This window comes from Pseudomonas resinovorans NBRC 106553 (assembly GCF_000412695.1).
Lineage (GTDB): Bacteria > Pseudomonadota > Gammaproteobacteria > Pseudomonadales > Pseudomonadaceae > Metapseudomonas > Metapseudomonas resinovorans_A.
Genome location: NC_021499.1, coordinates 1976483 through 2031372, shown reverse-complemented (window position 1 = coordinate 2031372; position 54890 = coordinate 1976483). Strand labels below are relative to the sequence as shown.

The window sequence follows — 54890 nt, the reverse complement described above, 5'->3', positions numbered from 1 at the left end:
GCCGCACCACAGTGGTGTCGCCGGTGCACGGAGTGATCAAGCAGCTGAAGGTCAACACCATCGGCGGCGTGGTGCAGCCGGGCAGCGACCTGGTGGAAGTGGTGCCGCTGGAGGACAGCCTGCTGATCGAGGCGCGCATCCGCCCGCAGGACGTGGCCTTCCTCCACCCCGGGCAGAAGGCGATGGTCAAGTTCACCGCCTATGACTACACCATCTACGGCGGCCTCAAGGCCGGGCTGGAGCTGATCAGCGCCGACACCATCACCGACGAGGAAGGCAAGAGCTTCTACCTGATCCAGGTGCGCACCGACAAAAGCCACCTGGGCAAGGACGACCACCCGCTGCTGATCATCCCAGGCATGGTCGCCACGGTGGACATCATCACCGGCCAGAAGAGCGTGCTGGACTACCTGCTCAAGCCGGTGCTCAAGGCCCGCCAGGAGGCGATGCGGGAGCGGTAGGAGCTCCTAGGTAAAGCAGATCACGGCACTCGTGGCGCATGCAGTTCGTAGATGGGTTGAGCGGAGCGATACCCATGCGGAAAGGTCTGATGGGCATCGCAAGCTCGCGGAACGCCGCCCGTCCCATCCTACGCAAGGCAGTCCCTACCGATACTAATCATTGGTCGTGGTTCTTCCTGAAAGTTCGTAGGGTGGATGACGCTCTTTTCATCCACCAGCGGCGCCAGGCCGGACCTCGATGGTGGACCGGTGAAGCGTGGTCCACCCTACGACTGCACCGGACCGTTAGCGCAGCCGCTGGCTAGGTTTCGCTGCCGTGGTTGCGCTGGAAAGTCTCCTCACCCATCGCCTCGATCTGCCCCTGGATCAATGCCTCGAAGGGCCGTAGCAGTTCATCGAAGCGTGCCGGTGCTTCGAGGATATCGAGGGCCGCGGCGATGGCTTCCACGGTGGACAGCGCCCCGGCCATGGGTGCCTTGCGCAGGCGGTAGCGCGACGTCATGCCCTCGGGCAGGGTCACTCGTGGCAGGGCCTCGAGCTCAGGGTTGAGGTAGAGCAGCTTGCGCGCCTTGCGCCAGGTGCCGTCGGGCACCACCAGCAACAGCGGGCGCGGGTCGGCGCCGGCCACCTCCGCCAGTGGGTGGGCATCCTCACCGGGGAACAGCAGGCAGGGGCGATAGGCGGGATCGGCCAGGGCAGCGGCCAGGTCGTCGAAACGCTCGCCCACCCGCAGCTCGGCATTCTCCAGCCCCAGGGCGGCCAGGCGCGCGGTGTTCAGCGCATGGTTCACCTCGCTCGGGTGCTGCAACAGCAATACCCGGGTGCGGCTGGCCAGCTGCGGGATCAGCGGGCACAGGCAATGGCTTTCGGGGCGCTGGCAGCGCGGGCAACTCGGGCGGGGCATGGACGGTCTCCTGGGGCGCGCATTCTGCCACATGCCCCTGCCCCCGGATTGCATCCGGGCTACGGGGCCCTGTAGGAGCGATTTCAATCGCGAAGGGCAGCGCAGCTGCCCCCTGGGACGCCGTTATCGCGAATGAATTCACACCTACCGGTTGAACCGCTCCGCCAGGCTGTGCAGGTAATCGGCCATGCGCTCCAGGTCCTGGCTGATGGCGGCGCCTTCCTGGGCCTGGCCGGCGCTGTGGTCGGACAGCTGGGCGATGCGGGTGATCTGCCGGCTGATGTCCTCGGCCACGTGGCTCTGCTGTTCGGATGCGGCGGCCATCTGCTGGCTCATGCCGGTGATGCGGGTCACCGCCTGGCTGATGCCTTCCAGGGCCTCGCGCACCGACTCCACGCTACCCACGCTTTCGCGGGAAATGGCCTCGCCACGGCTGGCTGTAGCCACCGCGCGCTCGGCGCCGGAGCGCAGGGAGGCGATGATCTCGTGGATCTGCTCGGTGGATTGGCGGGTACGCGAGGCCAGGGTGCGCACTTCGTCCGCCACCACCGCGAAGCCCCTGCCCTGCTCCCCTGCCCGCGCAGCCTCGATGGCGGCGTTGAGCGCCAGCAGGTTGGTCTGCTCGGCGATGGCGGTAATCACGTCGGCCACGCTGCCGATGTTGTGGGTGGACTCGGCCAGGTCGTGCACCGCCCGGCCGATCTCGCTCACCGCCTCGGCCATGTGGCGCATGGCACCCAGGCTCTCGCCGGCCAGGTCGCTGCCCTGGCGCGCCAGGCGCTCGGCCTCCTCGGCGGCGTGGGCGGTATGGCTGACGTTGTGGGAGACCTCCTGGATAGTCGCCGCCATTTCATTGATGGCGGTGGCCGACTGATCCGTCTCGCTGCGCTGCTGCTCCAGCAACTCGGCTTCCGAGCGGGACAGCCGGGCGGCCTCGGCGGCGCGTTGCTTGACGCTTTCGCCGGCGTCTTCCAGGCGGGTCAGCGCGGTCTGCAGGCGCGCCTCCTCGCTGAACATGGCCATGTCCAGCAGGGCCTGGGCGCCTCGGCTGTCGGTGTAGGTCAGGGCCACCAGGGCGCTGGTGAAGGCCTTGGGATGCTCGGCCAGGGTCTGGCGGATGGTCTGCCGGTAGCGATGGAGCTGCAGGGAGCCCAGGCCGAACATGGTCGCCAGGGTCAGCGCCACCATCGGCCAGCCCTGCAACAGCAGGTTGCCGCCCAGCAGCACCAGGGTGGCCAGCACCACCGGCCAGGAGCGCGCGAAGTCGTAGGTCCAGGACTCCAGCAGCGGCACCGGCGACTTGCCGGCGCGCAGCCGCGCGTAGAGGGCATCGGCGCGGGCCACCTGCTCGCGGCTGGGCAAGGAGCGCACCGACTCGTAGCCGGCTATCCGGCCATTCTCGTAGACCGGCGTGACATAGGCGCTGACCCAGTAGAAATCACCGTTCTTGGAGCGGTTCTTGACCAACCCCATCCAGGGCTTGCCCTGCTTGAGGGTCTCCCACATGTGGGCGAAGACCGCCGGCGGCATGTCGGGGTGGCGGACGATGTTGTGGGGCTGGCCGATCAGCTCTTCGCGGGTGAAGCCGCTGAGGGCGACGAAGGCGTCGTTGCAGTAGGTGATCTTGCTGGTGAGGTCGGTGGTGGAGATCAACCTTTCGTCGGCGGCGAAGGTGCGTTCCCGCTGGGTGACGGGCAAGTTCTGGCGCATGGCTAATTCATCCCTGTAGGCAGGTTTTCCGGCTATTTCAGCCCCTCGAGATTTATGTCTAGCACGCGCGTCGAAACCTGCACTATCAGGAAAACGCTGATTGCAATCGTCCGCTTTTCAAGGGCTCAGCGCAGGTTCAGCTGGGCCCTGAGCAAGTCGCGGAAAGTGAGGATCAACGGCTCCTTGGAACGCCCCCTGCGCAGGATCATGGAGAACGGCGCCTGGTAGCCGAAGGTGGCCGGCAACAGCACCCGCAGACGCTTCTGCTCGACCCACGGCTGGGCGTAGTGCTCCGGCAGGTAGCCGATGTAGGCGCCGGAGAGCACCAGGATCAGCTGCGCCTCCATACTGTCCACGGTCGCCGCGCTGTGCTTGAAGCCATGCCGGGCCAGTTCCGCCTGGCTCCAGTAGCCACGGCCCACCATGCGCTGCTGGGTGATGAGCTCGCCCGGAATGCGCCGTTCGTTGTACAGCGGATGGCGCTCGCTGCAGTAGAGCCAGTGCTGCTCGCGGTAGAGCGGCTGGTAGACCAGGCCGTTCATGCGCGTGGAAAAGGCGCCGATGGCGAGGTCCAGGCGGTTGTCCAGCACCCCCAGCTGCAGGTCGTAGGGGCTCATCACCGAGAGGTGCAGGTGCACCGCCGCGTGCTCCTGGCTGTAGGCGCCGATGACTTCGGCGAGCGGCAGCGACGGGTCGCCCACGGTGGAGTCCAGCACCCCCAGGTTCAGGGTGCCGCGCAGCTCGCCCTTGAGGGACGCCGAGTAGCGCTCGAAGCTCTCCAGCTCGCCCAGCAGGCGCAGGGTTTCCTGGTAGTAGAGCTCGCCCTTGCTGGTCAGGCTGAAGCCGCCTCGGCCCCGGTGGCAAAGGGTCAGGCCCACCAGCCCTTCCAGCTGGCTCATGTAGGTGCTGATAGCCGAGGTGGAGAGGTTCAGCTCCTGCTGCGCGGCGGCGAAGCCCTGGTGGCGGACCACGCTGGCGAAGATGCGCAGGAGCTTGAGATCGGGAAGGGAGGTGGACATCGGCGTCGCGGCTCCAGGTCTGATTGAACGATGTAGGGGCGAATTCATTCGCCATGCAGGACAAGGTCCTGCCTCTTCCCTGGAGCCTTGAGGGGCCGCTGCGCGGCCCTTGGCGAATGAATTCGCCCCTACGGAAAGCAGAATTCCCGCAGGCAAGTGGCCATCTTACCCGCTCCCGATAGTTTAGAAATCCTTGAAGTAATTATTTGCCGCCAGCGATTTGTCCGTGATGGCACTGTCACCAGAATCGACCGACGACCTACAACCACAACAACCGTGAGGCCACCCCATGGACAAGAAACTGCACCAACCCCTGGGCGGCAATGAAATGCCCCGCTTCGGCGGAATCGCCACCATGATGCGCCTGCCGCACATCCAATCCCCTGAAGAACTCAATGCCCTGGATGCCGCCTTCGTCGGCGTGCCGCTGGACATCGGTACTTCCCTGCGTTCCGGTACCCGCTTCGGTCCGCGCGAGATCCGCGCCGAATCGGTGATGATCCGCCCGTACAACATGGCGACCGGCGCTGCCCCCTTCGATTCGCTGAACGTGGCCGATATCGGCGACGTGGCCATCAACACCTTCAACCTGCTGGAAGCCGTGCGCATCATCGAGCAGGAATACGACCGCATCCTCGACCACGGCATCCTGCCGCTGACCCTGGGCGGCGACCACACCATCACCCTGCCGATCCTGCGTGCCATCCACAAGAAGCACGGCAAGGTGGGCCTGGTGCACATCGACGCCCACGCCGACGTCAACGACAACATGTTCGGCGAGAAGATCGCCCACGGCACCACCTTCCGCCGCGCCGTGGAAGAAGGCCTGCTCGATTGCGACCGCGTGGTGCAGATCGGCCTGCGCGCCCAGGGCTACACCGCCGAAGACTTCAACTGGAGCCGCAAGCAGGGCTTCCGCGTGGTCCAGGCCGAAGAGTGCTGGCACAAGTCGCTGGAGCCGCTGATGGCCGAAGTCCGCGAGAAAGTCGGCGGCGGCCCGGTGTACCTGTCCTTCGACATCGACGGCATCGACCCGGCCTGGGCGCCCGGTACCGGCACCCCGGAAATCGGCGGCCTGACCACCATCCAGGCCATCGAGATCGTCCGTGGCTGCCAGGGCCTGGACATCATCGGTTGCGACCTCGTCGAGGTGTCCCCGCCTTACGACACCACCGGCAATACCTCCCTGCTGGGCGCCAACCTGCTCTACGAAATGCTCTGTGTCCTGCCGGGCGTCGAGCGTCGTTGAGAGCAGCCATGAGCGACCAGAAGCAAGTCCTGGAGGCCGCCAGCACGCTGGTGGCCGCCTTCGCCGCGAACGATACCGAAGCCTACTTCGCCGCCTTCAGCGAAGACGCCAGCTTCGTCTTCCACACCTGCGATGCGCCGCTGCCCACCCGCGCGGCGTACCGCGAGCTGTGGGAAAGCTGGCAGCGCGACGGTTTCGAGGTGCTGGCGTGCCAATCCATCAACCCCGTGGTGTGCCTGCAGGGCGACGTGGCGATCTTCTACCACGACGTCGCCACGCGCCTGCGCATCCAGGGTGAAGAAATAGAAAGCCGTGAGCGGGAAACCATCGTTTTCCGTCGGCAACAAGAAAAAGGCCACTGGTTGGCCTGTCACGAGCACTTGTCGGCGATGCCGGAGCAGCTGCCGCAAACCTGATGAGGCTCCCTGGGAGAGTAAGAATGCATAACAACAACAACGATCACGCAGTCACCCGAATAGAAACCCATGGTGTCGAGCAGATCCCCGATAACGAACGGGATGCCAGCCCCAAGGACCTGTTCCGCCTGATCTTCGGCGGCGCGAACACCTTCGCCACCGCCGTGCTCGGCAGCTTCCCGGTGCTCTTCGGCCTGTCCTTCGAGGCGGGCTTCTGGGCCATCCTGCTGGGCGTGCTGGTGGGTTCGCTGATCCTCGCCCCGATGGGCGTGTTCGGCGCCCTGAACGGCACCAACAACGCGGTGTCCTCCGGCGCCCACTTCGGCGTGCATGGCCGTATCGTTGGCTCCTTCCTCTCCCTGCTCACCGCCATCGCGTTCTTCTCGCTGTCGGTATGGAGCTCCGGTGACGCCCTGGTGGGCGGCGCCAAACGTCTCTTCGGCCTGCCGGAAACCGACCTGACCCTGGGCCTGGCCTACGGCCTGTTCGCCGTGCTGGTACTGGTGGTGTGCATCTACGGCTTCCGCTTCATGCTGCTGGTGAACAAGGTCGCCGTCTGGGCCGCCAGCGTCATGTTCCTGCTGGGCGTTGCAGCCTTCGTCGGCCCGTTCGATGCCAGCTATGCAGGTTCGGTGAACCTCGGCCAGGAAGGTTTCTGGGCCGCCTTCATCGGCGCCGCCCTGCTGGCCATGAGCAACCCGGTGTCCTTCGGTGCCTTCCTCGGCGACTGGTCGCGCTACATCCCGCGCCAGACCTCCAAGCAGCGCATCATGCTGGCGGTGATCGCCGCGCAGTTCGCCACCCTGATCCCGTTCCTGTTCGGCCTGGTCACCGCGACCATCGTCGCCGTCCAGGCGCCGGACTACATCGCCCAGAACAACTACGTCGGCGGCCTGCTGGCCGTATCCCCGGCCTGGTTCTTCCTGCCGGTGTGCCTGATCGCGGTAATCGGCGGCATGTCCACCGGCACCACCTCGCTCTACGGCACGGGCCTGGACATGTCCTCGGTGTTCCCGCGCCTGCTCAACCGCGTGCAGGCCACCGTGATGATCGGCGTGCTGTCCATCGGCTTCATCTTCATCGGCCGCTTCGCCTTCAACCTGGTGCAGAGCGTGTCCACCTTCGCCGTGCTGATCATCACCTGCACCAGCCCCTGGATGGTGATCATGATCCTCGGCCTGATCGTGCGCCGTGGCTTCTACTGCCCGGACGACCTGCAGGTGTTCACCCGTGGCCTGTCCGGCGGCCGCTACTGGTTCACCAATGGCTGGAACTGGCGCGGCATGGGCGCCTGGGTTCCCAGCGCGCTGGTCGGCCTGTGCTTCGTCAACCTGCCGGGCCAGTTCGTCGGCCCGCTGGGTGAACTGGCCGGCGGAATCGATATCAGCCTGCCGGTGACCCTGGGCACCGCCGCCCTGCTCTACCTGGCCCTGCTGACGATCTTCCCGGAACCGGCCGAAGTGTACGGTCCGAAAGGCCCGCGCTGGGTCCCTGCAGGCAAGCCTTCCCAGGCTCGCGTGCCGGGCTCGGCCGAAGCTGCGTAACCACGAAATAGCTCCACTTTATTGCGACTGCCTACAACAACAACCACTGCAATACGCCTTGAAGGAGTTACCGATGAGCAACCGTCCGCTGAAACTGCTGGCCCTGGCCGGCCTGGCCGCCGCCACCCTGAGTGCCGGCGCCATGGCTGAAAGCAAGCCGTCGTTCGTGAGCTCGGGAAGTTTCCAGGTCTGTTCCGACCCGACCTTCCCGCCGCTGGAGTTTTTCGAGAAGACCGGTGACCGCGAGCCCAGCGGCTTCGACGCCGACCTGATCCGCGCCATGGCCAAGCACTGGGGCGTGAAGCCGCGCTTCATCGTCACCGAGTTCACCGGCCTGCTGCCGGGCCTGGACGCCAAGCGTTGCGACGCGGTCATCAGCGGCACCCTGATCACCCCCGAGCGGATCCAGAAGCTCAACGCCGTGCCTTACCTGGCCAGCTCCACCATCGTCTTCGGCAGCGGCAAGGGCGACGTCAAGCTGAACAGCCTGGAAGACCTCTCCGGCAAGGTGGTGGCGGTGCAGTCCGGCACCCGCTACGTGACCATCATGGAGAAGCTCAACGAGCAGCTGAAGGCCGCCGGCAAGACCCCGGCCACCCTGCAGACCTACCCCAAGGGTAGCGATGTAGCCCAGCAGGTACTGGTAGGCCGCGCCGCCGCCGGCCTGTCCCAGGACACCGAACTGGCCTACCGCGAACTGCAGACCCCCGGCCAGTTCAAGACCCTCTACGCGTTCCCCGAGAAGGACATCTTCGGTGCCTACATGCGGCCGAACCCGGAAGACAAGCAGGCCGTCCTGGATGCCGTCGCCGCCCTGAAAGCGGATGGCACCCTCAAGGCCATCGCCGAGAAATGGAAGCTCGATCCAGCCAACCTGGACACCACCGCTCAGTAATCACGGTCACCGACCGGCCCCTCTCCCGTGCGCGGGAGAGGGTGCACTGGCCCGCTTCCATTCACGCAGGACACGTACATGAACTTCGATGTGACTGTCTTCTGGGACGCCCTGACGTCCTGGCACTTCTTCCGCGGCGCCTGCATCACCCTGGTGCTGGCCCTGCTCTCCCACTCCGTGGGCATCCTGATCTCGATTCCCTGCGCCTTGGCCCTGGACGGCCCGCCCAGCGTCTGGCGCAGCAGCCTGCGCGGCGTGCTCAGCGTGTTCCGCGGCGCCCCGACCCTGCTGCAGCTGCTGTTCGTGTGGAACGCCCTGCCGCAGTTCTTCCCGATTTTCCGTGAAGAGTGGTTCACTCCCTTCATCGCCGCCTGGATCGCGCTGTCGCTGAACGAAGCCGCCTACCAGGTGGAGATCAACCGCGCCGCACTGAAATCCGTGGACAAGGGCCAGTACGCCGCCGGCCACGCCCTGGGCCTGTCGCGCTGGCAGATCTTCCGCTACGTGACCCTGCCCCAGGCCGCGCGCATCGCCGTGCCGCCGACCGCCAACGAATTCATCACCCTCTTGAAGATCACCTCGCTGGCCTCGGTGATTTCCCTGCAGGAGCTGATGGCGGTGACCTCGCAGACGGTCTCCACCACCTTCCAGTTCTCCGAGTACTACGCCGTCGCCCTCGTCTACTACCTCGTCATGGTTTACACCCTGACCTGGATGCAGGGTGGCCTCGAACGGCGCCTGTCGTGGGATTCCCACAGCGGCACCAGCAGCAAGTCCGTCGGCCTGGTGCAACGCACCCTGGCCCGCATGCGCCGTATCTGAGGAGAACCCCATGAGCGAAATCATCCGTCTCGACAACGTCGGCAAGCACTACGACGACTTCCAGGTGCTGCAGGGCATCAACCTCTCGGTGCGCCAGGGCGAGAAGATCGTCATCTGCGGCCCGTCGGGCTCCGGCAAGTCGACCCTGATCCGCTGCATCAACCGCCTCAACCCCCATGACAGCGGCACCATCACCGTGGAGAACCAGGACGTCGCCACCAAGTCCGGCGGCGACCACGTACGCCGCGAAGTGGGCATGGTGTTCCAGAACTTCAACCTGTTCCCCCACCTCACGGTGCTGGAGAACTGCACCCTGGCGCCGATGAAGGTGCGCGGCCTGTCGCGCAAGGCGGCCGAGGAACTGGCCCTGCGCTACCTCAACCGCGTGCACATCGGCTCCCAGGCCCACAAGAAGCCCGGCCAGCTCTCCGGTGGCCAGCAGCAGCGCGTGGCCATCGCCCGCGCCCTGTGCATGAGCCCGAAGGTGATGCTGTTCGACGAGCCCACCTCGGCGCTGGACCCGGAAATGGTCGGCGAGGTGCTGGAAGTGATGACCGAACTCGCCCAGGACGGCATGACCATGCTCTGCGTGACCCACGAGATGGGCTTCGCCCGCAAGGTGGCCGACCGCGTGGTGTTCATGGACGCCGGCCAGATCGTGGAAACCGCCTCGCCGGCCGAGTTCTTCGACAACCCCCAGCACCCGCGCACCCGGGCCTTCCTGTCGCAGATCCGTCACTGATGAGCATGCACACCGAAGCCATCCTGCGCCGAGACCTGGCGGCCGCCTACCGGCTGGCCGCCCTGTTCGGCTGGGACGACACCCTCTACACCCACTTCTCGGTGCGCCTGCCGGGGGTGGAGCCGCGCTTCCTCATCAACCCCTTCGGGTTGATGTTCGAGGAGATCCGCGCCAGCGACCTGATCGTGGTCGACATGCACGGTCGCGTGGTGGAGGGCAACGCCGACTACAACGTCGCTGGCTTCACCATCCACAGCGCGGTGCACATGGCCCGCGCCGATGCCCATTGCGTGATCCACACCCATACCCTGGCGGGCATGGCGGTGGCCGCGACGGACAGCGGCCTGGCCCAGCTCAACCAGATCAGCGCCGAGTTCCACCAGCGGGTCGGCTACCACACCTACGAAGGCATCGCCCTGGACCTGGGCGAGCGTGATCGCCTGGTGACGTCGCTGGGCGACAACATCGCCCTGATGCTGCGCCATCACGGCCTGCTCAGCGTCGGCGCCAGCGTCGCCGATGCCTTCTACGTCATGTACTACCTGAACAAGGCGTGCGAGATCCAACTCGCCGCCTCGTCCCTACGCGGCGTCCGCGAGATGCCCAGCGAACTCAGCGCGCACGCCTGCGAGCAGTTCCAGGCCGCCGAATGGCAACGCCACCTGGTGTGGGAAGCCTGGCTGCGCAAGCTGGAGAGGGAATGTCCCGAATACAAGGACTAGGAAAAGCAGGATTGCTTTGTAACGGCGCAGTGTGAAGCGTTGCGCGCCTTGCAACACCCGCCGCGGCCTGAAAACCGTGGCGACAACAATAGAAAGAGAGACCTGAAATGGCTTTGGATATTTTCGTAGTACTCCTATACGTAGCTGCCATGCTCGCGCTGGGCTGGTACGGCATGCGCCGCGCCAAGACCCGTGAAGACTACCTGGTGGCCGGGCGCAACCTGGGCCCGGGCTTCTACCTGGGCACCATGGCCGCCACCGTGCTCGGCGGCGCCGCCACCATCGGTACCGTTCGCCTGGGCTACGTCCATGGCATTTCCGGTTTCTGGCTCTGCGCCAGCCTCGGCTTCGGCATCATGGGCATCAGCCTGTTCCTGGCCAAGCCGCTGCTGAAGCTGAAGATCTACACCGTGACCCAGGTGCTGGAGCGTCGCTACAACCCGACCGCCCGCCATGCCAGCGCCGCGATCATGCTGGTGTACGCCCTTATGATCGGCGCCACCTCCACCATCGCCATCGGCACCGTCATGCAAGTGCTGTTCGGCCTGCCCTTCTGGGTCTCGGTACTGATCGGCGGCGGCATCGTGGTCGCCTACTCCACCATTGGCGGCATGTGGTCCCTGACCCTGACCGACATCGTGCAGTTCCTGATCATGACCGTGGGCATCGTGTTCATCCTGATGCCGATGACCCTGAGCGATGCGGGTGGCTGGGACGCCCTGGTGGCCAAGCTGCCGGCCAGCTACTTCTCCCTGACCGCCATCGGCTGGGACACCATCATCACCTACTTCCTGATCTACTTCTTCGGCATCTTCATCGGCCAGGACATCTGGCAGCGCGTGTTCACCGCCCGCACCGAAACCGTAGCCAAGGTCTCCGGCACCGCCGCCGGCGTGTACTGCGTGCTCTACGGCCTGGCCGGCGCCGTGATCGGCATGGCCGCCAAGGTCGTGCTGCCTGACCTGGACAACGTCAACAACGCTTTCGCCACCATCGTCGACACCACCCTGCCGGACGGCATCCGTGGCCTGGTGGTCGCCGCCGCCCTGGCCGCCCTGATGTCCACCGCCAGCGCCGGCCTGCTGGCCGCATCCACCACCGCCGCCCAGGACCTCTGGCCGCTGCTGGGTGGCAACGCCGACGACGATGGCGACGCCCACAAGAACCGCCTGTTCACCCTGCTGCTGGGTGTGGTGGTACTGGGTATCGCCCTGGTAGTGAGCGACGTGATCAGCGCCCTGACCCTGGCCTACAACCTGCTGGTGGGCGGCATGCTCATCCCGCTGCTGGGCGCCATCTACTGGAAGCGCGCGAGCACCGCCGGCGCCATCGCCAGCATGCTCCTGGGCAGCCTCACCGCCTGCGTCTTCATGTTCCTGGACGGCCTCGACGCCAACACCCCGATCTACTACAGCCTGGCCGTAGGTGCCGTGAGCTTCGTGGTGATCAGCCTGATGTCCCGTAGCGCCAGCGGCTCCATCGAGCTGGCCTGATACCTCCATGCACTGCCGCCTCCCCCGGGGCGGCCTTCGAGCCCCGATGCGGCCCGGCCGATCGGGGCTTTTTTTTATCCCGGCTTCCCAGCGGCCTAATCTTGTAGGGGCGAATTCATTCGCCAAGGGCGGCGAAGCTGCCCCCGCCCACCCTCAGGTGCGGACCTGCGGTCCGCATGGCGAATGAATTCGCCCCTACAGCGGATCCACTGGCAGTCAGAGCACGGAGCACCCCATGAAAATCGTCCGCCGCGACCAGTGGTTCGAGGTCGAGCATCACTACGACGGCATCAGTCTGATCAGCGAACCCTTCGTGCGCCCCTTCTACCGCTGCAACCTCTGGCATGTGCAGGGCCGCGACAAGGACCTGCTGATCGACTCCGGCTCCGGCCTGGTCAGCCTGCGCGAGCAGTTGCCCTGGCTGACCCAGCGGCCGCTGCTGGCGGTAGCCAGCCATACCCACTTCGACCATATCGCCGGCCACCACGAGTTCCCGGAGCGCCTGGTACACCCGGCGGAAGCGGACATACTCGCCATGCCCACCGGGGCCAATACCCTGGCGGCGGACTATGTCGGCGACGAGATGTTCGAGGCGCACCCGGACTGCCCGCTGTGTTACGCCGAATACCGCGTGAAGGCGGCGCCGGCGACGCGGCTGATCGATGAGGGCGATGTGCTGGACCTGGGCGATCGGGTCCTGGAGGTGCTGCATACCCCCGGTCATTCACCGGGCGGCATCAGCCTGTGGGAAGCGAAGACGGGAACGCTGTTCAGCGGCGACATCATCTACGACGGCCCGCTGGTTGATAACGCGTATCACTCCAACCTGGAGCATTACGCAAGAAGCCTCGCACGGCTGCGCGACCTTCCGGTGCGCACCGTGCATGGTGGGCATTTCCCGAGTTTCTCCGGTGAGCGCCTGCGCGAGCTGGCGGACAGCTGGCTAAGCGCTCACGGCTAAACCGGTTGCTACCTGGTGCGGCGCTGCTCGGTGAGACGGCGCTGCTCGCCACTACGGACTGGAATGGGCTGCAGGCGCGGTTTCTCGACCAGCCCCAGCGCGACACCCAACTGCCACATCCACGCTTCTAGCCGCTTTTTCATGCTTGACCCCCTTTCCTGGGACGATGGTCGGGTGGCCCTTGCTTCTCGGGCCACCCTCGTCTGGAGCTTAGTTGCTCCGGGCAAGATCCAAAATACGCTCGCCCGGAAATTTCCTACTGATCTGCGTCAAACTGCTGAACGGTAGCGAGGAATCGACCCACCGCAGGGTGCGCCCTACCCTGCAACCGGGCCGCCCTGCTGCAGGTCGATCCAGGCGCGCAGGTTGGCCCCCAGCATGCCCTTGCGCCACATCAGCCAGGTGGTGGTGCGATTGAACGGCGCCGCCAGTTGATGCACCCGCACCTCGTCCCGGCCGGGCAGGCTTTCCAGCATGGAGCGCGGCACCAGGGCGATGCCGCCACCGGCGATCACGCAGGCCAGCATGCTGTGGTAGGACTCGATTTCCATGGGCGGTGCCATGGGCACCCGGGAGGCGACGAACCAGCCCTCCAGGCGGCGGCGATAGGAGCAGCTCTGGCGGAAGGCATAAACCTCCAGCCCGGCCACATCCTGGGCCGACTTCACCGGACCGTGGGCGGCCTCGGTGATCAGCACCATCTCTTCCTCGAACATCGGCAGGCCGTCCAGCTCGGCGAACTCCAGCGGCCCGTCCACCAGGGCGGCATCCAGGCGACCGGCGAGCAGGCCTTCGAGCAGCTCGCCGCTGGGGGCGGTCTGCACCTGCAGGTTCACCGCCGGCCAGGTGCGGTGATAACGCACCAGCATGGGCGGCAGGTGGATGGCGGCGGTGCTGAACATCGAGCCGATCACGAAATCCCCCGCCGGCTCGCCACCGCGCAGGGCCGCCTCGGCTTCCGCCTGCAAGGCGAACATGCGCTCGGCATAGCCCAGCAGCACCTTGCCCGCCGGGGACAGCGTGAGGCGCTGGCGCTCGCGCAGGAACAGATCGACGCCGAGGTTCTCTTCCAGCTGCTTGAGCCGCGTGGACAGGTTCGACGGCACCCGGTGCATGCGTGACGCCGCGCGGGTGATGGAGCCTTCCTCGGCGACGGCCTGGAAGATGCGGAGCTGGCTGAGTTCCATGGAGTAACCATTCAGTAAACGAGAACATGTGCGTTCTGTTTTATTCGTTTTTAATGAACACATCCAGCCCCTAGCATGGAATTCCGATGACCTGCCTCGGAGCCTGCCATGCCGCCGCTGATTCGCTTGCTTGCCTGCTTCCTCGCCCTGCTCGTCGCCATGGGCGTCGGGCGCTTCGCCCTCACACCCCAGCTGCCGCACCTGATCGCCGAAGGCCAGGTGAGCCTGACCGGTGCCGGCCTGGTGGCCGCCGCCAACTACCTGGGCTACCTGGTCGGCGCCCTGGATGCGGTCAACGCCCGCTCGCCACGCCAGACCCGCTGGCGCCTGGTGATCGGCCTCTGGGCCAGCGTGCTGCTGACCTTCGCCTCGGTGCCGGCCGAAGGTCTCTGGCCCCATGCCCTGTTGCGCTTCGCCCTGGGCGTTGCCAGTGCCTGGGTACTGGTAGTGGTGACCGGCCTCAGCCAGCGCATCGCCGCCGAAGCCAACCGGCCCCGCCTGGGTAGCCTGGTGTTCGCCGGACCGGCCCTGGGCGTGATGCTCACCGGGCTCCTCGCCCTGGGGCTGAACCTGCATGGCCAGGGCTCGGCCACCCTCTGGCTAGCCTTCGGTGCCCTGGCGCTGGTGCTGACCCTGGTCACCCAGCCGCTGCTGCCCCGTCCGCAGCAGCCCGCGACCGCAGCCGCCGCGCCCGCCGGCAAGCGCCCGCAGGCGCTGTACGCGCTGCTGGCCGCCTATGGCCTGGTGGGGTTGGGCTACATCATTCCCGCCACCTTCCTCTCGCAGATGGCCGCCGCGCGCTTCCACGGGCAATGGCAGGCGGACCTGTTCTGGCCGGCCTTCGGCCTGGCGGCGGCGCTGGGCGTGGTGCTGGTCAGCCTGCGCCGGCAGCGCCCCGGCGGCACCCGGCGCTGGCTGGTGGCGGCGCTCTGGCTGCAAGCCCTGGGCACCCTGGCCTGCACCCTGCCGGGCATGGCCGGGCTGGCCCTGGGCGTGATCCTCAGCGGCGGGCCCTTCCTCGCCGGCATGCAACTGGTGATGCAGTACGCCCGCGAGCTGGCCCCCCACGGCCACGCGCGTAACGTCGGCCTGCTCACCGCCGCCTTCGCCCTGGGCCAGTTGCTCGGCCCGCTGCTGGCGGCGCTGAGCAGCCATTTCAGCGGCGGCCTGCAAGGGGCGCTCTATGTGGCTGGCGCCGGGCTTCTGCTGGCGGGCGGCCTGATGCTCAGGGCCAGGTCTGGTGAACCCGTAGGAGCGAATTCATTCGCGAAGCAGGCCGAAGGCCTGCCCTGCCGACACTGATCCGCGCAACAGCCACGCGATGTTCCGCGTCGGGAGATTCGGCGAGCCACCGCCCGTTCAGGTAAGATGCGCGCCGTTTTTCATGAGTGGGGTGGACAGTGTCGAGTACGGAAGTGGTGATCATCGGTGCCGGTGCGGCCGGTCTGATGTGCGCGATCACGGCAGCCGAGCGCGGCCGTCGCGTGCGCGTGCTCGACCATGCCAACAAGGCCGGGAAGAAGATCCTCATGTCCGGTGGCGGCCGCTGCAACTTCACCAACATGTACACCGAGCCGGCCAACTTCCTCTCGCGCAACCCGCACTTCTGCAAGTCGGCGCTGGCCCGCTATACCCAGTGGGACTTCATCGGCCTGGTGGCCAAGCACCAGGTGCCGTACCACGAGAAGAAGCTCGGCCAGCTGTTCTGCGACAACAAGTCCAGCGACATCCTCAACATGCTGCTCAGCGAGTGCGACTCCGCCGGTGTGGAGATCCTCCTGGAGACGTCGATCAGCGAGATCGCCCGCAACGACGGCGGCTACCAGTTGCAGACCAGCGCCGGGCCCATGCACTGCCAATCCCTGGTGATCGCCAGCGGCGGCCTGTCGATCCCGACCCTGGGCGCCACCGGTTTCGGCTACCAGGTCGCTCGCCAGTTCGGTCATGAAGTCCTGCCGACCCGCGCCGGACTGGTGCCCTTCACCATCACCGATCAGCTGAAGGAGCTCTGCACCGAGCTCTCCGGTACCTCGGTGGATTGCCGGGTGAGCTGCAACGGCCAGGTCTTCCGCGAAAACCTGCTGTTCACCCACCGTGGCCTCAGCGGCCCGGCCATGCTGCAGATTTCCTCCTACTGGCAGCCGGGCGACACCCTGGAGATCGACCTGCTGCCCGACCACGACGCCGGCGAATGGCTGGCGCAGCAACAGCGAGAACGCCCCAACAGCGAGCTCAAGACCCTGCTCGCCGAGCTGTTCACCAAGAAGCTCGCCGGGCTGCTGGCCGACCTGTGGTTCGTCTCCAAGCCGATGAAGCAGTACACCCCGGGGGAGCTGGCGGCCATCGCCACGCAGCTGTCGTGCTGGCGGCTGACCCCATCGGGCACCGAGGGCTATCGCACCGCCGAAGTGACCCTGGGCGGCGTGAGCACCGACGAGGTGTCGTCCAAGACCCTGGAATCGCAGCGCTCGCCCGGGCTGTACTTCATCGGTGAAGTGCTGGATGTCACCGGCCACCTCGGCGGCTTCAACTTCCAGTGGGCCTGGGCCTCCGGCTACGCGGCCGGGCAATACGCCTGAGCCTCTTCTCCCTGCGGGTTCCTCTGTAGGGGCGAATTCATTCGCCAAGCAGGCCGCAGGCCTGCCCCATCCGAGCCCCGGCATGGCGCCGCGGGTGGATGGAAAAGCGCCATCCACCAGGAACCCTGACCCCACGAAAAAGGGCCGCATTGCGGCCCTTTTTCTTGTGGCATCGGCATCAGGTGCCGGTCTTGATCTTGGTCCAGGTGCGGGTACGGATGCGTTCCAGCTTCGGCGGCAGCATCTCCACCGAGTAGAGCCGGGCCTGCACCTCGGCCGTCGGGTAGACGTTGGGGTTGTCGCGCAACTCCGCCGAGATCAGCTTGTCCGCCGCCTGGTTGGGGTTGGCGTAGGCCACATGGTCGGAGATAGGCGCCACCACGTCCGGACGCAGCAGGTAGTTGAGGAAGGCGTGGGCCTGCTCGACGTTCTGTGCGTCCTTCGGAATGGCCAGCACATCGAACCAGGCCGCGGCGCCCTCCTTGGGAATGCGGTACTCCACCTTCACACCGTTGCCGGACTCCTGGGCGCGGGCCGCCGCCTGCATGGCGCCGCCGGACCAGGCCAGGGCCACGCAGACGTCGCCATTGGCCAGGTCGGTGACGAACTTCGAGGAACTGAAGTAGGTGATGCTCGGCCGCAGCTTCTGCAGATGGGCCTCGGCCTTCTTGTAGTCGTCCGGGTTCTGGCTGTTCGGCGGCAGGCCCAGGTAGTGCAGCACCGCCGGGATCACCTCGGTGGGCGAATCGAGGAAGGCCACGCCGCACTGCTTGAGCTTGGCCAGGTTGGCCGGGTTGAAGACCAGCTCCCAGGAGTCCACCGGGGCGTTCTCGCCCAGCACCGCCTTGACCTTGTCGACGTTGTAGGCGATGCCGTTGGTGCCCCACATGTAGGGCATCACGTACTGGTTGCCCGGGTCCTTGGCGGCCAGCACCTTGAGCAGCGCCGGGTTGAGGTTCTGCCAGTTGGGCAGCTTGCTCTTGTCCAGCGGCTGGAATACGCCGGCCTTCATGTAGTTGGGCAGGAAGCTGTCGCTGGGCACCACCAGGTCGTAGCCGGAATGGCCGGAGAGCAGCTTGGCCTCCAGCACCTCGTTGCTGTCGAAGACGTCGTACTGGGGCTTGATGCCGCTGTCGGCCTGGAAGTTCTTCAGGGTGTCCGGGGCGATGTAGTCGAACCAGTTGTAGATGCGCACCTGGGGCTCGGCGACGGCACTCAGCGAGGCGCCGAGCAGGGCCCCCGCCAGGACAAGACGGGATTTCATCGGCTGGCGCCCTCGTAGCCCTGGAGCACGTTCACCGCGTTCACGCCGATGGCCTCCACCGCGTAGCCACCTTCCATGATGAACAGGGTCGGCAGGCCGAGGGCGGCGATGCGCTGGCCCATCACCAGGTAGTCGGGCGAGTCCAGCTTGAACTTGGAGATCGGGTCGTCCTTGTAGGTGTCCACCCCCAGGGAGATCACCAGGGCATCGGGCGCGTAGGAGGCGATCTTGCGGCAGGCATCGTCGAGGGCGGCGGACCAGCCTGCCCAGCCGGTGCCGTGGGGCAGCGGGTAGTTGTGGTTGAAGCCGGTGCCCGCACCTTCGCCGCGCTCGTCGGCATGGCCCAGGTAGTAGGGGTATTCCACCAGCGGATCGCCGTGGATCGAGGCGAAGAGCACGTCGGCGCGGTCGTAGAACAGCTCCTGGGTGCCGTTGCCGTGGTGGTAGTCCACGTCGAGGATGGCCACGCGCTTGGCGCCCTGGTCGAGGAAGGCCTGGGTGACGATGGCGGCGTTGTTGAAGAAGCAGTAGCCGCCCATGAAATCGCTGCCGGCGTGGTGGCCCGGCGGACGGCAGAGGGCGAAGGCGGTGTTGGCGCCCTGGCGAATGTGGTCCTGGGCGGTCAGCGCCACCTGGGCGGAGCTGTACACGGCCTGCCAGGTGCCGGCGGTGATGGGCGCCTCGGTGTCGAAGCAGTAGTGACCGAGCTGGCCGTGCAGTGCGGTGGGAATGGGGCCGTCGCGGCGCAGGCGGCGGGCCGGGAAGGTGCTGGGCAGCATGTCGCAGCTGTGGCCTTCGGCGGCCCAGCGGTCCCAGGCGCCCTTGAGGAACTCCACATAGGCACCGTCGTGCACCCGCAGGATGGGCTCCAGGCCGAAGTCCTTCGGCTCGATCACCTCGCCGATTTCCTGCTGGCGCACCCGTGCCAGCACGGTGTCGGCGCGGCTGGGCATCTCGAAGCAGGGCTGGAGCTTGCCGTCGACCAGTTCCGACTGGCCGAAGTGGAGACGGTGATCGTCGCTGTAGACGGTCAGCATGGCGGGTACCTCATTCAGGTCTTGTTATTGATGGAGCGATTCTGTGGTGGAACGGCAGTATTGCGCAGAGGGTGGGGCGGCCAATAGGGGATCGATATGGCCAATATTTATGGCCTAAGCAACCTCCTCTCTCTTTGAAGACCGTAGGATGGGTAGAGCCTGCGAAACCCATCGTTGGCGGCTGATGGGTTTCGCTTCGCTCTACCCATCCTACAAAGGGCCCGGGGGCTACCCGAAACATCCGACATGGCAACCGCGTTGCCGTCCTACAAGGCCCTTGGGCAGCATCCGGCCTCGTTGCGACCTCGGTCGTGACCTGGGCTGGAACCCCAGACAACAAAGCGCACAGCAAAGCCATGCAAGTGACTTGGCCTCACGCAATTCACTTGGCAGTCATGGCGGACTGTGCGAGGCGGGCATGCGCCCGGCCGGTCGCTTTGTCCGGTGGTTCCAACCTTGCACAGTCCGCCACCCTTCTCCTCTCACGGGATGGCGGCTCCGCAAACGCTCACAGGGAGCTGCACCATGAGCCATCGCTACTACGAGACCCTCCAGTTCTTCCGCCACGGCCGCCTGCTGCGCGCCACCCTCATCGGCCAGGAACCCTGGTTCGCCGCCCGCGACCTCGCCCGTCTGCTGGGCGTGTCAGCCAACGTCCGGCTCAACGACGGCCTCGACGCCGACCAATGGCGCACCGGCCTGCTCAGGTGCGGGCGCGGCCTGGTGGGGGAAGAGCTGATGATCAGCGAATCCGGCGCCTACGACCTGATCCTGCGGCGCTTCTACCACCCGGAAAACCGCAACCTGCGCCAGTGGCTGACCCACGAGCTGATCCCCGCCCTGCGCGCGGCAACCCGGGCCGCTGCGGCGTAGCTGCGTAGGATGGGTTGAGCGAAGCGATACCCATGCGGACAGGGTTGATGGGTATCGCTAGCTCAACCCATCCTACGATTCGCTACGAACAGGTCCCTGCCCTACCCGCGGAAATGACTCGGCGGCTGGCCGCTCCAGCGCTGGAAGGCGTGGCGCAGGCTGGCGGTTTCGCTGAAGCCGAGCGCCTCGGCGATGCGGTAGATGGGGATGTCGCCCTGCTGGAGCATTTCCTTGGCGCGGGTGAAGCGCAGTTCGTCCAAGAGCTGCTGGTAGCTGGTCTGCTGCTGGGCCAGGTGGCGGCGCAGGCTGCGTGCGGAACAGTTCATCTGCCTGGCCAGTTCTTCCAGGCCCGGCGGCTCCTGCAGGCGCGCGGCAAGCAGGCCGCGCACGCGCTCCAGCCAGGCGCGGCGGGCGGCGAACTCGACGTTCTGGCGGCGGCACTGTTCGAGCATTTCCTTGTGGGTCACCGGGTCGGCCAGGGGCAGGCGGCGGTCCAGCCAGGCGGCGTCGAAGCCGATGGCGCTGGGGGTGGCGCCGAACTCCACCGGACAACCGAAGCCCCGCCCGTAGGGACGCGCCATGCCGCTGACGGCCGGGTAGTCGAACCGCGCCGCGCGCAGCGGCAGGGGCTGGCCCAGCAGGTCGGCGAAGGTCACCTTGAGCGAGCCCAGGCAAAGCTCGGTGTTGAAGGCCCGCAGGGACTCGTCCTCGCTGTAGCCGGCGGCGCTCAGCCAGACGGTGTCGCCGTCCTGTTCCAGGGCCAGGCGAAAGTAGGTGCCCAGCAGCACCGGGTAACTGAGGCCAACGCGCAGGGCCTCGCCGAAGGTCGGCGCGGACAGCATGGCGTAGCCGAGCAGGCCGTAGGCGGAAATGCGCGTGCGCAGGCCGAGGGTCAGGCCCAGGGCCACCCGTGGTGCCAGGCGCACGGCGTTGGCGTAGACCCGTTGCTCCTGGTCGGGGTTGATCAGGCGCTGCAATTCGAGGAGGTCCTGCTCGCTGATGCCGCTGCCGGCCAGCAGGTCGCAGGCGGCGATGCCCTCTTCCTGCAACAGGGCCACGGTCAGGGCCGACATGTGCAGGGAGTTGAGCCAGGTGGCGCGGGAAAATACGTGCTCGATCATCTACTGGATGGCTTCCGTCAGTTCCCGCTCCTGGCGCCGATAGGGGAAGACATCGATCACCTTGCCGGAACGGATGGCCGCCTGCAGGGTTTTCCAGTACGCGGCGTCGTAGAGGTCGCCGTGCAGCTGGTTGAAGAGGCGGCGCTGGCCCATGTCGGCGAACAGGAAGCGCGGGAATTCCTCGGGGAACACGTCGTTGGGCGCCACCGAATACCAGGGCTCGGCGGACATCTCGTCCTCCTCGTAGCGCGGCGGCGGGATGACGCGGAAGTTCACCTCGGTCAGGTAGCTGATCTCGTCGTAGTCGTAGAACACCACCCGGCCATGGCGGGTGACGCCGAAGTTCTTCAGCAGCATGTCGCCGGGGAAGATGTTCGCCGCCGCCAGTTGCTTGATGGCCAGGCCGTAGTCGTAGAGCGCCTCGTGCACCTGGGCTTCGCTGGCGCTTTCCAGGTAGATGTTCAGCGGGGTCATGCGGCGCTCGGTCCAGCAGTGGCGGATCAGCACCACGTCGCCCTCGATGGCCACGGTGGACGGCGCCACCTCCAGCAGCTCGGCCAGGCACTCCGGCTCGAACTTGGACTTCGGGAAACGGAAGTCGGCGAATTCCTGGGTATCGGCCATGCGCCCTACCCGGTCGACGTTCTTCACCAGGCGGTATTTCTCGATCACGGTGTTGCGGTCCACGGTTTTCGCGTGGGCGAAGCGGTCCTTGATGATCTTGAACACGGTATTGAAGCCCGGCAGGGTGAACACGCTCATCACCATGCCGCGCACGCCGGGCGCCATGATGAAGCGGTCGTCGGTGCTGGCCAGGTGGTTGATCAGGGCGCGGTAGAACTCCGACTTGCCGTGCTTGTAGAAGCCGATGGAGGTGTACAGCTCGGCGATGTGCTTGCCCGGCAGGATGCTCTTCAGGAAGCCGACGAACTCGGCGGGCACCGCCACGTCCACCATGAAGTAGGAACGGGTGAAGGAGAAGATGATCGACACCTCCGCCTCGTCGGTGATCATCGCGTCGGCCTGGATGCCGCGCCCTTCGCGGTGCAGCAGGGGCATCACCAGCGGCCACTGTTCGTCGCGGGTGTAGATGCGGCCCACCAGGTAAGCGCCCTTGTTGCGGAACAGCGGCGCGGCGAAGAGTTCGATGCACAGCTCCGGGTCCTTGCACACCCAGTCCGGCAGGCTTTCGCGCAGCTGGGCTTCGAGGCGCTCCAGGTCGCCAGCGCGGTCGTCGTAGGCCACATCGAAGCGGTAGTCGTCGAGGATCGCCGACAGCGCCGCGCCCAGCCGGCCGCCGGGGCGGTAGCTGCGGGTCTGGGGCGGGCGCTCGTGGCTGCGCAACGAGGGCCGGGTGGTGTGGATGAACATGCAGCCGTCGCTGATCAGGTCGTGGCTGAACAGGCTGCAGAACACCGAGTTGTACCAGGTCTCGGACAGCTCATCGTCCAGGCGCAGGTCGATCAGGTCGATGTAGGCGCTCTTCACCAGGGGCCAGAGCTGCACGTCCAGCAGTTCGTCGGTGGCGTAGGTCGCGCGCAGCCGAGCGCTGGTTTCGCCGACCTTCACCTCGTAGAGGGCGATCCGCTCGGCCGCCGCCTGCTGGGTGGCCTGCCACTCGGCCTGCTCGAAACGCTCGCGGGCGCCGTCGGTGATCTGGCGGAAATGCTCACGGTAATCGTCGAAGCCTTCGAGGATCAGTCGGGCGATGCCTTCGGCCGGCCAGTGCTGCGCCATGGTCATGTCTCGGCTGCGGGAACGGAATGGCGAGCTTAGCCAGAAAAACCGGCGCCTTGTAGCCCGTAGGATGGGTTGAGCCTGCGATACCCATCAATCCTGGCCGCATGGGTATCGCTCCGCTCAACCCATCCTACGGTCTGAGCCCCACAACGCCCCTCAACCAATCCCCCGCTCCTGCATGTAGCCTTCCAGCATCTCGATGAACGCCCGGACCTTGCGCGTGCGGCGGCGGTGGGCGAGGTAGAGGACATGCACCCAGGGGCCGAACACATCGGGCTCCAGCAGGTACTCGGACATCACCCGCACCAGTTGGCCGCTGGCCAGGTAGGGCTCGGCGCTCCAGCGCGGCAGCACCTGCAGGCCATGGCCACGCAATGTGCAGGCGAGCAGGAAGTCGTAGTTGTCGCTGACCATTCGCGCCGCCGGCTGCGCCAGGCGTATGCGCTCATCCCCCTGGCGCAGCCACCAGAAATGCCGGTTGAGCAGCGGATGCTGGAAGATCAGCCAATCATGCTGCGGGATGGTGTCCAGGATCACCGGGAGGCCCTTGCGTTCCAGGTAGGCCGGGCTGGCGCAGAGGTAGATGCGGTTCTCGGTCAGGGGCCGGGCGATCAGCCCCGGCAGGTCGGTGGGGCCGTCGCGCAGGGCCAGGTCGTAGCCGCCGTCGATGAGGTCGACGAAGGCGTCGTTCAGGTCCACCTCCAGGCGCACCTGCGGATGGGCCTCCATGTAGCGGCAGCAGACCTCGTGGAGAAAGGCCGGGCCGAAGGACGGTGGCGCAGTGAGGCGCAGGCTTCCGCGCAGCTCGTGCTGCAGCTGGTCCACCTCCTCCCCGGCCAGCTGCAGCTGCATCAGCGCCTGGCGCGCGCCTTCGAGATAGATGTGCCCGGCCTCGGTCAGGGCCATGCGCCGGGTGGTGCGCTCGAACAGGCGCACGCCCAGCTCGGACTCCAGGTGGCCCACGGCCTTGGTCAGGGCCGACGGCGTCTTGCCCAGTTGTTCGGCGGCACGGCTGAAGCTGCCGTGTTCGGCGGTGGCGACGAACATGCTGAGGGCGCTGAGCTTGTCCATGGATCTGTTCCGGTTCGGCACAAAAGTTGTGCGAGAACATAGCATTCTGCCGTCGCGTCGGCTTGGTTAGGCTCAGCGCCAATACCAACAAGAACCGGAACGCATCCGATGAAAAGCTTCGCCCCTACCCTCATGGCCCTCGCGCTGACCTGTGCCTCCATGGAAAGCATGGCGGCGGTCGACCTGATCCTGCACAACGCCAAGGTCTACACCGCCGAACCCGGCCAGCCCCTGCAGCAGGCCCTGGCCGTGGAAGACGGCAAGATCCACGCGGTGGGCAGCGACGCCGACATGCTGCGCCTCAAGGAAGCCGGCACCCAGGTCATCGACCTGGGCGGCAAGGTGCTGATGCCGGGCTTCGTCGACTCCCACTCCCACGCGGTCATGGGCGGCCTGGAGCTGGCCTCGGCCAATGTCGGCACCCAGCTCCTGCCCATGGCCGAACTGGAACAACGCCTGCGCCAGTGGCGCGACGACGGCAAGGCGCGTCATGGCGAAATCCTCAGCGTCGGTGGCCTGCCCTCGGCCTACTGGAGCCAGGTGGCGGAGTTCGAGCGGCGCTTCAACCAGGGCGAATGGAAGGACGTGCCCATCGTCTTCGTCGGCTGGGACCACCACACCGGCTGGGCCAACCAGGCCATGCTGAAGCGGGCCGGCATCGACGCCGGCACCGTGAAGGCCCTCAAGGGCGAGGAGCTGGCCACCATCGGCCACCATGACGACAAACGCCCCAACGGTTTCCTCGCCGACGCCGGCCTCGACCCGGTGCTGGCGCAGTTCCCGCCGGCCACCGCCGAGCAACTGCTGGAAGCCGGTCGCGCGGCCCTGCGCTACAACCTGAGCCTGGGCATCACCGCCTGGATGGACCCGGCGGCCAACGCCGCGCCCGGCGAGCCGCTGTTCGACTTCAAACCCACCGCCCAGACCCTCGGCATCCTGCCGGTGTACAAGGCCATGGCCGAGAAGGGCGAGCTGACCGCTCATGTCGCGGCCCTGCTGGTGGCCCATCCCCAGAGCCGCCCGGCCGACCTGGACACTCTCGATGCGGTGCGTCGGCAGTTCCAGGGCCTGCCCAACCTGACCCTGCCGGGCATCAAGATCTTCGCCGACGGCGTGCCCGAGTTCCCGGCGCAGACCGCCGCCCTGCTGGAGCCCTACACGAACTCGAAGAAGTACGGCGAGCTGCTGATCGACCCGACGCACTTCGGCGAGCTGGTGAGTGCGGCGGACGCCCGTGGCTGGCTGGTGCACGTGCACGCCATCGGCGACCGCGCGGTGCGCGAATCCCTCAATGGCATCGAGCAGGCCCGCCGCGACCGGCAGAGCGGCATCGCCCACTCCGTCACCCACCTGCAGATGGTCAACCCCAAGGAGTTCGCCCGCTTCAAGCCGCTGGACGTGATCGCCTCGATGCAGCTGTACTGGGCCAGCGCCGACGACTCGACCCTGGACCTGGTGCAGCCCTACATCAGCGCCATGGCGTTCCAGTACCAGTACCCGGCCCGTTCGTTGCTGAAGAACGGCGCCACCATCGCCGGCGCCAGCGACTGGCCGGTGACCACGCCGGAACCCTGGAAGGCCATCTACCAGGCCGTCAGCCGCAAGGGGCCGAAGGGCGTACTGAACGCCGCCGAAGAACTCGACCGCGACACCATGTTCCAGGCCTACACCCTCAATGCCGCCCGCACCATCGGCCTGGACAAGCAGATCGGCTCCCTCGCCCCCGGCAAGCAGGCCGACCTGATCCTGCTGGACCGCGACGTGTTCCAGGTGGAACCCGAAGCCCTGCGTGACACCCGCGTGCTGAAAACCTGGTTCGCCGGCCGCGAAGTCTTCGAAGCCGCCCTCTAGCACACAAGAAACCCCTGCTCCCCTCCCCGCTCCCGCGTCCGCGCGGGGGCCGGGCGGAGCCTTGCTCGCATCTGCCAGAACAATCACAACAACAACTGGAAACCTGGATGAAACACAGCCTTCTCCTCGCCCTGACCCTGGCCCCCCTCGCCTGCCAGGCCGTGCAGCTCTCCGACGACTTTTCCGCCCAGATCGACCTGGCCCTGGTCAGCGACTACCGCACCCGCGGCATCTCCCAGACCCAGAACGACCCGGCCGCCCAGGCCGGCGCCACGCTGCTCCACAGCAGCGGCCTGTACGCTGGGGTCTGGACCTCCAACGTGGACTTCGGCCTGGGCCTCAAGACCCGCCAGGAGGTGGACTACTACGCCGGCTGGTATTGGCAGGCCACCGACGCGGTGAGTCTGGATACGGGCTACGTCAAGTACACCTACCCGAAGGAAAGCCAGTTCAACCAGAGCGAGGTCTACGCCATTCTCGCGGCCCATGGTTTCAAGGTTGCCGCCTATTACTCCAACGACGCGAAGAACCTCTTCGGCGAAAGGCAGGACCTGCTCTACAGCTACGTCAGCTACGAAACCGTCCTGCCGCTGGATCTGGGCCTGAAGCTGCGCTACGGCCGCAACGACTTCAAGGACCCGATGTTCTGGTCCGCCAACGGCGAAAGCACCGAGGACTACCACGAGTGGGAAGCCAAGCTGACCCGCGAGTTCGCCGGCGTCACCTGGGGCCTGGCCTATGTCGACACCGACCTGTCCGACTCCGAGTGCGCCAGCTACTACGGCTTCACCGACGTGTGCAGCGCGACCTGGGTGGCCAGCGTGAGCAAGAGTTTCTGACTCTCCCGTCCCCGTAGGTTGTGGCAGAGCAACGCGAAGCCCAACATCTTCGCCCCATCACCCCACGTTGGGCCGCGCTTCGCTTGGCCCAACCTACGGGTTTCTGCCAGTACGTAGGATGGGTAGAGCCTGCGAAACCCATCCTACAAAGCTACGTGTGCCAACCGCACTCCCCTACGCCAGCCCCTGCTCCGCCAGGTGCCGGGCCAGGTAGTCGATGAAGGCCAGCACCTTGCCGGTGGCGCGGCGGTGGCTGGGGTACACGGCGAGGATCTGCGCGCCGAAGGCGTCGGGATCGATCTCGTAGTCGGTCATCAGCTGCACCAGGCGGCCGTCGGCGAGATAGGGCGCGGCGCTCCACAGCGGCACATGGTACAGGCCGGCGCCGGCCAGGGTGGCGGCCATGAGCAGGTCGTGGTTGTCGCTTTCCATGCGCGGTGCGGTGGGGCGCAGCAGGCTCAGGCGCTGGCCGTCGCGCTCCGCCCACCACCAGGTGCGGTCCAGGGCGGCATGCTGGTAGAGCAACCAGTCGTGCTGGTCGAGGGTTTCCGGCGCCACCGCCAGGGGCTTGCGGGCGAGGTAGGCGACACTGGCGCAGAGGGCCAGGCGGTTGCTGCCCACCACCTTGGCGATCAACCCTGGCGAATCGCCGCGCCCTTCCCGCAGGGCCAGGTCGTAGCCGGCGTCCACCAGGTCGATGAAGTCGTCGGTGAGGTCCACCCGCAGGCGGATCTGCGGGTACTCCACCAGAAAGCCTGCGCAGACCTCATCGAGAAAGGCCCGGCCGAAGGCCAGCGGCGCCGTGAGCCGCAGCACGCCGTGTACGCCATGCTGCAGCTGCGCCACCTCCTCGCCGGCGTCACGCAGGCTTTGCAACACCTGGCGCGCGGTCTCCAGGTAGACCCGCCCGGCCTCGGTCAGGACCGTGCGCCGGGTGCTGCGCTCGAACAGCCGTACGCCCAGTTCCTCTTCCAAGTGGGTGACCGCCTTGGTCAGGGCCGAGGGGGTTTTGCCCAGTTGCTCGGCGGCACGGCTGAAACCACCGTGCTCCGCCGTGGCGACGAACATGCCGAGGGCAGCGAACTTATCCATGGTTTTTCCTAGTGGGAAAAAAGGTTTTGCACGATCCGGGCATTCTGCCAGCCCGCCGCACTCGCTAGTCTCGCTGCCAGACCAAGAAAAACAAGGGGTTTCCCAATGAAAGGTTTCACACCCACCCTGCTGGCCATGGCGCTGGCTTTTTCCTCGATGGAGTCCATGGCGGCCCCGGACCTGGTGCTGCTCAACGGCAAGCTGTACACCGCCGATCCTTCCCAGCCCTCGGCACAGGCGATGGCGGTGGAAGACGGCAAGATTCTCAAGGTGGGCAGCGACGCCGAGATCAAGGCCCTGGCCGACGCCTCCACCCAGGTCATCGACCTGGCCGGCAAGCGTCTGCTGCCGGGGCTGATCGACACCCACTCCCACTCCATCTTCGGCGGCCTGGAGATGTCCTCGGCCAACATGGGCGACGAGGTGGTGGAAACGGCGGAACTGGAAAAGCGCCTGCGCGCCTGGCGTGACGACGGCACCGCCCGCCATGGCGAGGTGCTGAACATCGCCGGCATGAGCTCGGCGTACTGGGGCAAGGCCGAGGAACTGCAGCGGGTATTCAACCAGGGCGAATGGGCCAAGGTGCCGGTGGTGTTCAGCGGCAGCGACCACCACACCGGCTGGGCCAACCAGGCCATGCTGGACCGCGCCGGCATCGACGCGAAGCTGATCAAAGGCCTGCCGGAGGCCGAACGCGGCACCCTGGGCGTGAGCAAGGACGGCCAACCCAACGGCTTTGCCGTGGACGCCGGCTGGGACCGCCTGGTGGCCGTGATCCCGCCTGCCAGCGCAGAGGAACTGCTGCGCGCCGGCGAAAAAGCGGTGCAATACAACAACAGCCTGGGGATTACCGCCTGGATGGACCCGGCGGCCAACGCCGCGCCGGGCGAGTCGCTGTTCGCCCTCAAGCCCACCGAGAAGACCGTGGGCGTGCTGCCGGTGTACAAGGCGCTGGCCGAGAAGGGCGAGCTGAACGCCCATGTCGCCGCGCTGCTGGTGGCCAACCCGAAAAGCCGTCCGGCCGACCTGGACACCCTGGACAAGGTGCGCCAGCAGTTCCAGGGCATTCCCAACCTGAGCCTGCCGGGCATCAAGGTCTTCGCCGACGGCGTGCTGGAATACCCGGCGCAGAGCGCGGCGTTGATCGACCCCTACAACAACTCGCAGAAACGCGGCGAACTGCTGATCGAACCCGAACACTTCGGTGAGCTGGTCAGCGCCGCCGATGCCCGTGGCTGGCTGGTGCACATCCATGCCATCGGCGACCGTGCGGTGCGCGAATCCCTCAACGGCATCGAGCAGGCCCGCAAGGACCGCCAGAGCGGCATCGCCCACTCCATCACCCACCTGCAACTGGTGAACCCCAAGGAGTTCGCGCGCTTCAAGCCGCTGGACGTGATCGCCTCGATGCAGCTGCTCTGGGCAGCCGGCGACGACTACACCCTGGACATGGTCAAGCCCTACGTCAGCGCGTTCGCCTTCCGCTACCAGTACCCGGCCCACTCGCTGCTGCAGCAGGGTGCGACCATCGCCGGCGCCAGCGACTGGCCGGTGTCCTCGCCCAACCCCTGGGAGGCCATCCACCAGGCGATCTCCCGCGAAGGGCCGAAGGGCGTGCTCAACGCCGACGAACGCATCGATCGCCAGACCATGCTCCAGGCCTACACCCTGAACGCCGCCCGCACCATCGGCCTTGAGCAGCGCATCGGTTCCCTGGCCCCGGGCAAGCAGGCCGACTTCATCATCCTCGACCGCGACGTGCTCAGCGTCGCCGACAAGGACCTGGCCGAAACCCGCGTACTCAAGACCTACTTCGCCGGCCGCGAAGTGTTCAGCTCCGCCCTCTAAACACAAGCACCACCCGCTCCCTGCCCGCTCCCGCCTCACGGCGGGGGCCGGGCGGAGCCTTGCCCGCATCTGCCAAAACAACCACAACGACGGGAAACACCATGCGCCGCATCACGCTCCTCGCCCTCACCCTGGCCCCTCTCGCCTGCCAGGCCGTGCAACTGACCGACGACTTCGCCCTGATGGTCGACCTCAACCTGGCCAGCGACTACCGCACCCGGGGCATCTCCCAGACCCAGAACGACCCGGCGGCCCAGGCCGGCGCCACCCTGGCCCACAGCAGCGGCCTCTACGCCGGGGCCTGGACCTCCAACGTGGACTTCGGCTTCGGCCTCAAGACCCGCCAGGAAGTGGACTACTACGCCGGCTGGTACTGGCAGGCCACCGACGCGGTGAGCCTGGATCTCGGCTACATCAAGTACACCTACCCGCGGGAAAGCCAGTTCAACATGAGCGAGGCCTACGCCCTGCTCAACGCCTACGGATTCAAGCTGGGTGCCTACTACTCCAACGACGCCTCCACCCTGTTCGGCGAGGACCAGGACAGCCTCTACAGCTATGTCGGCTACGAAACCCGCCTGCCCCTGGAGGTTGGCCTGGAGCTGCGCTACGGGCGGATGGACTTCAAGGACCCGATGTTCTGGTCCCACAGTGGCGAGAGCACCGACGACTACCGCGAATGGGAGGCCAAGCTGACCCGCGACTTCGTCGGCGTCACCTGGGGCCTGTCCTACGTCGACACCAATCTCTCCGAGTCCGAGTGCGCCAGCAACTACGGTTTCACCGATGTCTGCACGGCGACCTGGGTGGCCAGCGTGAGCAAAAGCTTCTAACCCCGGAGCCCGTGGCGGCACATGGCCGGAACTGTGCCGCCAATTTGAAAGCAAGTTGTAGATTGCGCCGCCCCCCGGCGGCGGCGCACTGTGCCGGCTCCACTACCCGGAGCCCATCATGAAGCCCGCCGACCTCGCCCGCCTGCTGAGCCTTGCCGCCATCTGGGGCGCCAGTTTCCTGTTCATCCGCATGCTGGTGCCGGAAATCGGCGCGCTGCCCACGGCCTTTCTGCGGGTGTTGCTGTCGGCCCTGGGGCTCGCGGTGCTGCTCGCCGTGCTGCGCAGCAACTGGGATTTCCGCGGCAAGCTGGGCAAGACCCTGGTGATCGGCATCGTCAGTTCCGGGGTGCCGGCGGCCATGTACGCCCTGGCGGCGCAGGTGCTGCCGGCGGGCTACTCGGCCATCTTCAACGCCACTACGCCGCTGATGGGGGTGCTGATCGGGGCGCTGTTCTTCAGCGAGAAACTGACCACCGCCAAGGCCGTTGGCGTGTTGCTGGGCCTGGCGGGGGTGGCGGTGCTGACCCGTACCGGCCCGGTGGCCTTCGACGCCCAGCTGCTGTGGGGCGCCGCCGCCTGCCTGGTGGCCACCACCTGCTACGGCTTCGCCGGCTTCATGACCAAGCGCTGGATCACCGAGGCGGGCGGCATGGACAGCGGGCTGGTTGCGCTCGGCTGCCAGATCGGCGCCACCCTCTGCCTGCTGCCGGCATTCGCCTGGGACGCGGCCGCCATGCCACTCGCGCCTCTGGCCAAACCCGGCACCTGGCTGGCCCTGGCGGCCCTGGGCTTCATCTGCACTTCGTTCGCCTACATCCTCTACTTCCGCCTGATCGCCAACGTCGGGCCGGTGAAGACCATGACGGTGACCTTCCTCATCCCGCCCTTCGGCGTATTCTGGGGTGTGATGCTGCTGGACGAGTCGGTGTCGATGGCGCACCTGCAGGGCGGCGTGCTGATCGCCCTGGCGCTGTGGCTGGTGCTGAAGCCGGCGGCGGTGCCGGCCGGGGCGAAATCGGCGGGGTGATGGACCATCGATGGGTTTCGCTTCGCTCGCGGAACGCCGCCCGACCCATCCTACAGAAGCCGACATTGCCAGACCGTAGGATGGGTTGAGCCCGCGAAACCCATCAATATGGACGGAGATTCAACGCCCGGTCTTGATCGCGCTCCACACGCGGGTACGCACGCGGTCGATCTTCGGTGGCATCGACTCCAGGGCGAAGAGGTTGGTCATCACCTCGGCCGGCGGGTAGATCGTCGGGTCGGCCTTGATTTCGGCCTCCACCAGCGGATCGGCGGCGAGGTTGGCGTTGGCGTAGTGCACCGAGTTGCTGATGCCGGCCATCACCTCGGGCTTCAGCAGGTAGTTGAGGAAGGCGTAGCCGGCCGCTTCGTCAGGCGCGTCGGCCGGCATGGCGACCATGTCGAACCACATCGGCGAGCCTTCCTTGGGGATCGAGTACCGGATGTTCACGCCGTTGCCGGCTTCCTTGGCGCGGGTGGAGGCCTGCAGGATGTCGCCGGAGAAGCCCACCGCCACGCAGATATCGCCGTTGGCCAGGTCGCTGACGTACTTGGAGGAATGGAAGTAGGTGATGAACGGGCGCACCTTCATCAGCTCGGCCTGGGCGGTCTTGTAGTCCTCGGGCTTCTGGCTGTGGTGCGGCAGGCCCAGGTAGTTGAGGGTGATCGGCAGCAGCTCCGGGCCGTTGTCGAGCACGGCGACGCCGCACTTGGCGAGCTTTTCCATGTTCTCGGGCTTGAAGAACAGGTCCCAGGAATCCACCGGGGCGTTGTCGCCCAGCACCGCCTTGACCTTGTCGACGTTGTAGCCGATGCCGGTGCTGCCCCAGAGGTAGGGGAAGCCGTACTGGTTGCCCGGATCGTTCACCTCCAGCGCCTTGAGCAGCACCGGATTGAGGTTCTTCCAGTTGGGCAACTGGCTCTTGTCCAGCTGCTTCAGGGCGCCGGCCTGGATCTGCTTGGCCATGAAGTGGTTGGAAGGCACCACCACGTCATAGCCGGATTTGCCGGTCATCAGTTTGCCGTCGAGGGTCTCGTTGCTGTCGTAGACATCGTAGGTGGCCTGAATGCCGGATTCCTTGGTGAAGTTGGCCACGGTGTCCGGGGCGATGTACTCGCTCCAGTTGTAGATCCTCACCGTACCGGCCGCCTGGGCGGCGGTGGACATGGCCAGCGTTAGAAGGAGGGGCGTTAAGGGACTTCTCATTGTCTTTATGTCCTGACTGCTTGTGGATCGAGACCCCGTCGTCCGGGGCTTCCAGCTTCGCCATCAACACCGGCAGTGACAATGCACGGCAAGTCCCAGCGGACCCGCGAGGAAGTCTGACCTGGAGCAAAGCCGGGGCCGGACGAGGGTCTACACTTCTGCCTTGACCGGCCCGCTCGCCCGGGGCCGCGCACCGCAAGGATGGCACGATGCTCCAGTCCGTTTCCCCGAAGAACGATCTCCCCCTCGATACCGAACCCGACGCCACGGTGCGCAAGGGCCTGTTCAGCCCCTTCACCATCGCGGCCTTCCGCACCATCTGGATCGCCAACCTCTTCGCCAACCTGGGCACCTGGGCGCAATCGGTGGCCGCCGCCTGGGTGGTCACCGATGCCCACGCCAGTCCCCTGCTGGTGGCGATGATCCAGGTGGCCTCCGCCCTGCCCCTGGTGCTGCTGTCGATCCTCTCCGGGGTGCTGGCGGACAACCACGACCGACGCAAGATCATGCTGGTGGGTCTCAGCTTCGAGCTGACCGGCGCGATCTTCCTCACCGCCAGCGCCTTTCTCGGCTACCTCGACCCGATCCTGCTGATCGTTTCCATTCTCTGGATCAGCATCGGCGGCGCCATCACCATCCCGGCCTGGCAGGCGGCGGTGAGCGAGCAGGTGTCCAAGGACATGGTGGGCAACGCGGTGCTGCTCAACAGCGTCAACTACAACGTCGCCCGCGCCGCCGGCCCGGCCCTGGGCGGGCTGATGCTCAGCGCCGTGGGCTCGGCCTGGGTGTTCCTGTTCAACTGCCTGTGCTACCTGGGCCTGATCTGGGCGATCCAGCGCTGGAAGCGCGACCTGCCGGCCCGCACGCTGCCGCCGGAAGGCCTGCTGCAAGGCGTGATGGCGGCGCTGCGCTTCACCCAGTACTCCAGCGTTACTCGCCTGGTGATGCTGCGCTCCTTCTCCTTCGGTATTTCCGCCAGCGCGGTCTGGGCCCTGCTGCCGCTGCTGGCGCACCGCAACCCCGACGGCGATGCGGCGGTTTACGGCTACATGCTCGGCGCGCTGGGCATCGGCGCCATCTGCGGCAGCCTGCTGGTCAATCGCGGGCGCCTGCTGATCGGCACCAGCAAGCTGATCAGCCTGGCCGGCCTGGTGTTCGGCCTGGTGATGGTGGCGCTGGGTTCCCTGGACAGCCTCTGGGTGATCTTCCCCGCCCTGCTGCTGGGTGGCATCTGCTGGATAGCCGCGGTGGCCAGCTACAACTCGGCGGTGCAGATCCTGGTGCCGGACTGGGTCAAGGCCCGCGCCCTGGCGCTCTACCAGACCGCCATCTACGGCGGCCTGGCCCTGGGCTCCTACCTCTGGGGCCACCTGGCCGAGACCATGGGGGTCAAGGGTGCGTTGTTCAGCGCCGGCCTGCTGATGATCGCCTGCGCCTTCGTGCTTTACCCCCGCCGCCTGCCGGAACTGGACGCCGCCAGCACCGCCCACGCCGATAGCCCGATTCCCGGCGAGCCCACGTTCGCCTTCAACCCGGACCGTGGCTCGGTGCTGGTGACCATCGAATACCGCATCCCCCAGGAGCGCACCCGCGATTTCGTGCGCGCCAGCCGGCCGCTGCGCCGCCTGCGCCTGCGCAATGGCGCCCAACGCTGGGCGCTGTACCGCGACGCCGGCGATTCCGAGCTGTGGCAGGAGGTCTTCGTGGTGGAGAACTGGCTGCAGCACCTGCGCATGCTCGACCGCCTGACCATCGCCGACAAGGCGATCATCGACAACCTGACCATGCTCCACGCAGGCGACGGCCCACCCAGGACACGCCACGGGGTGAGCTATGAATCAGGAAGGTACGAGCCGGTTCCCGGCACGCCGGAACCGTAGGTTGGCGTTGAGCGCAGCGATACCCAACGCCAGAGCCCGAGTCGGGTGTCGCAGCGTTGGGCCTCGCGAAGCTCGGACCAACCTACTGCTGCAGCTCCTGCTCGGTGAACAGGCCGTCGAAGAGCATGCTGGAGAGGTAGCGCTCGCCCGAGTCGGGCAGGATCACGACGATGGTCTTGCCCTGCATTTCCGGACGCTCGGACAGGCGCGCGGCCACCGCCAGGGCGGCGCCGGAGGAGATACCGCAGAGGATGCCTTCCTCGCGCATCAGGCGCAGGGCCATGGCCTTGGCTTCGTCGTCGGTGCATTGCTCGACGCGGTCGACCATGGTCAGGTCGAGGTTCTTCGGCACGAAACCGGCGCCGATGCCCTGGATCTTGTGGGGGCTGGGCTTGACCTCTTCACCGGCCAGGGTCTGGCTGATCACCGGCGACGTCACCGGCTCAACCGCCACCGACAGGATCGGCTTGCCGCAGGTCTGCTTGATATAGCGGGATACGCCGGTGATGGTGCCGCCGGTGCCGACGCCGGCCACCAGCACGTCCACCGCGCCATCGGTGTCGTTCCAGATTTCCGGACCGGTGGTCTTCTCGTGGATGGCCGGGTTGGCCGGGTTCTCGAACTGTTGCAGCAGCAGGTACTGCTCGGGGTTGGACGCCGCCAGCTCGCTGGCCTTGTCGATGGCGCCCTTCATGCCCCTGGCCGGTTCGGTGAGCACCAGCTCGGCGCCCAGGGCCTTGAGCACCTTGCGCCGCTCCAGGCTCATGGACGCGGGCATGGTGAGGATCAGCTTGTAGCCACGGGCGGCGGCGACGAAGGCCAGGCCGATGCCGGTGTTGCCGGAAGTGGGCTCCACCAGGGTCATGCCCGGCTTGAGCCGGCCGGAGGCTTCCGCGTCCCAGATCATGCTGGCGCCGATGCGGCACTTCACCGAGTAGGCGGGGTTGCGGCCCTCGATCTTGGCGAGGATGGTCACACCCCGCGCGCCCAGGTGGTTGATGCGCACGAGGGGCGTGTTGCCGATGGCTTGCGAGTTGTCTGCGAAGATGCGGCTCATGGCGGAATCCTTGTCATGGCGGAAAAAGATCCCAAGCCTAAGGCTGGGCCTTCGGAGCGTCCAGCGCCGCACGGGCGGAGTCGCGGCCTGACCTGCCATTCAGTGACTGAATGAAGCGTCTGCGTTCACAGTCGACTGGCGCGCGCGTTATAGTCAGCCTTTTCCCAAATACTGAACCGTCCGGTTTCCAACCGGCGCCTTAAGTCCGAGGATTCCCTGATGAAGTTCGAAGGCACCCAGTCCTACGTCGCCACCGACGACCTCAAACTGGCGGTGAACGCCGCCATCACCCTGCAGCGCCCGCTGCTGGTCAAGGGCGAACCGGGTACCGGCAAGACCATGCTGGCCGAGCAACTGGCCGCCTCCTTCGGCGCCAAGCTGATCACCTGGCACATCAAGTCCACCACCAAGGCGCACCAGGGCCTGTACGAGTACGACGCGGTGAGCCGTCTGCGCGATTCCCAGCTGGATTCCGACAAGGTCCACGACGTTCGCAACTACATCAAGAAAGGCAAGCTGTGGGAGGCCTTCGAGTCGGAAGAGCGCGTCATCCTGCTGATCGACGAGATCGACAAGGCCGACATCGAGTTCCCCAACGACCTGCTGCAAGAACTCGACAAGATGGAGTTCTACGTTTACGAGACCAACGAGACGATCAAGGCCAAGCAGCGCCCGATCATCATCATCACCTCGAACAACGAGAAGGAACTGCCGGACGCCTTCCTGCGCCGCTGCTTCTTCCACTACATCGCCTTCCCCGACCGCGAGACGCTGCAGAAGATCGTCGACGTGCACTACCCGAACATCAAGGCCGACCTGGTGTCCGAGGCGCTCGACGTGTTCTTCGACGTGCGCAAGGTTCCGGGCCTGAAGAAGAAGCCCTCCACCAGCGAACTGGTGGACTGGCTGAAGCTGCTGATGGCCGACAACATCGGCGAAGCCGTGCTGCGCGAGCGCGACCCCACCAAGGCCATCCCGCCGCTGGCCGGTGCCCTGGTGAAGAACGAGCAGGACGTGCAGCTGCTGGAACGCCTGGCCTTCATGAGCCGCCGCGCCAGCCGCTGAGTGCGTTATCTCCCCTCTCCCTTGCGGAGAGGGGTCACGGGAGAGACAAGCCATGCACCACGGCAGTTGCCTGTGCGGCGCGGTGAAGTACCGGATCGACGCCCCTATCGAAGCCGCCACCCATTGCCATTGCAGCCAGTGCCGCAAGGCCCATGGCGCGGCCTTCGGCACTTACGGCAACGTGCGCTGGAGCAGCTTCCGCTGGACCGCCGGCGAGGAGTCGGTGGTGCGCTACCACTCCTCCCCCGGCGTGACCCGGACCTTCTGCCGCAGCTGTGGCGCCACGCTCCAGTGGTACAGCGAGAGCGCCCATCCCAAGTGGGTCTCCATCGCCCTGGGCACCCTGGACTCGCCCCTGGGCGAGATCCCGCAGAAGCACATCTACCCGGAATCCAAGGCCGACTGGTACGCCATCGCCGACGGCCTGCCCCAGGAGCCCCGCTCCTGAGGCCCTACAGATAAACAGACGAGGGTGCAGCCATGCTGCTCAACCTGTTCAACGAAATGCGCGCAGCCAAGGTGCCGGTGTCGGTACGCGAGCTGCTGGACCTGATCAACGCGTTGAAGCACAACGTGGTGTTCGCCGACATGGACGAGTTCTACTTCCTCGCCCGCACGGTACTGGTCAAGGACGAGCGCCATTTCGACAAGTTCGACCGGGCCTTCTCCGCCTACTTCAAGGGCCTGGAGAAACTCGACGACTACCTCCAGGCGCTGATTCCCGAGGAATGGCTGCGCAAGGAATTCGAACGCCTGCTCACCGATGAGGAGCGTGCGCAGATCCAGTCCCTGGGTGGCCTGGACAAGCTGATCGAAGAGTTCAAGAAACGCCTCGAAGAGCAGAAGGAACGCCATGCCGGCGGCAACAAGTGGATCGGCACCGGCGGCACCAGCCCCTTCGGCTCGGGCGGTTTCAACCCCGAGGGCATCCGCGTGGGCGACGCCGGCAAACGCCAGGGCCGGGCCGTGAAGGTCTGGGACCAGCGCGAGTACAAGAACCTCGACGACCAGGTGGAACTGGGCACCCGCAACATCAAGGTGGCCCTGCGCCGCCTGCGCAAGTTCGCCCGCCAGGGCGCGGCGGAAGAGCTGGACCTGGAAGGCACCATCGACCACACCGCCAAGGATGCCGGCCTGCTCAACATCCAGATGCGCCCGGAACGCCGCAACACCGTGAAGCTCCTGCTGCTGCTGGATATCGGCGGCTCCATGGACGCCCACGTGAAGGTCTGCGAAGAGCTGTTCTCGGCCTGCAAGACCGAGTTCAAGCACCTCGAGTACTTCTACTTCCACAACTTCGTCTACGAGTCCGTGTGGAAGAACAACCTGCGCCGCACCAGCGAACGCACCTCCACCCTGGACCTGCTGCACAAGTACGGCGCGGACTACAAGGTGGTGTTCGTCGGCGACGCCGCCATGGCGCCCTATGAGATCACCCAGGCCGGCGGCAGCGTCGAGCACTGGAACGAGGAACCGGGCTACGCCTGGATGAAGCGCTTCATGGAGAAGTACAAGAAGCTCATCTGGATCAACCCCTACCCCAAGGACACCTGGAACTACACCGCCTCCACCGGCATCGTCCGCGAGCTGATCAACGACCAGATGTACCCCCTGACCCTGCAGGGGCTGGAAGATGGAATGAAGTTCCTGTCGAAATGAGCAACGGGCCCGCGAGGGCCCGTTCTGCTTTGTCGCCAGTGCCGCTAGGCTTGGCACTCACTCCTTCGAAACGGGCTGAACATGCAAGATATCTCCCTGCAGGATGCCGCCGCGCCGGACGGCGTCTGCTACGGCTGTGGCGGCCGCAACCATCACGGCCTGCACATCAAGAGCCACTGGCACGAGGATGGCGTACACGTCGTGGCCGAGCATGTGCCGGATGCCAAGTACTGCGGCTGGCCGGACCTGGTGTATGGCGGGCTGATCGCCATGCTGGTGGACTGCCACTCCAACTGGACCGCCATGGCCTACCACTACCGCAATGAGGGCCGCGAACCCGGCAGCCTGCCACGCATCGAGTGCGTCACCGGCAACCTCGGCATCAAGTTCATCAAGCCGACGCCCATGGGCGTACCGCTGCTGCTACGCGCCCGCCTGGAGGGCGAAGCAGGCCGCAAGACCCGGGTGATCTGCGAGGTCTATGCGGGGGAACTGCTGACCGCCGTCGGCGACTCCGTCTTCGTCCGCGTGGACGCCGGGCAACTGGCCGCAACCGCCCACGGCCGCGAGGCCTGAGCCCCGCCGGCAGCCGACCGGCCCTCCCACGGGATTTCTTTCATCCATCGGCGCTGCCATTCCGGGCCTCGAAGGGTGGAGGGATGAACCGGGGGGCCGCACGGCACGTTTCGAATCTCCGCTAGAGTCAAGGACTCCGGCTCCTGGAGTTTCAGGAGCGATGCTTGGTGGGTACCCGGACATGTATGTCGAGCTGATCCAAGACCTTCTCGCGGCGTTGTGCTTCGGGACCCTGATTGGTTTCGAGCGGCAGTGGCGCCAACGCTTCACCGGCATCCTGACCCATGCACTGGTCGCGCTGGGGGCCGCCACCTTCGTCACCCTGCCGTTTCTGCTGGACAGGGAGGACCAGGTGCCCCGGGTGGCCACCCAGGTGGTCACCGGCATCGGCTTCCTCGGTGCCGGGGTGATCATGCGTGACGGCCTCAGCGTGCGGGGCCTGAGCACCGCGGCCACGGTGTGGTGCACCGGGGCGGTCGGAGTGCTGGCGGGTAGCGGCTTTCCGATTGCCGCCATGATCGCCACGGCACTCATCATTCTGTGCAACCTGTCGCTGCCGCCCCTGGCCCGGCTGATCTATCGATTCGCGCCGCTCGAAGTAACCAATGAACGCTATTACATGGTGGAGGCGATCGCGGACGCGCAGCAGGAAGCCTTCGTGCGCGCCAAGCTGCTGCGCAGCCTGAGCGACAACGGCTTGGCGTTGCAGAGCCTGGAAAGCCACGCCCTCAAGACGGGTGGCCAGGTGAAGGTGAACGCCGTGGTGCTGTCGATGAACCAGCAGGACAGCCTGCTGGAGGACCTGGTGGGCCAGCTGGCCCTGGCGCCCTACGTGTCCGCCGTCAGCTGGTCGATGAGCGAAGAGCTGTCCTAGATCCCGGCATCGACTTCAAGAGGGCGTTTCGGAAGCATCGGGCCTGAGCCTCCGAGGGCGTTTGGCCAGGACGAGCTTGCGCGCGGTGTCGACGAAGGGGGTGACGATCAGGCTGTAGACCGTCAGGTAGCGCTCCTGGTCCTTCTCCTGGGTGCCGAAACGGATGTCCTCGGGCTTGGCGGTGGTGACGTAGAGCGTGCCGAACAGCCAGTCCCAGATCGACAGGTTGGTGGCGAAGTTCTTGTTGCGGTGCCGGTGTGCGTCGCTGTGGTGGATCTGGTGCTGGGCCGGGCTGTTCAGCACATGCTCGACGACAGGCCCGAACGACAGCCACACATGGCTATGCCGCAGGTGGACGGCCAGGGTGCTGAAGATGAACACCAGGTAGGTGACGCCGAACAGGGTGTAGCGGCTCACCGCGCCGCCACAGGCGTACCAGAAGACCCCGATGTACAGGCCGAGGCCGACGGCGGCCGCCAGCTTCTCGACGATCTTCTCGACGACGTGGACACGGCTCGCGGTGGCCGGCACCAGCACCGGTGCCGAGTGATGGACCTTGTGGAAGGCCCAGAGCCAGCGGGTGTGGAAGGCCCGGTGGACCCAGTAGTGGATGAAGTCCGCCACCAGGAACACACCCAGCCCGTAGAGCAGCGAAAGCGCCAGATTCTCCCCCAGTTGCGGACGCGCGCCCCAGAGGTTGGTGAAGAAGGCGATGTAGTCCCCGGAGCGCAGGACCAGCGGGTCGACCAGGCCGACCACGGGCAGGACCAGGGTGATCTTCAGGATGGGACGGACGAAGAAGTAGCGATAGTCCAGCAACGCCGAGGGATGGAAATGCACCCGGCCACCACCGATGAACTGCCAGAACGAGGCCGCGTCGGTCATCCCGCGCTGCTTCCTGAGACGAAACAGGCCGTAGGCGACGCCATAGGAGATGCCAAGAAACAGCAGGCCGAAGCGGCCATGAAGGTCGAAGAGTCCGGCGACATGGTCGACGACCGGCGCGACCGCCCACTCGACCAGACGCTCATGGATAGAGGAAAAAACGCCCATGAAAGCTGGCCTCCAGCAACGGGACGGGCATTCCAATCAAGATAGGAATCATCTACGCATCCGTCTCGATCGCATCGCGCCCGGGCGATCATCGGCGCACCCAGTCGATGCGTTGCAGGGGCGGCGGTTAGCTGGCGTTGTGCTCCAGCGCCACCAGCTGGCGCGTGCCGGCCTCGACGTCGTAGAGATGGAAGTCGCTCATCATCCGCCCATACAGGTGCAGGCTCACGGCGCGCTTGCGTTCGGCGGGCACGCCGGTGATGTGGATGTGATCGGGGTTCGGCACGAAGCTCGTCACGGCCCCTGCGGGCAACAGGATGATGCCGCCGCGAACCAGTTCGATTCCCTCGTCGCGGGTACGGTCCACAGACAGGCAGACGTAGCTGCGCTCTTCCAGTACGCCTTCGACTATGCCAACCACGCCCCAACTGCCGTGGTCGTGCACGGGCGTCCACTGCCCCGGCATCCAGACCAGCGCGTAGAGCGACAGGTCGTCGTTGCCGGAGCGGTAGATGAGGTTGCGGGAATAGTGTGCGGCATCGCTGCGATAGTGCTCCGGCTCCAGGAAGTCCGGGGCATTGCCGATCAGCTCCATCATGAAAGGCGCCAGGGCGGCGACGCAGTCGCAAGGCGATGATTCCTGGCGACTCAGTTCGGTGGCGTGATCGATGAACCAGTTCAATACCGATTTCGGCATGTGCGGGAGCCTCTGGTAGCCGGGTTCAGCAGGCAGGCCTCAGGCCTACCGAACACACTGTAGTTGCTCTACAGGCCATGGCACGCCGGCAAGCCGCAACCGCAGGATGGCCAGAGCGCAGCGCAACCCATCGAGGCCTACAACCGATGGCGCTGCAGCACCTTCTTGCTGCGGCCGATACCGGCGGCGGCACCGAGCAGCAACAGGCAGCTTTCCACCACCCAGGCCAGCAGCAGGCCGGAGGCCAGGCCCCAGGCGATGGCCTCGGGCCTTAGCAGCAACTGGTAGCTGTAGGCGCCGAAGGTTTCCTGGCGCAACCCGGGGTTGGCCATGGCCAGGACATGCCAGGCGCACTGGTACCAGGGGCCCTGCAGGGCCTGCCATTCCTGCTGCAGCAGGCGGTCGCGGGCGACCAGGTGGGAGACGCTGTCGGCGTCGCTGCGCATCACCGGGTCGTCGCTGGCACGGTAGTGGGCCACCAGGGCGTCGAGGTCGCCCTGGAAGAAGCGCTGGGCGGTTTCGCGGAAGCCCTTGAGGCCCTGCTCCGCTTCCAGTCGATGGGCCTCGACGCGCTTGGCGTAGTCGTCGATGAAGCCCGGCACCTGCACGCCCACCAGCAGGCCGAGGGTGAACAGCATCAGGCGCAGGTAGCTTCGCAACATTCCCTGTCTCCGCTCGGTCAGGTACGGCCCTGGGCGACGATTTCGCCACGGCGCCAGAGGATCCAATCGCCGGGCTGGAAGATGTTCCAGGTTTCGTTGTCGGTCAGGGGCTCGGTGGCGATCACGGTGACCACGTCGTTGGGGGTGGTTTCGGCCTGGAAGTCCACCTGCAGGTCGGCGTCCTTCAGCCGTGCCGGGCCGAAGGGGGCGCGCCGAGTGATGTGGGCGAGCTTGGTGGAGCAGAAGCTGAACAGCCAGTCGCCGTCGCTCAGCAAGCAGTTGAACACGCCCTTCTGGCGGTATTCGAAGCAGGCCTGGATCAGCACCGGCAGGAGGATTTCCGCCATCACCGCCTCGGGGAAGGCGCCGCGCACGCGGTTGAGCAGGTTGCAGAAGGCCGCTTCGCTGTCGGTGTCACCCACCGGGGTATAGAAACCCTTGGGCGGTTCGAAACCCGCCAGTTGGCCGTTGTGTGCGAAGCACCAGTTGCGGCCCCAGAGTTCACGCACGAAGGGATGGGTGTTGGACAGGCAGACCTTGCCGACGTTGGCCTGGCGGATGTGGCCGATCACGGTCTCGCTCTTGATCGGGTAGCGCTGCACCAGGCGCGCCACCTCGGACTCGACGCTCGCCGCGGGGTCCTGGAACAGCCGCAGCCCACGGCCTTCATAGAAACCGATGCCCCAGCCATCACGGTGCGGGCCGGTGCCGCCGCCGCGTTGCATCAGGCCGGTGAAGCTGAAGACGATGTCGGTGGGGACGTTGGCGCTCATGCCAAGCAGTTCGCACATGGTTCAGGACTCTGGCGTCAGGCGTTCGTGAGATTTCCCGGACCGGGAGCGGATCAGGGCGGCGAGTGGTCCATGCTGAACGCGCCTTGGCCGGGCCGCAAGGCCCGACGCGTCAGAGGCGCGGTTCGATGCGCAGGCGGCGGTCGCCGTTCTGGTCGAAGCGGGTGTCGCCGTCATTGGCGTTGGCGCGTTCGCTCATGACTTCGCGCAGGGTCGGCTCCGCTTCGGCCTGCTGGGCGGCTTCGCGCTCGGCGCGGCGGGCCTTGAGCTTGCGCTCGATGGGCCAGCGGATACCGGCGTACACCAGGTACAGCGCAAGGCCGATGATGCTGTACATGGTCAGGTCGAGGGTGGCTTTCCAGGCGTTGTTGCCCACGTTGAACAGCACGTCCAGGGCGGTGATGGCCACAGCCGGGGCGAACAGATCCTTGGCCGGATCGACGATGGTGGGGGTCAGCAGCAGCACCGCCATCAGCAGCCTGAGGGGCTCGCGCAGCCAGCGCCACATCCAGCCGGTGAGGCGGAACCAGACCAGCAGGCAGCCGAGCGCGGCGATTCCGTAAGCGGCCCAGGCGAGCAGGTAGTCGTTCTCAGTCATTGGCGTCCGTGGCAAGGCTGGCAAAGGGGCGCTTATGATAACGGCTTTTCTCGGTTCCGGCGCTCCTGCCGTCGCCCTACCGCCCAGCCTTCGAGACCGCCCATGCCCCAAGCCCCCATCGCCCGCATCGAACCCGGCAACGATCCCTACCGCTGGCTGGAGGAGCGCGACGCACCTGACGTGCTCGCCTACCTGGAAGCCGAGAACGCCTGGCTGGACACCGAACTGGCCGACCAGAAGGACCTGCGCGAGTCGCTGTTCCAGGAGATCAAGGGCCGCATCCGCGAAACCGACCTGTCCCTGCCAGTTCCCTGGGGCCCCTGGCTGTACTACCAGCGCACCACCGCCGGCGACGAGTACCCGCGGCATTACCGCTGCCCGCGCCCGGCCGATGGTTCGCTGCGCCTGGAGTCTGCCTGTGAGCAGCTGCTGCTGGACCCCAACGAGCTGGCGGAAGGCGGCTTCCTCTCCGTCGGTGCCTTCAGCGTCAGCCCCGACCACGGACGCCTGGCCTACAGCCTGGACACCAGCGGCGACGAGATCTACCAGCTATTCGTCAAGGAGCTGGCCACCGGCGACATCACCGCCCTGCCCTTCGAGAACTGCGACGGCAGCATGACCTGGGCCAACGACAGCGCCACGCTGTTCTTCGGCGAGCTGGACGAGACCCACCGCCCCTACCGCCTGAACCGCACCCGCCTCGGTGAACCCGGCGCCAGCCTGGTGTTCGAGGAGGCCGACGGGCGCTTCTTCCTCCACTGCTACCGCGCCAGCTCCGAGCGCCAGCTGATACTGCTGCTGAACAGCAAGACCACCAGCGAATCCTGGGTGCTGGACGCCGATACGCCGGAAGGTGCCTGGACTTGCCTCGCGCCGCGCGAAGAAGACCACGAGTACTACGCCGATCACGGCAAGCTGGGCGGCCAGTGGACCTGGCTGATCCGCAGCAACCAGACCGGTATCAACTTCGCCCTCTACCAGGCCGGCGAAGCGGCGCCCGAGCGCGCGCACTGGCGGGAGCTGATCGCCCATGACGAGGCGCGCATGCTGGAGGGCATCAGCCTGAACGCCGGCGGCTACGTGCTCAGCCTGCGCGAAGGCGGCCTGCCGATCATCCAGGTGCACCCCGAAGGCGCCGCGCCCTACCCGCTGCAACTGCCCGACGCCGCCTACAGCCTCTACGTGCAGGACAGCCTGGAATTCGACAGCCCGGTGGTGCGCCTGCGCTACGAGGCGCTCAACCGCCCGGCCCAGGTGCGTCAATTGGAGCTGGCAACGGGGGCGCAGCTGGTGCTCAAGGAAACCCCGGTGGAGGGCCCCTTCGACGCCGACGCCTATGTCAGCCAGCGTCTCTGGGCCAGCGCGGCGGATGGCACGCGCATTCCCATCAGCCTGGTCGCGCGCCGCGACACCCTGGGCCAGAGCGCCCCGCTCTACCTCTATGGCTACGGCGCCTACGGCGAGAGCCTCGACCCCTGGTTCTCCCACGCGCGGCTGAGCCTGCTGGAGCGCGGTTTCGTCTTCGCCATCGCCCATGTGCGCGGCGGCGGCGAGCTGGGCGAGGCCTGGTACCGCGCCGGCAAGCTGGAACACAAGACCAACAGCTTCGGCGACTTCATCGCCTGCGCCGAACACCTGATCGCCGAGGGCTACACCAGCCCGGCGCAGCTGGCCATCAGCGGCGGCAGCGCCGGCGGCCTGCTGATGGGCGCGGTGCTCAACCTGCGCCCGGAACTGTTCGCCGCGGCCATCGCCGACGTGCCGTTCGTCGACGTGCTGAACACCATGCAGAACCCCGATCTGCCGCTGACCGTGACCGAGTACGACGAATGGGGTGATCCGAACGAACCGGAGGTGTTCGCGCGCATCAAGGCCTACGCGCCCTATGAAAACGTCAGCGCCCAGGCCTATCCGGCGATGCTGGTGGTGGCTGGCTACAACGACAGTCGCGTGCAGTACTGGGAGGCGGCCAAGTGGGTGGCCCGCCTGCGCGCGACCAGAACCGATGACAAGCCGCTGCTGCTCAAGACCGATCTCGGCGCCGGCCATGGCGGCATGAGCGGCCGCTACCAGGCGCTGCGCGACGTGGCCCTGGAATACGCCTTCCTGCTCAAGGTACTGGGGCTGCCCCAGCGCTGATCAGGGGTTGCCGGTGCCCGTGCCGAGCCCCTTGGTGTTGCGCTGGAGTTGCTGATCCAGCACCGGGATGGGCGCATCGCGCTGTTCCAGGGACTCGCGCAGGCGCTGTTCCTGGTCCGGGCGCCGCATGAGCTGCGGGCTGCCCTGGGGCACCGGGTTGGCGCGCGGCACCATGATCGGGTTCGGTTGTATCCCCGGCGTTCCCGCCGGGGCCTGCAAAGGCGCCCGCAGCAAGGGTGGATTCTGCGCCACGGCGCTACCGGCGATCAGGGCCAGCGCCAGCAGCAATGGCGGATGCGTACGCTTCATGGGCTTGCCTCCGGCTTTTTACCTTGTTTGAGTCTAATCCCCACGGCAGGGCGTGCCGCCCCACGCGACGGGATGCCGGCCATCCGCCGCGCCGGGAACTAGACTTTTCACAGTTTCAGCCAGAGGAGCGGAGCATGGCCACGGAACCCTCGGCGTCGCCGGCGAACAAGCTGGACAAGCTGCTGGCCGACGAACGCAAGCGACGCGAACAGAGTTACCGGGAACAGGCGCTGAAGATGTATCCCTGGGTCTGCGGCCGCTGTGGCCGCGAATTCAGTGGCAAGCGGCTGTCTGAACTCACGGTGCACCACCGCGATCACAACCATGACAACAACCCTGCGGACGGCTCCAATTGGGAGCTGCTCTGTCTTTACTGCCATGACAACGAGCACTCCCGATACACCGACCAGCAGTGGCACAGCGAGGAACAACCGGGCGCGAAGCAGTCGTCGAGCGCCACCTATAAGGCGTTCGCCGCCATTGGTGACCTGTTGAAGCGAGAGGAATAGCCCAACGGGCCGTTCGTCACCGAGTTCCCAAGGAGATCATGATGAAGATCCTGATGGTACTGACCTCCCACGACCAGTTGGGCAACACCGGCAAGAAGACCGGCTTCTGGCTCGAGGAGTTCGCCGCCCCCTACTTCGCCTTCCGTGACGCCGGCGCCGAGGTGGTGCTGGCCTCGCCCAGGGGCGGCCAGCCGCCGCTGGACCCCAAGAGCGACGACCCTGAGGCCCAGACCGAAGCGACCCATCGCTTCCGTGCCGACGACGAGGCCCGCCGCGCCCTGGCCAATACCCTGATGCTGGCCAGCCTGGCCCCGGGCGACTACGACGCGCTGTTCTACCCCGGCGGCCACGGCCCGATGTGGGACCTGGTGGACGACCTGCACTCCATCGTGCTGATCGAAAGCTTCTACGCCGCCGGCAAGCCGGTGGCCGCCGTCTGCCACGGGCCGGCGGTGCTGCTCAACGCCAAGACCCCGGAGGGTACGGCGCTGGTGCAGGGCAACGCGGTGACCGGTTTCTCCAACTCCGAGGAATTCGCCGTGGGCCTGGGGGAAGTGGTGCCCTTCCTGCTCGAGGACGCGCTGAAGGAGAAAGGCGGCCACTTCTCCAAGGTGGCCGACTGGCAGCCCCATGTGGTCAGCGACGGCAACCTGATCACCGGGCAGAATCCCGCCTCCTCCGAACCCACCGCCGCGGCGATGCTGGAACTGCTCAGCCGCTAGACGCGGGCCTGGGGCGCGCTGGCTCAGGCGCCCTTGGGGTCGGCCAGCAGCGGCGTGTCGAGCACTTTGGAACGGCCGCCCAGGAGGCTTTCGCTGATCTCGATGAAGTCCTTGGTGCTGGCCTTGTCGAGGCGCATCAGGCCACGGGCTACGTCATCCATGGAGTGTTTGCCGTCGGTGCGCAGGCGCAGCTCCTTGTCCAGGTCCTGCAACAGCAGCACGGCGCGGGCGGTGACGGCGCCACTGGCATGTTCGCCACGCAGGTTGTCGACCTTGCGGCTCCAACCGCGCAGTTGCTTGCGGATGGCCTCATGGCGGTCATCGGACAAGCCGCCGGCGCGGTACAGCAGCTCGATCGCGTAGTACTCGGCCACCCCTTCGCTGATCCAGTCGCTGCGGTCGGTGTCCTTGATCCGGCTGAGCACGTGCACCAGTTCGTGCACCAGCGAGCTGGTGCCGTTCTCGCTCACCATCGGCCGCGCCGCGTGCATGAAGAAGGAGTTGGGCGCCGACAACCCGCCGCGCCACATGGGGTCGTTGGCGCCGACCACCAGCAGCTTGCCCGGCTCGCGGGGGAAGACTTCCTGGGCGTGGGGCCAGACGAAGGTGAGCAGGGTGAGGATGTCCATGCGGCGCATGCCCTCGCCCACCGGCGCGCTCACGGCGACATCGGTGTTGCCCAGCTTGGCGCGGCGGCTGCCGAGCTTGCCGGCGAGGATCCAGCCGGTGGGACGGTCGAACAGGCGTTCGGGGTTGTCGATGCGGAAGCGTCCCTTGCCGATCCGTGGCCAGCCGGTTTCCACCGACTTCCAGCCCTTGGGCAGCTCGAACTGCAGGCGCGCCACCAGTTCGGTGCCGTTGGCCAGGTCAAGGCGAGCGCTGGGTACCAGGTCGTCGCCTCGCAGCAGGGCCCAGTCCGGGGTCATGCGCGCATCGAAACGGCCGTCGCCGCGCGGATGGCTCACACGCACCCGGTAGCTCAGGCTGGACTTGCCATTGCCCGGGACCCAGGTACCGTGGCCGGGCTCATCCTGCTTCCAGCTGCCGCTGGCCTTGAAGTCGCTGTAGTAGCCCTTGTCGCCCAGGTCGAAACGCAGGCTGCGCACCGCCTCCGCCTTGTTCAGCACCAGGCTGACCTCGGCCTGGTCGGTCTCGGGCAAGAAGCGCACCTGATAGTCGAGATCGACCCGCTTGGCCGCCCAGGAGGTGGCGCTCAGAGTCAGCAGGACGGTGGACAGCAGGAGCTGGGAACGGGCGGGCATCGAAGATGGCTTCCTTGGGCGATGTGACGGTCAGTCCCTGAGACTCGAAAGGCGACGGTTTGATCCGTGGCCGGCATCAACCAGCGCGAAAAATCAGATAGTCCTCCCAATCGTCCTCGGCCACGCTGTTCTCGCTGAGCATGCGGCCGGACTGGGAAATGCCCGCTTTATGCACCGCCTCGGGGTCGTTGCAGACCAGATGGTGCCAGGGCGGCAGGTCCTTGCCCTCGGCCACCAGGCGATAGCCGCAGGTGGGCGGCAGCCAGCGAAACTCGTCGGCCTGGGCCGGCGTGAGCTGGATGCAGTCGGCAACGAACTTGCGACGATTGGTGTAGTCGGTGCAGCGGCAGGTCGTGAGATCCAGCAGCTTGCAGGCGATACGCGTGTAGTAGACGCTGCCGTCGTCCTCGTCTTCGAGCTTCTGCAGGCAGCAGAGGCCGCAGCCGTCGCAGAGGGATTCCCACTCCTCCTGATCGAGCTGATCGAGGGTCTTGCGCTTCCAGAAGGGTTCGACTTTGGCGGCCATGGCGTACAGGGGCTGATTCGGGGGCGCGTAGTCTAGTCGCGTCGGGTGTGTCGGCCAAGCATAGCTGACGCGCGGCCGTTAATAGCCGCGCTGGAAATCCACCAGCCCACGCAAGGGATCGCCGCTGCGCCGACGCTGCAGGTTGTCGACGAACAGCGCGGCCATGGCGCTGGGCACTGTCGGTGCCGAACTGTGGCCGGTGACCAGCAGGTTGCGCGCGGTCCAGAACGGGTGCCAGGACGGCAACGGCTCTTCCCGGCAGACATCGATCACCGCACCCGCCAGTTGGCCGGCGGCCAGCGCCGCCACCAGGTCCTGGTCCACCACCGCGACGCCGCGCCCGGCGTTGATGAACAGTGCCGTCGGACGCATCCGCGCGAACAGCGCGGCGTCAAAGATATCCCGCGTGGCCGCGGTATCCGGCAGCAGGTTGACCACCGTATCGGCCCAGGCCACCTGGTCGGCCAGGGCCTCCATGCCGAACACCCGCTCGAAGGGCTCCAGCGGGCGCGGTTCACGGGCGATGCCGTGGAGTTCGACGCCGAAGGGCTCGAGGAACCCGGCCACGCTCTGGCCTATGTCGCCACTGCCGACTATCAGCACCCGCTTGCCTTCCAGGCTGCTCGGCAGGCGGTTGTCCCAGCGCTTCTCGGCCTGGGCGGCGACCCGCGAGAGCAGGCGGCGCTGGTGCGCCAGCAGGTAGGTCAGCACGTACTCGGCCATCACCTGGCCGAAGATGCCGACGGCGCGGGTCAACTGGTAGTCGTGGGGCAGGTCGGCCGCCAGCAGCGGTGTGATGCCGGCCCAGGTGGACTGCATCCACTCGGGCTTGCAGCCCTGGCGCAGCAGCTGCGCCATGAGGTCGGGCTCGCCCAGCCAGATCGGGCACTCCCGCGCGGCGTCCAGCAGGCGCTCCGGCTCGCTGCCGCCATGCAGCTGCAGGCCGGACTCGGTACGCAGCAGGTCGGCGTAGAGCGCGAACTCCGCTTCGGCGATCAGGATTTTCATCAGAGTGGATCGTTCATCCGTAGCAGTTCTTCAGGCAGATGCTCGATGTATTCCTCTTCGCCCGGTGGCATCTGCAGGTGGTAGCCCTGCTTCTCGATGTTTTCCAGCACCTTGCCGATGTCTTCGCGGGCCAGCTTGCGCTCGGGGCTGAGCACCAGGTCGAAGGTGTGCTGCGGGGCGCCGAAGGCGCTGATCAGGCCCTCGGGTACGCGGCTCAGGGCTTCACGCTTGTCGACGTAGAGGTACATCTCGTTCTTGCGCGGGCTTTTGTAGATGGAGCAGATACGTTTCATGGTCGGGCTCGTGGGGCTTGCCGCGCCAACGGCACGGCTTGAAGGTTCATTGGCCGGGCGTGGCCAGGGTGTCCAGCAGGGCCTGGCCCATCAGTTCACGGCGCCAGCCGCGCAGGCCCTCGGGCAGGCTGTAGGGGCCGTCCGGGTAACCGCTCTTGAGCAAGGCCTCCAGGTGCTTCTTGCGCAGCATCAGTTCCGGCGCGATGCCTAAGCGCTCGGCTTCGGCCTGGCCCACGGCACGCAGTTGCTTGAGCAGCGGCGAGGCCTCGTGGGGCAGCGGCTCGGGCAGGGCCTCGGGCCAATGCTCGGGCGGGGTCTCGGCGGCCTCGCGGATCAATTTAAGCAGGGTATTGCCGTCCTGGCGCACGGTGCGCGGGTGCATGTCGTCGATCCGCGCCAGGGCCACGAGATTGTCCGGCTGGAAGCGCGCCAGGGGCCAGAGGCTGTGTTCCCGCAGGATGCGGTTGCGCGGCTGATCGCGCTGTCGGGCTTCGATTTCGCGCCAGGCGCACAGCTCTCGCAGCACGGCGAGCTGGGCACGGGAGAGCTTCCAGGCCAGCTTGGCTTCGCGGTAGAGCTCTTCGGGAATGACTTCGCGACGCAGGTTGGCCACCAGTTCGGCGCCATCCTCCAGCACCCAGGCGCGCTTGGGTTCGGTCAGGCGCGGTTCCAGGGCGGTGTAGAGCTCGGCCAGGTGCTGCGCGTCTTCGGCGGCGTAGCGAATCTGCATCTCGGTGAGGGGGCGTTGCAGCCAGTCGGAGCGCGTCTCGTCCTTGGGCAGGTCGATGCCGAGCACCGCCTGCACCAGGCGCGAGTAGCCCATGGAGTAGCCGATGCCCAGGTAGCCGGCGGCCAGTTGCGTATCCAGCAGCGGTTGCGGCAGCGCGCCGGTCAGGCGCAGGAAGACTTCCAGGTCCTCGCTGCAGGCGTGCAGCACCTTGAGCAGCGCCGGGTCTTCCAGCAGTTCGGCGAAAGGCGACCAGTCGCGGATCAGCAGGGGATCGATCAGGTACGCCCGCTCGCCGTCACCGACCTGGATCAGGCCGGCCTTGGGGTAGAAGGTGTCGACCCGCATGAACTCGGTATCCAGGGCCACGAAGGGCAGACGCCGCCATACGGCGCAATGTTCGGCCAGCGCGGCGTCGTCGCGAATCCAGAAAATATCGATGGCCACAGGGCTCTCCTTGAATCAATGGCGCGCAGTATATATCGCGCCGGGTCCTCGCTTCGCGCCTTGCTTCGCTCCCGCCCGTCGCGGCTGCTTCGCGCCGGGCGGTCCGGCGCCTAGGCCAGTTCGGTACGCAAGGCCTGCAGCAAACCGGCTGAACTGCACTGCATGGGTGAACGCAACTCGTCGCGGATCAGCCCCTCGAAAGCCAGCAGGCTCTTTACCGGCGCGGGATTCGGCTCGGCGAATGCCAGGCGAATCAAGGGTTGCAGTGATTGGAAGATCCCCCGCGCGGCCTCGAGTTCGCCTCGGGCGACACAATCTGCCAGGCGCACGAAGTCGCGGGTGCGGATATGCGCCGAGGCGGCGATGGCGCCACGTCCGCCCATGCACAGGGTGGTGAATATCTGCCCGTCCTCGCCGGTAAGCACATCCAGCTCGCCATCGGCGATCAGCGCCAGGGTGGTTTCCGGGTTGCCGCCGCAATCCTTGATCGCCACCACCCTGGGGTGACGGGCGAGCTGGCGCAGGGTGGCCAGTTCCAGGCGCACGCCGGTGCGGTAGGGAATGTCGTAGAGGATCACCGGCACGCTCGACGCGTCGGCGATGGCGCCGAACCAGGCCAGCAGGCCTTGCTGGGAGGGGCGGATGTAGTAAGGCGCGGGCACCAGCACGCCGGCGATGGGTCGACGCTGCACCTCACGCTGGAAGCTCAGCAACTCGGCCAGGTTGTTGCCCGCCAGGCCCATCACCAGGCGTTCGCCGGGCACCACCTCGAGCAAAGCGTCGAGCACCGCCAGTTGCTCGTCCGTCGATAGCGCGGCGGCTTCCCCGGTGGTACCACAGGCCACCAGGCCGGCGGCGCCCTCGTCCAGCAAGTGGCGGGCCAGGCGGCGCAGGGCGGGATAGTCGACGGCACCCTCGTTGAAGGGGGTTACCAGGGCAACCCAGATTCCGGAAAACACAGGCATTGCAAATCTCCATTGGCTGACCGTCAGAGTCACCGTCGGAGGGATGCAGGGAGGGGAATTCGCGGGAGGATCGACCTGATTCGCGCCTACTGTCCTGTCAGCCCATCTGACGGGACAGCGCGCCCCGGTCAAATGAGCGACTGTTTCTTCGATTTGCCAGCGGCAACGCCAATGACCGACGCCTGGGCCGAAAGGGCCAGGATGCGTGCGGTGGAAAGGGCGATGGCGGGCATTGGGAGCTCGGTGGCATGAAGCGAAGGCCCGATACTGCGCAGCCCGCCCCCACCCTGTCAACCGTTGCCTGGTTGATGCCGCAACATTCAGCTCTGGCGCCGGAGACGGGCGGCTGCTAAAAATCCCGCGCAGATAAAAAGGCCCCGGCCGGAACCTCACCTGAAGGGATACAAGAAGAAGATGAAGAAACTGCTGAGCGTTTTCGCTCTGGTGCTCGTCGCGCTGACGGTCTACCTCGCCGTCACCCCCTCCCCCATCGATCCGCTGGCCTGGCAGGCGCCGAAGGCCCCGGCCATGACCGGCGTGCTGGAACCCAACGACACCCTGATGAAGGCCGAGCTGATCGCCCAGGGTCAGGTCCACGGGCCGGAAGACACCGCCGTCGACGCCCAGGGCCGCCTCTATGCCGGCCTGCACGACGGCCGCATCGTGCGCATCGGCGAGAACGGCCAGGTGGAAACCTTCGCCGAAACCGGCGGCCGCCCGCTGGGCATGGACTTCGACGCAGCCGGCAACCTGATCGTCGGCGACGCCTACAAGGGCCTGCTGCGCATCGACCCGCAGGGCAAGATCACGGTGCTCGCCAGCGAAGCCGAGGGCGTGCCCTTCCGCTTCACCGACGACCTGGATATCGCCCAGGACGGACGCATCTACTTCACCGACGCGTCGAGCCGCTTCGAGCAGCCGGACTACCTGCTGGACCTGCTGGAGGCCCGGCCCCATGGCCGCCTGATGCGCTTCGACCCGCTCACCGGCAAGACCGAGGTGCTGCTCAAGGACCTCTACTTCGCCAACGGCGTGGCGCTGTCGGCCAACGAGGACTTCGTGCTGGTCAACGAGACCTACCGCTACCGCATCAGCCGCTACTGGCTGAGCGGTGAAAAGGCCGGTACCCATGACGTGTTCATCGACAACCTGCCGGGGCTGCCGGACAACCTCCAGGGCGACCACCAGGGCAACTTCTGGGTTGCCCTGCCGACGCCGCGCAAGGCCGATGCCGACTTCCTCCACACCCAGCCCTGGCTCAAAGCGCAGATGGCCAAGCTACCGCGCATGTTCTGGCCCAAGGCGGTGCCCTATGGCCTGGTGATCCAGCTGAACGAGCAAGGCGAGATCGTCCACAGCCTGCACGACACCAGCGGCACCCACCTGCGCATGATCACCTCGGCCAAGCCGGTGGGCGACTACCTCTACTTCGGCAGCCTGGACAACGACCGGATCGGCAAGCTGAAGATTCGCTGAGGGCCGCAGGGTGCGCACCGAGCCAGGCGCCCGGTGCGCGCGGCGCACCCTGCGGAAGGAATGGGCGGTGAATCAGGCCAGTGCTTCGCGCGGCTTCGCCGCCACCACTTGCGCCGCTTCATGCCCCAGCAATTCCTGCATGCGCCCACGGGTCTCGGCCATCAGCTCGGCGAGCTGTTCGGCGCTGTAGCGACCGGCATCGATGGGTTCGCCCACATGCAGTTCCACCCGCTGCCCCAGGTTCAGGCGAAAGCTGCGGGCCGGCAGCACGCGGTGGATGCCGCGGATGGACACCGGGACTATCACCGCATCGGTATCCAGGGCCAGGTGGAAGCAGCCCTTCTTGAACTTCAGCAGACGCCCGTCAGCGGAGCGGGTGCCTTCGGGCGCCGCCCAGAGGACGATGCCGCTTTCCATCATGCGCCGGGCGCTCGCCAGGTCGTCCAGCGCCTGCCGGCGGTTGTGCCGGTCGATGGACGGGAACTCCGCCGCGCGCATGGCTGCGCCGAGGAAGGGAATCCGGAACAGCTCCTTCTTCGCCAGCATGCGGATCGAGCCCGGCAGGGCGACGAAGCTGGCCGGGATGTCGTAGTGGCTGGAATGGCTGCAGAGGATCAGGTAGCGGCGGCCATCGTTGAAATCGGGCAATTGCCCGTGCACGGACAGGTCCATGCGCACCAGGCGCAGCAACAGCCGCGACATGGCGCGGGTGTAGTGGTCGACCCGCGCACGGTCGAGTCGCCCCAGCGGTGCACGCAGCAGCACCAGGCAGCAATAGTAGAAGACCACCAGCAGGGTCCCCAGGATCACGCCGATGCGGCGGATCAGCGAGGCAGGTTCGTTCAGCAGGTGCAGGCCAGGCATTCAGCTCTCCCATCTTTTGCCCCGCGCGACTTCATGGGCGGGTGACATATGATGCCGAGTGTCATCGTTTCGACACAGTTGGCCACGGGCCCCCTGACCAAACGCATCCGCCACGGACCCAATACATGGACAAGAAAGACCTGCAGATCATCGCCCTCCTGCAGCAGGACGCCTCCATCTCCCTGGCGGAGCTGGCCGAGGCGGTGAACCTGTCCGCCACCCCCT

General features: G+C 66.5%; 54 protein-coding genes and 2 pseudogenes (2 of these 56 running past the window's edge). 29 read left to right on the top strand and 27 right to left on the bottom strand.

Annotation, left to right across the window (positions count from 1 at the left end):
* Positions 1–461, top strand: the end of a protein-coding gene (locus PCA10_RS09370; RefSeq protein WP_016491825.1) for an HlyD family type I secretion periplasmic adaptor subunit. It extends 892 nt beyond the left edge of the window; only the last 461 of its 1353 coding nucleotides appear in the window; its start codon lies beyond the left edge, outside the window; its stop codon occupies positions 459–461.
* A gap of 301 nt (positions 462–762) precedes the next feature.
* On the opposite strand, the gene PCA10_RS09365 is transcribed toward PCA10_RS09370, so the two are convergent.
* From PCA10_RS09365 to PCA10_RS09355, 4 genes and pseudogenes are all read right to left on the bottom strand, one after another.
* Positions 763–1365, bottom strand: coding sequence for a tRNA-uridine aminocarboxypropyltransferase (locus tag PCA10_RS09365; RefSeq protein WP_016491824.1), 603 nt, complete (start codon positions 1363–1365; stop codon positions 763–765).
* A gap of 144 nt (positions 1366–1509) precedes the next feature.
* Positions 1510–2511: pseudogene (locus PCA10_RS31355) on the bottom strand (methyl-accepting chemotaxis protein); the annotation flags it as partial.
* A 143-nt stretch (positions 2512–2654) separates the two neighbouring features.
* A pseudogene (locus PCA10_RS31350) lies at positions 2655–3075 on the bottom strand (PAS domain-containing protein); the annotation flags it as partial.
* 125 nt (positions 3076–3200) lie between these two features.
* A complete protein-coding gene (locus tag PCA10_RS09355) occupies positions 3201–4094 on the bottom strand; it encodes a LysR family transcriptional regulator (protein WP_016491822.1) in 894 nt (297 codons plus the stop codon).
* A 289-nt stretch (positions 4095–4383) separates the two neighbouring features.
* On the opposite strand from PCA10_RS09355, the gene speB reads away from it, so the two are divergent.
* The 9 genes from speB (at position 4384) to PCA10_RS09310 (ending at position 12938) form a co-directional block, all read left to right on the top strand.
* On the top strand, positions 4384–5343 hold the full coding sequence (gene speB / locus PCA10_RS09350; protein ID WP_016491821.1) for an agmatinase: 960 nt from the start codon (positions 4384–4386) through the stop codon (positions 5341–5343).
* A gap of 8 nt (positions 5344–5351) precedes the next feature.
* The gene (locus PCA10_RS09345) at positions 5352–5759 is read left to right on the top strand and encodes a YybH family protein (RefSeq protein WP_016491820.1); all 408 of its coding nucleotides are present in this window, start codon (positions 5352–5354) and stop codon (positions 5757–5759) included.
* 23 nt (positions 5760–5782) lie between these two features.
* The gene (locus PCA10_RS09340) at positions 5783–7303 is read left to right on the top strand and encodes a purine-cytosine permease family protein (RefSeq protein WP_016491819.1); all 1521 of its coding nucleotides are present in this window, start codon (positions 5783–5785) and stop codon (positions 7301–7303) included.
* A gap of 73 nt (positions 7304–7376) precedes the next feature.
* On the top strand, positions 7377–8198 hold the full coding sequence (locus tag PCA10_RS30795; protein ID WP_016491818.1) for an ABC transporter substrate-binding protein: 822 nt from the start codon (positions 7377–7379) through the stop codon (positions 8196–8198).
* A gap of 78 nt (positions 8199–8276) precedes the next feature.
* Positions 8277–9020: an amino acid ABC transporter permease gene (locus PCA10_RS30790; protein WP_016491817.1), complete on the top strand. Its 744-nt coding sequence runs from the start codon at positions 8277–8279 to the stop codon at positions 9018–9020.
* 10 nt (positions 9021–9030) lie between these two features.
* On the top strand, positions 9031–9762 hold the full coding sequence (locus tag PCA10_RS09325) for an amino acid ABC transporter ATP-binding protein (protein WP_016491816.1): 732 nt from the start codon (positions 9031–9033) through the stop codon (positions 9760–9762).
* A complete protein-coding gene (locus tag PCA10_RS09320; RefSeq protein WP_016491815.1) occupies positions 9762–10484 on the top strand; it encodes a class II aldolase/adducin family protein in 723 nt (240 codons plus the stop codon). Before PCA10_RS09325 ends, PCA10_RS09320 begins: the two co-directional genes overlap by 1 nt.
* A gap of 107 nt (positions 10485–10591) precedes the next feature.
* Entirely contained in the window at positions 10592–11977 is a 1386-nt protein-coding gene (locus tag PCA10_RS09315; protein ID WP_041770182.1) for a sodium:solute symporter family protein, read from the top strand.
* A 235-nt stretch (positions 11978–12212) separates the two neighbouring features.
* Positions 12213–12938: an MBL fold metallo-hydrolase gene (locus PCA10_RS09310; protein WP_016491813.1), complete on the top strand. Its 726-nt coding sequence runs from the start codon at positions 12213–12215 to the stop codon at positions 12936–12938.
* Between the two features lie 8 nt (positions 12939–12946).
* On the opposite strand, the gene PCA10_RS31120 is transcribed toward PCA10_RS09310, so the two are convergent.
* A complete protein-coding gene (locus PCA10_RS31120; protein WP_269451137.1) occupies positions 12947–13081 on the bottom strand; it encodes a PA1414 family protein in 135 nt (44 codons plus the stop codon).
* A 174-nt stretch (positions 13082–13255) separates the two neighbouring features.
* On the bottom strand, positions 13256–14125 hold the full coding sequence (gene ptrR, locus PCA10_RS09305) for a putrescine utilization regulator PtrR (protein WP_016491812.1): 870 nt from the start codon (positions 14123–14125) through the stop codon (positions 13256–13258).
* A gap of 108 nt (positions 14126–14233) precedes the next feature.
* On the opposite strand from ptrR, the gene PCA10_RS09300 reads away from it, so the two are divergent.
* Positions 14234–15427: an MFS transporter gene (locus PCA10_RS09300; RefSeq protein ID WP_016491811.1), complete on the top strand. Its 1194-nt coding sequence runs from the start codon at positions 14234–14236 to the stop codon at positions 15425–15427.
* A gap of 98 nt (positions 15428–15525) precedes the next feature.
* Positions 15526–16704, top strand: a complete 1179-nt coding sequence (locus PCA10_RS09295) for a BaiN/RdsA family NAD(P)/FAD-dependent oxidoreductase (protein WP_041770181.1) — start codon at positions 15526–15528, stop codon at positions 16702–16704.
* A 178-nt stretch (positions 16705–16882) separates the two neighbouring features.
* On the opposite strand, the gene PCA10_RS09290 is transcribed toward PCA10_RS09295, so the two are convergent.
* Positions 16883–17968, bottom strand: coding sequence for an extracellular solute-binding protein (locus PCA10_RS09290; protein ID WP_016491809.1), 1086 nt, complete (start codon positions 17966–17968; stop codon positions 16883–16885).
* Positions 17965–19005, bottom strand: a complete 1041-nt coding sequence (locus tag PCA10_RS09285) for a histone deacetylase family protein (RefSeq protein ID WP_016491808.1) — start codon at positions 19003–19005, stop codon at positions 17965–17967. Before PCA10_RS09285 ends, PCA10_RS09290 begins: the two co-directional genes overlap by 4 nt.
* Before the next feature lie 525 nt (positions 19006–19530).
* Here PCA10_RS09285 and PCA10_RS09280 point away from each other — a divergent pair.
* Positions 19531–19878 carry a BRO-N domain-containing protein gene (locus PCA10_RS09280; protein WP_016491807.1) on the top strand — a complete coding sequence of 116 codons (348 nt, stop codon included), beginning with the start codon at positions 19531–19533 and terminating at the stop codon, positions 19876–19878.
* 101 nt (positions 19879–19979) lie between these two features.
* Here the strand turns inward: PCA10_RS09280 and PCA10_RS09275 are convergent, their stop codons facing one another.
* The 3 genes from PCA10_RS09275 to PCA10_RS09265 form a co-directional block, all read right to left on the bottom strand.
* Positions 19980–20999: an AraC family transcriptional regulator gene (locus tag PCA10_RS09275; protein WP_016491806.1), complete on the bottom strand. Its 1020-nt coding sequence runs from the start codon at positions 20997–20999 to the stop codon at positions 19980–19982.
* Positions 21000–22736 carry a bifunctional isocitrate dehydrogenase kinase/phosphatase gene (aceK, locus tag PCA10_RS09270; RefSeq protein WP_041770595.1) on the bottom strand — a complete coding sequence of 579 codons (1737 nt, stop codon included), beginning with the start codon at positions 22734–22736 and terminating at the stop codon, positions 21000–21002.
* A gap of 159 nt (positions 22737–22895) precedes the next feature.
* Positions 22896–23810 carry a LysR family transcriptional regulator gene (locus PCA10_RS09265; RefSeq protein ID WP_016491804.1) on the bottom strand — a complete coding sequence of 305 codons (915 nt, stop codon included), beginning with the start codon at positions 23808–23810 and terminating at the stop codon, positions 22896–22898.
* A gap of 108 nt (positions 23811–23918) precedes the next feature.
* On the opposite strand from PCA10_RS09265, the gene PCA10_RS09260 reads away from it, so the two are divergent.
* Positions 23919–25661 carry an amidohydrolase gene (locus PCA10_RS09260; protein WP_016491803.1) on the top strand — a complete coding sequence of 581 codons (1743 nt, stop codon included), beginning with the start codon at positions 23919–23921 and terminating at the stop codon, positions 25659–25661.
* A gap of 107 nt (positions 25662–25768) precedes the next feature.
* Positions 25769–26500: a TorF family putative porin gene (locus tag PCA10_RS09255; RefSeq protein ID WP_016491802.1), complete on the top strand. Its 732-nt coding sequence runs from the start codon at positions 25769–25771 to the stop codon at positions 26498–26500.
* Positions 26501–26674: 174 nt separating this feature from the next.
* Here PCA10_RS09255 and PCA10_RS09250 read toward each other — a convergent pair whose 3' ends face one another.
* Entirely contained in the window at positions 26675–27592 is a 918-nt protein-coding gene (locus tag PCA10_RS09250; RefSeq protein WP_016491801.1) for a LysR family transcriptional regulator, read from the bottom strand.
* Positions 27593–27697: 105 nt separating this feature from the next.
* Between PCA10_RS09250 and PCA10_RS09245 the strand changes: the two genes are divergently transcribed.
* The 3 genes from PCA10_RS09245 (at position 27698) to PCA10_RS09235 (ending at position 31300) form a co-directional block, all read left to right on the top strand.
* Positions 27698–29440, top strand: coding sequence for an amidohydrolase (locus PCA10_RS09245; protein WP_016491800.1), 1743 nt, complete (start codon positions 27698–27700; stop codon positions 29438–29440).
* Positions 29441–29541: 101 nt separating this feature from the next.
* The gene (locus PCA10_RS09240) at positions 29542–30273 is read left to right on the top strand and encodes a TorF family putative porin (RefSeq protein ID WP_016491799.1); all 732 of its coding nucleotides are present in this window, start codon (positions 29542–29544) and stop codon (positions 30271–30273) included.
* A 118-nt stretch (positions 30274–30391) separates the two neighbouring features.
* Positions 30392–31300, top strand: a complete 909-nt coding sequence (locus PCA10_RS09235; protein ID WP_016491798.1) for a DMT family transporter — start codon at positions 30392–30394, stop codon at positions 31298–31300.
* A 120-nt stretch (positions 31301–31420) separates the two neighbouring features.
* Here the strand turns inward: PCA10_RS09235 and PCA10_RS09230 are convergent, their stop codons facing one another.
* Complete coding sequence (locus PCA10_RS09230; protein WP_144276958.1) at positions 31421–32515, bottom strand: polyamine ABC transporter substrate-binding protein; 1095 nt, start codon at positions 32513–32515, stop codon at positions 31421–31423.
* A gap of 200 nt (positions 32516–32715) precedes the next feature.
* On the opposite strand from PCA10_RS09230, the gene PCA10_RS09225 reads away from it, so the two are divergent.
* Positions 32716–34386 (top strand): MFS transporter, encoded by a 1671-nt coding sequence (locus PCA10_RS09225; protein WP_016491796.1) that lies wholly within the window; start codon positions 32716–32718, stop codon positions 34384–34386.
* A gap of 82 nt (positions 34387–34468) precedes the next feature.
* Here PCA10_RS09225 and cysK read toward each other — a convergent pair whose 3' ends face one another.
* On the bottom strand, positions 34469–35443 hold the full coding sequence (cysK, locus tag PCA10_RS09220; protein WP_016491795.1) for a cysteine synthase A: 975 nt from the start codon (positions 35441–35443) through the stop codon (positions 34469–34471).
* Between the two features lie 219 nt (positions 35444–35662).
* Between cysK and PCA10_RS09215 the strand changes: the two genes are divergently transcribed.
* From PCA10_RS09215 to PCA10_RS09195, 5 genes are all read left to right on the top strand, one after another.
* On the top strand, positions 35663–36508 hold the full coding sequence (locus PCA10_RS09215) for an AAA family ATPase (protein ID WP_016491794.1): 846 nt from the start codon (positions 35663–35665) through the stop codon (positions 36506–36508).
* Between the two features lie 52 nt (positions 36509–36560).
* Positions 36561–36956, top strand: coding sequence for a GFA family protein (locus tag PCA10_RS09210; protein ID WP_016491793.1), 396 nt, complete (start codon positions 36561–36563; stop codon positions 36954–36956).
* A 32-nt stretch (positions 36957–36988) separates the two neighbouring features.
* Positions 36989–38167 carry a vWA domain-containing protein gene (locus PCA10_RS09205; RefSeq protein ID WP_016491792.1) on the top strand — a complete coding sequence of 393 codons (1179 nt, stop codon included), beginning with the start codon at positions 36989–36991 and terminating at the stop codon, positions 38165–38167.
* An 81-nt stretch (positions 38168–38248) separates the two neighbouring features.
* Positions 38249–38743: a PaaI family thioesterase gene (locus PCA10_RS09200; RefSeq protein WP_016491791.1), complete on the top strand. Its 495-nt coding sequence runs from the start codon at positions 38249–38251 to the stop codon at positions 38741–38743.
* 160 nt (positions 38744–38903) lie between these two features.
* Positions 38904–39617 carry an MgtC/SapB family protein gene (locus tag PCA10_RS09195; RefSeq protein WP_016491790.1) on the top strand — a complete coding sequence of 238 codons (714 nt, stop codon included), beginning with the start codon at positions 38904–38906 and terminating at the stop codon, positions 39615–39617.
* Positions 39618–39632: 15 nt separating this feature from the next.
* Here the strand turns inward: PCA10_RS09195 and PCA10_RS09190 are convergent, their stop codons facing one another.
* The 5 genes from PCA10_RS09190 to PCA10_RS09170 all read right to left on the bottom strand — a co-directional run bounded on the left by PCA10_RS09190 (position 39633) and on the right by PCA10_RS09170 (position 43418).
* Positions 39633–40670 carry a sterol desaturase family protein gene (locus PCA10_RS09190; protein WP_016491789.1) on the bottom strand — a complete coding sequence of 346 codons (1038 nt, stop codon included), beginning with the start codon at positions 40668–40670 and terminating at the stop codon, positions 39633–39635.
* Positions 40671–40797: 127 nt separating this feature from the next.
* Positions 40798–41367 (bottom strand): cysteine dioxygenase family protein, encoded by a 570-nt coding sequence (locus PCA10_RS09185; protein ID WP_016491788.1) that lies wholly within the window; start codon positions 41365–41367, stop codon positions 40798–40800.
* A gap of 137 nt (positions 41368–41504) precedes the next feature.
* Positions 41505–42029, bottom strand: coding sequence for a DUF2937 family protein (locus PCA10_RS09180; protein ID WP_016491787.1), 525 nt, complete (start codon positions 42027–42029; stop codon positions 41505–41507).
* Between the two features lie 17 nt (positions 42030–42046).
* A complete protein-coding gene (locus PCA10_RS09175) occupies positions 42047–42820 on the bottom strand; it encodes a class II glutamine amidotransferase (RefSeq protein WP_016491786.1) in 774 nt (257 codons plus the stop codon).
* A gap of 112 nt (positions 42821–42932) precedes the next feature.
* Positions 42933–43418, bottom strand: coding sequence for a hypothetical protein (locus tag PCA10_RS09170; RefSeq protein WP_016491785.1), 486 nt, complete (start codon positions 43416–43418; stop codon positions 42933–42935).
* Positions 43419–43520: 102 nt separating this feature from the next.
* Here PCA10_RS09170 and PCA10_RS09165 point away from each other — a divergent pair, with 102 nt between their 5' ends.
* Complete coding sequence (locus PCA10_RS09165) at positions 43521–45557, top strand: S9 family peptidase (RefSeq protein ID WP_016491784.1); 2037 nt, start codon at positions 43521–43523, stop codon at positions 45555–45557.
* Here the strand turns inward: PCA10_RS09165 and PCA10_RS09160 are convergent, their stop codons facing one another.
* Positions 45558–45866, bottom strand: a complete 309-nt coding sequence (locus PCA10_RS09160) for a hypothetical protein (protein WP_016491783.1) — start codon at positions 45864–45866, stop codon at positions 45558–45560.
* A gap of 134 nt (positions 45867–46000) precedes the next feature.
* On the opposite strand from PCA10_RS09160, the gene PCA10_RS09155 reads away from it, so the two are divergent.
* Entirely contained in the window at positions 46001–46375 is a 375-nt protein-coding gene (locus PCA10_RS09155; protein WP_016491782.1) for a YajD family HNH nuclease, read from the top strand.
* 41 nt (positions 46376–46416) lie between these two features.
* Positions 46417–47097: a type 1 glutamine amidotransferase domain-containing protein gene (locus tag PCA10_RS09150; RefSeq protein ID WP_016491781.1), complete on the top strand. Its 681-nt coding sequence runs from the start codon at positions 46417–46419 to the stop codon at positions 47095–47097.
* Positions 47098–47120: 23 nt separating this feature from the next.
* Here the strand turns inward: PCA10_RS09150 and PCA10_RS09145 are convergent, their stop codons facing one another.
* The 6 genes from PCA10_RS09145 to dapA all read right to left on the bottom strand — a co-directional run bounded on the left by PCA10_RS09145 (position 47121) and on the right by dapA (position 52325).
* A complete protein-coding gene (locus tag PCA10_RS09145; protein ID WP_016491780.1) occupies positions 47121–48359 on the bottom strand; it encodes a hypothetical protein in 1239 nt (412 codons plus the stop codon).
* Positions 48360–48435: 76 nt separating this feature from the next.
* Complete coding sequence (locus tag PCA10_RS09140) at positions 48436–48885, bottom strand: YcgN family cysteine cluster protein (protein ID WP_016491779.1); 450 nt, start codon at positions 48883–48885, stop codon at positions 48436–48438.
* A gap of 78 nt (positions 48886–48963) precedes the next feature.
* Positions 48964–49893, bottom strand: coding sequence for a D-2-hydroxyacid dehydrogenase (locus tag PCA10_RS09135; protein WP_016491778.1), 930 nt, complete (start codon positions 49891–49893; stop codon positions 48964–48966).
* Positions 49893–50186: a YcgL domain-containing protein gene (locus tag PCA10_RS09130; RefSeq protein ID WP_016491777.1), complete on the bottom strand. Its 294-nt coding sequence runs from the start codon at positions 50184–50186 to the stop codon at positions 49893–49895. The genes PCA10_RS09135 and PCA10_RS09130 overlap by 1 nt, the downstream gene beginning before the upstream one ends.
* Positions 50187–50232: 46 nt before the next feature.
* On the bottom strand, positions 50233–51360 hold the full coding sequence (gene rnd / locus PCA10_RS09125) for a ribonuclease D (protein ID WP_016491776.1): 1128 nt from the start codon (positions 51358–51360) through the stop codon (positions 50233–50235).
* A gap of 110 nt (positions 51361–51470) precedes the next feature.
* On the bottom strand, positions 51471–52325 hold the full coding sequence (dapA, locus tag PCA10_RS09120; RefSeq protein WP_016491775.1) for a 4-hydroxy-tetrahydrodipicolinate synthase: 855 nt from the start codon (positions 52323–52325) through the stop codon (positions 51471–51473).
* A gap of 414 nt (positions 52326–52739) precedes the next feature.
* Between dapA and PCA10_RS09115 the strand changes: the two genes are divergently transcribed.
* Positions 52740–53801 (top strand): SMP-30/gluconolactonase/LRE family protein, encoded by a 1062-nt coding sequence (locus tag PCA10_RS09115; protein WP_016491774.1) that lies wholly within the window; start codon positions 52740–52742, stop codon positions 53799–53801.
* A 72-nt stretch (positions 53802–53873) separates the two neighbouring features.
* Here PCA10_RS09115 and PCA10_RS09110 read toward each other — a convergent pair whose 3' ends face one another.
* Positions 53874–54665, bottom strand: a complete 792-nt coding sequence (locus PCA10_RS09110) for a lysophospholipid acyltransferase family protein (protein ID WP_016491773.1) — start codon at positions 54663–54665, stop codon at positions 53874–53876.
* A 125-nt stretch (positions 54666–54790) separates the two neighbouring features.
* On the opposite strand from PCA10_RS09110, the gene PCA10_RS09105 reads away from it, so the two are divergent.
* A protein-coding gene (locus PCA10_RS09105) for an Lrp/AsnC family transcriptional regulator (RefSeq protein ID WP_016491772.1) crosses the window boundary here: on the top strand, positions 54791–54890 show its 5' end (the start). It continues 377 nt past the right edge of the window; the window shows 100 of its 477 coding nt (coding positions 1–100); it begins with the start codon at positions 54791–54793; its stop codon lies beyond the right edge, outside the window.

What these genes read in the sequence shown, in the direction of transcription:
- PCA10_RS09365 (WP_016491824.1), bottom strand. Translation starts at nt 1,365, where the DNA reads ATGCCCCGCCCGAGTTGCCCGCGCTGCCAGCGCCCCGAAAGCCATTGC.
- PCA10_RS09355 (WP_016491822.1), bottom strand. Translation starts at nt 4,094, where the DNA reads ATGTCCACCTCCCTTCCCGATCTCAAGCTCCTGCGCATCTTCGCCAGC.
- speB (WP_016491821.1), top strand. Translation starts at nt 4,384, where the DNA reads ATGGACAAGAAACTGCACCAACCCCTGGGCGGCAATGAAATGCCCCGC.
- PCA10_RS09345 (WP_016491820.1), top strand. Translation starts at nt 5,352, where the DNA reads ATGAGCGACCAGAAGCAAGTCCTGGAGGCCGCCAGCACGCTGGTGGCC.
- PCA10_RS09340 (WP_016491819.1), top strand. Translation starts at nt 5,783, where the DNA reads ATGCATAACAACAACAACGATCACGCAGTCACCCGAATAGAAACCCAT.
- PCA10_RS30795 (WP_016491818.1), top strand. Translation starts at nt 7,377, where the DNA reads ATGAGCAACCGTCCGCTGAAACTGCTGGCCCTGGCCGGCCTGGCCGCC.
- PCA10_RS30790 (WP_016491817.1), top strand. Translation starts at nt 8,277, where the DNA reads ATGAACTTCGATGTGACTGTCTTCTGGGACGCCCTGACGTCCTGGCAC.
- PCA10_RS09325 (WP_016491816.1), top strand. Translation starts at nt 9,031, where the DNA reads ATGAGCGAAATCATCCGTCTCGACAACGTCGGCAAGCACTACGACGAC.
- PCA10_RS09320 (WP_016491815.1), top strand. Translation starts at nt 9,762, where the DNA reads ATGAGCATGCACACCGAAGCCATCCTGCGCCGAGACCTGGCGGCCGCC.
- PCA10_RS09315 (WP_041770182.1), top strand. Translation starts at nt 10,592, where the DNA reads ATGGCTTTGGATATTTTCGTAGTACTCCTATACGTAGCTGCCATGCTC.
- PCA10_RS09310 (WP_016491813.1), top strand. Translation starts at nt 12,213, where the DNA reads ATGAAAATCGTCCGCCGCGACCAGTGGTTCGAGGTCGAGCATCACTAC.
- PCA10_RS31120 (WP_269451137.1), bottom strand. Translation starts at nt 13,081, where the DNA reads ATGAAAAAGCGGCTAGAAGCGTGGATGTGGCAGTTGGGTGTCGCGCTG.
- ptrR (WP_016491812.1), bottom strand. Translation starts at nt 14,125, where the DNA reads ATGGAACTCAGCCAGCTCCGCATCTTCCAGGCCGTCGCCGAGGAAGGC.
- PCA10_RS09300 (WP_016491811.1), top strand. Translation starts at nt 14,234, where the DNA reads ATGCCGCCGCTGATTCGCTTGCTTGCCTGCTTCCTCGCCCTGCTCGTC.
- PCA10_RS09290 (WP_016491809.1), bottom strand. Translation starts at nt 17,968, where the DNA reads ATGAAATCCCGTCTTGTCCTGGCGGGGGCCCTGCTCGGCGCCTCGCTG.
- PCA10_RS09285 (WP_016491808.1), bottom strand. Translation starts at nt 19,005, where the DNA reads ATGCTGACCGTCTACAGCGACGATCACCGTCTCCACTTCGGCCAGTCG.
- PCA10_RS09280 (WP_016491807.1), top strand. Translation starts at nt 19,531, where the DNA reads ATGAGCCATCGCTACTACGAGACCCTCCAGTTCTTCCGCCACGGCCGC.
- PCA10_RS09275 (WP_016491806.1), bottom strand. Translation starts at nt 20,999, where the DNA reads ATGATCGAGCACGTATTTTCCCGCGCCACCTGGCTCAACTCCCTGCAC.
- aceK (WP_041770595.1), bottom strand. Translation starts at nt 22,736, where the DNA reads ATGGCGCAGCACTGGCCGGCCGAAGGCATCGCCCGACTGATCCTCGAA.
- PCA10_RS09265 (WP_016491804.1), bottom strand. Translation starts at nt 23,810, where the DNA reads ATGGACAAGCTCAGCGCCCTCAGCATGTTCGTCGCCACCGCCGAACAC.
- PCA10_RS09260 (WP_016491803.1), top strand. Translation starts at nt 23,919, where the DNA reads ATGAAAAGCTTCGCCCCTACCCTCATGGCCCTCGCGCTGACCTGTGCC.
- PCA10_RS09255 (WP_016491802.1), top strand. Translation starts at nt 25,769, where the DNA reads ATGAAACACAGCCTTCTCCTCGCCCTGACCCTGGCCCCCCTCGCCTGC.
- PCA10_RS09250 (WP_016491801.1), bottom strand. Translation starts at nt 27,592, where the DNA reads ATGGATAAGTTCGCTGCCCTCGGCATGTTCGTCGCCACGGCGGAGCAC.
- PCA10_RS09245 (WP_016491800.1), top strand. Translation starts at nt 27,698, where the DNA reads ATGAAAGGTTTCACACCCACCCTGCTGGCCATGGCGCTGGCTTTTTCC.
- PCA10_RS09240 (WP_016491799.1), top strand. Translation starts at nt 29,542, where the DNA reads ATGCGCCGCATCACGCTCCTCGCCCTCACCCTGGCCCCTCTCGCCTGC.
- PCA10_RS09235 (WP_016491798.1), top strand. Translation starts at nt 30,392, where the DNA reads ATGAAGCCCGCCGACCTCGCCCGCCTGCTGAGCCTTGCCGCCATCTGG.
- PCA10_RS09225 (WP_016491796.1), top strand. Translation starts at nt 32,716, where the DNA reads ATGCTCCAGTCCGTTTCCCCGAAGAACGATCTCCCCCTCGATACCGAA.
- cysK (WP_016491795.1), bottom strand. Translation starts at nt 35,443, where the DNA reads ATGAGCCGCATCTTCGCAGACAACTCGCAAGCCATCGGCAACACGCCC.
- PCA10_RS09215 (WP_016491794.1), top strand. Translation starts at nt 35,663, where the DNA reads ATGAAGTTCGAAGGCACCCAGTCCTACGTCGCCACCGACGACCTCAAA.
- PCA10_RS09210 (WP_016491793.1), top strand. Translation starts at nt 36,561, where the DNA reads ATGCACCACGGCAGTTGCCTGTGCGGCGCGGTGAAGTACCGGATCGAC.
- PCA10_RS09205 (WP_016491792.1), top strand. Translation starts at nt 36,989, where the DNA reads ATGCTGCTCAACCTGTTCAACGAAATGCGCGCAGCCAAGGTGCCGGTG.
- PCA10_RS09200 (WP_016491791.1), top strand. Translation starts at nt 38,249, where the DNA reads ATGCAAGATATCTCCCTGCAGGATGCCGCCGCGCCGGACGGCGTCTGC.
- PCA10_RS09195 (WP_016491790.1), top strand. Translation starts at nt 38,904, where the DNA reads ATGCTTGGTGGGTACCCGGACATGTATGTCGAGCTGATCCAAGACCTT.
- PCA10_RS09190 (WP_016491789.1), bottom strand. Translation starts at nt 40,670, where the DNA reads ATGGGCGTTTTTTCCTCTATCCATGAGCGTCTGGTCGAGTGGGCGGTC.
- PCA10_RS09185 (WP_016491788.1), bottom strand. Translation starts at nt 41,367, where the DNA reads ATGCCGAAATCGGTATTGAACTGGTTCATCGATCACGCCACCGAACTG.
- PCA10_RS09180 (WP_016491787.1), bottom strand. Translation starts at nt 42,029, where the DNA reads ATGTTGCGAAGCTACCTGCGCCTGATGCTGTTCACCCTCGGCCTGCTG.
- PCA10_RS09175 (WP_016491786.1), bottom strand. Translation starts at nt 42,820, where the DNA reads ATGTGCGAACTGCTTGGCATGAGCGCCAACGTCCCCACCGACATCGTC.
- PCA10_RS09170 (WP_016491785.1), bottom strand. Translation starts at nt 43,418, where the DNA reads ATGACTGAGAACGACTACCTGCTCGCCTGGGCCGCTTACGGAATCGCC.
- PCA10_RS09165 (WP_016491784.1), top strand. Translation starts at nt 43,521, where the DNA reads ATGCCCCAAGCCCCCATCGCCCGCATCGAACCCGGCAACGATCCCTAC.
- PCA10_RS09160 (WP_016491783.1), bottom strand. Translation starts at nt 45,866, where the DNA reads ATGAAGCGTACGCATCCGCCATTGCTGCTGGCGCTGGCCCTGATCGCC.
- PCA10_RS09155 (WP_016491782.1), top strand. Translation starts at nt 46,001, where the DNA reads ATGGCCACGGAACCCTCGGCGTCGCCGGCGAACAAGCTGGACAAGCTG.
- PCA10_RS09150 (WP_016491781.1), top strand. Translation starts at nt 46,417, where the DNA reads ATGAAGATCCTGATGGTACTGACCTCCCACGACCAGTTGGGCAACACC.
- PCA10_RS09145 (WP_016491780.1), bottom strand. Translation starts at nt 48,359, where the DNA reads ATGCCCGCCCGTTCCCAGCTCCTGCTGTCCACCGTCCTGCTGACTCTG.
- PCA10_RS09140 (WP_016491779.1), bottom strand. Translation starts at nt 48,885, where the DNA reads ATGGCCGCCAAAGTCGAACCCTTCTGGAAGCGCAAGACCCTCGATCAG.
- PCA10_RS09135 (WP_016491778.1), bottom strand. Translation starts at nt 49,893, where the DNA reads ATGAAAATCCTGATCGCCGAAGCGGAGTTCGCGCTCTACGCCGACCTG.
- PCA10_RS09130 (WP_016491777.1), bottom strand. Translation starts at nt 50,186, where the DNA reads ATGAAACGTATCTGCTCCATCTACAAAAGCCCGCGCAAGAACGAGATG.
- dapA (WP_016491775.1), bottom strand. Translation starts at nt 52,325, where the DNA reads ATGCCTGTGTTTTCCGGAATCTGGGTTGCCCTGGTAACCCCCTTCAAC.
- PCA10_RS09115 (WP_016491774.1), top strand. Translation starts at nt 52,740, where the DNA reads ATGAAGAAACTGCTGAGCGTTTTCGCTCTGGTGCTCGTCGCGCTGACG.
- PCA10_RS09110 (WP_016491773.1), bottom strand. Translation starts at nt 54,665, where the DNA reads ATGCCTGGCCTGCACCTGCTGAACGAACCTGCCTCGCTGATCCGCCGC.